A 57,671-nucleotide genomic window follows, 5' to 3' on the forward strand; every position below is an offset into this window, starting at 1 on the left:
TCGATCTGTTCAAACCGCTTCTCGATCTGTTCAAAGCGTTTTTCGATTTGCTCGAAACGCTTTTCGATTTGTTCGAACCGCTTCTCAATTTGTTCAAAGCGCTTATCGATCTGTTCAAAGCGCTTGTCGATTTCCAGCATGCGGGTGCGCACTTCGATCAGAAGATCCCGATCCTGGCGCGTAAAACCCGGCTCTTCTGCACGCAGGCTGGCCGGGGCGGCCAGAACGGCGCACAGTACCGCCAGCGTGACCACAAACCATGCAGGGTGTTGTCTCTTCATGGGCATCACCTCCGAGCATCCCTTCTCTGCACATAGCACCGAGGGGCCGGAGTGGCAAGGTGCGGTGTGGGTCAACGGTCGTGGATGAGCCGGTCCACGGGAAGGTAGACGGCGCCCATGCGGCGCGCGATTTCGTAGGCGCATCCTCCGGCCATGGGGTCCATTTCCGTGTCCACGAAGATGGCCTGAATCTTGTGCCGTTGGACCTCTCGAGCATAATAAAAGGTCTCATCCACCGGATCCGCTCCAAAGGCGCTCATATTGGGCCTGCCGTCCGAAAAGAGCAGCATCACGGGAATGGTTTCCGGATTCTTGCGCTTTTCCTGCACCAAAAGCCGAAGCCCCAAATGCAAGCCCAAAGCCAAAGGTGTGCGGCCTCCCACAGGCAGCGCGTCTACGGCCGCCGCCGCATCCCGCAGATTGTGGGTGAGGGGCAGAAGAACTTCTGCACTGGTGTGACGAAAGGTGACGATGCCCAGCTTGTCCCGGCGCCGGTACAGATCGTGAAGCAGCGCGTCGATGACGCCTTTGGTCACCGACATGCGGTCGCTGCTGCGCATGCTGGCGCTGGAGTCCACCACCATGACGAGGGACAGGCCCGTCTTGCGCGATCTTTTGCGAAGCCGAAGATCTTGGGGCAGAAGAATGCACGGGGCATCGGATCGGCCGTTGCCGTTGCGGCGAAACGTCTGGTAAGGTGCTGCGGCCCGCAATGTGCCCAGGAGGGAGAGGTCGCCGGAGTCCTCTGCGGGCGTGGGCCATCGCGTACCATGCACCGTTCCGGAATGCTTGGCCAGGGGCAGGACAAAGCGGCGGCCCGGATGTGTTCCCGGTTCCATTCGATGCCACGGCATGAGCGCCAAAAGGGTGCGGCTTGTGGGGCACAGGTGAGTGACGCACTGCACGGGGGACGCCGTCCTCGTGCCTTTGGGCGAGGCCTTGGGCACATTGTGGTGCACCGGAACCCAGGGCTGCGGGTCACCGGCTCCCGTTCCGGCATTGGAAGCCAGAAGTTCCTGAAGCTTGCCCTCGTCCAGTTCGGCTTTTTCCAGAGGTGTTTTTTTCACCCGGTGCGGCAGCACCAGGCGAGCGGCCAGGTGCAGGTCCTCGTCGGTCACCATGGATCGGCCTTCCAGCGCCGCATTGGCTCGAGCCGCCTTGATCATGGCGATGTCGGCACGATGGCCGTCAGATCCCATGGCCACGGCGATTTGTGACGCCAACCGCAAAAGCTCCTCCGTCAAAGCGACCATGAGCAGAGCGTCTCGAGCCGATTGAATCCGTTGGGCCAGAGCACGGTCCTCGGCGGCCCAGCGCGCGCGAAATCCTTCGGGATCCGCTTCAAAGGCCAGGCGCCTTTTGACGATTTCCACACGTTCTTCCAGGGTTTCGATGCCTCGTATGGTCACTGAAAGGCCGAAACGGTCCAAAAGCTGCGGCCTCAGATCACCTTCTTCCGGGTTCATAGTTCCCACGAGAATGAAACGGCTGGCATGGCTGAAGCTGATCCCCTCCCGTTCCACGACGTTGCGGCCGGAGGCGGCGGCGTCCAGAAAGAGGTCCACAATCTGATCGTTGAGAAGGTTGACTTCGTCCACATAAAGAATGCCCCGGTGGGCCTCAGCCAAAAGGCCCGGTTCAAAGGCTTTGGTGCCGGTCTTGAGAGCCTTTTCGATGTCGATGGTCCCCAGCAGCCGGTCTTCGGTCGTGCCAATGGGAAGATTCACCAGGGGTACCGGCCGTTCCGCTACGGGAAGCGACTGCCCCGCCGCGACCCTTTCACGGCACGACGGGCACAGTTCCTCTAACATATCGGGATCGCAACGAAAGGGGCAATGTTCCACCACGCGAAGTGTGGGCAAAAGGTCCGCAAGGGCGCGCACACCCGTGGATTTGGCCGTGCCGCGCTCGCCCTTGATGAGTACCCCGCCGATGGAAGGATCCACCACGTTGAGCAGCAGGGCGCGCTTCATGAGGTCCTGGCCCACCAGAGCCGAAAAGGGAAAGGTGCGGTCCGTCGTTTTTTCTTCAGCGCTTTTCACCATACCTTAAAAACAGCTTTGGCCGAATGAGCGCGCCGGTGTTTTCGGCGGCCATTCGGCGTTTCTTTGGGTTTGATGCGTTGACAGGTTTGAGGGCGACGGGTGGGCTGCCCTCCACACGCCGACTTGTCTCATAAGCCTAATGGTCTTTGCGTTCGCACAGTTCCACCAAAACGCCGTACGTGGACTTGGGATGTAGGAAAGCGATACGAGCCCCCCCGGCCCCTTGACGCGGCGTTTGGTCGATGAGTTGCACGCCCTGGGCTTTCAATTCTTCCAGGGCCGCCTCGATATTGTCCACTCGAAAGGCAATATGATGCACGCCTTCGCCTTTTTTTTCAATGAACTTGGCCACCGGGCCGTCCGCAGCCGTGGATTCCAGGAGTTCCACTTCGGTGTCTCCCACGGGGAAAAAGGCCGTGGTCACTTTCTGTTCGGCCACGGTTTCGCGCCCGTGATCGGGCAGGCCCAGAAGTTCGTGGTAAAGTTTCTGCGCTTCGTCGATGGATTTGACGGCGATCCCGATGTGGTCCACTTTGAGCACTTTCATTGGAGATCCTCTCTACCCATAAGGTTGCCTGTCAAGGTGAGGGCGGCGGCGTTTCGGCGCCGCGCCCCGAAAAGTGGGATGCACGGGACCGTCCACGCCGCAGCCGGCCGCTGTCGTCTCATCACCCCTTGAGCCACCGAGCCAGCACGTCTTGCGTGGCTCGGTACGGGCTTTCGCGCTTTTCCACAATGGCTTTCACCAGAGCGTCCAGCCGGCCGTTGGCCGTGAGCTGTTCCCGAAGGCGTCGAAACAGTTCCGCATGGATCATCTGCAGCGTCTCTTCACGAGCCCGTTGCCGCCGCTTTTCGTCCAGTGCTCCGGATTCTTCCAGAAACCGCCGGTGGGCCCACACCGCTTCCACCAGAGCACTCACCCCCTCGTCTTCCACGGCCACGGTTTTAAGCACCGGGGGTGTCCAGGCCCGCTGGCGGATGTGGGCGTCCTGTTCCACGCGGGAGGTGACTTCCACGTACAGCTGATCCGTTCCGGGTCGATCCGCCTTGTTGATGACGAAGATGTCGGCGATTTCCATCACTCCAGCCTTCATGCTTTGAATCGTGTCCCCAAGGCCGGGAACCAGAACCAGACAAGTGGTGTCGGCCAACCGAATGATGTCCACCTCGTCCTGGCCGACTCCGACGGTTTCGATAATGATGACGTCTTTGCCAAAGGCGTCCAGAACCTTGACCACGTCGCCGGTGGCTTTGGCCAACCCGCCCAAAAAACCCCGCGTGGCCATGCTGCGTATGAAAACACCCGGGTCTGTGGAAAGGCGGCTCATGCGCACTCGGTCTCCCAGCACCGCACCGCCCGTAAAGGGGCTGCTGGGGTCCACGGCCACGATCCCCACGCTCAGGTTTTTTTTTCGCAGCGCGAAGGTGAGCTTGTCCGTCAGGGTGCTCTTTCCCGCACCGGGCGATCCCGTGATGCCCACCACATAAGCGCGACCTGTGTGGGGATAGAGACGCTCCATGTGTTCAAGGGCGCGAGGGTCTTCGTCTTCCAGCCAGCTGATGAGGCGGGCCGCTGCTCGAGGCGATCCTTCCAACACTTCCTTGGCGTAATCTCGCATGGGGCATCCGCTAATCGCGTGAGCGAACATTCTGTTTGATGAATTCCACAATTTTGGCCGTAGGCGTGCCCGGGCCGAAGATTTCGGCGACACCCGCCTTTTTCAGTTCCGGCACGTCTTCCGAAGGAATGATCCCACCACCCACGACGAGCACATCGTCCAAGCCTTTTTCCTTAAGCAACTGCACGACGCGGGGAAAGAAATACATATGCACGCCTGAGAGGCTGGAAAGCCCCACCACGTCGGCGTCTTCCTGCAGAGCGGTTTCCACGATCATTTCCGGGGTTTGCCGAAGTCCCGTGTAGACCACTTCCATGCCGGCTTCGGCGAAAATGCGGGCAAGCAGTTTGGCGCCGCGGTCATGGCCGTCCAGGCCGGGTTTTGCCACGATAATCTTGATCTTTCTGTTCTGAGCCATCCCCTTACTCCTTCACTCGACGACTTTCCTCATCGTCAGGGTATCGCGCTCTGGGCACCTTTGGCCCTGTCGCCAAAGGTGCACGAAGGGTTTTCTCTGCGATCTCTGCGCCTCTGCGGTGCTCTTTTCCTACACGAATTCCTTGGGGCGATATTCCCCAAAGATTTCCCGCCACACGTCGCAGATTTCGCCGATGGTGGCCCGAGCCTTGACTGCGTCGATAACGGCCGGCATGACGTTTTCTTCGGACTGAGACACCTCCCGCAGGCGCTGCAGAGCGGCTTTCCACCTGGCCTGGTCCCTTTCGGCGCGCAGTTTCTTGAGCTTCGCCGCTTCGATTTCCCCCACCTTCATGTCCACTTTGAGCAGATTTGCGGGCTCGGGCTCTTCCATGGTGTATTTGTTGATTCCCACGTAGACCCGTTCACCCGTTTCGATTTCTTTTTGAAACCGGTAGGCACTGTCTTGGATTTCCTTTTGAACGTAGCCCTGTTCGATGGCGGCCAGAGTTCCCCCCATGGCATCGATCTTTTTGATGTATTCTTCGATGTCCGCCTCGATTTTGTCCGTCATGGCTTCCACGAAATAGGACCCGGCCAGAGGGTCGATGGTGTCCGTGGCGCCGCTTTCTTCCGCCACAATCTGCTGGGTGCGCAGAGCCACAGTGACCGCCTGTTGGGTGGGCAGGCACAAGGCTTCGTCGTAAGAGTTGGTGTGCAGCGACTGGCAGCCGCCCAGAGCCGCCGCGTAAGCCTGAAGGGCCACGCGCACGATGTTGTTCAGGGGCTGCTGAGCCGTAAGGGTCACGCCGCCTGTCTGCACATGGTAGCGCATCATCATGGAGCGCGGATCCTTAGCCCCGAAACGTTCTTTCATGATGCGGGCCCACACGCGGCGACCGGCTCGGAATTTGGCCACCTCCTCCAAGACGTTGGTAAAGGCGTTGAAGAAGAAGCTCAGCCGCGGTGCAAAACTGTCCACGGCCAGTCCGCGGTCCACGCACGCTTGCACATAAGCGATGCCGTCGGCGATGGTAAAGGCCATTTCCTGAGCCGCCGTGGATCCCGCTTCACGAATGTGATAGCCGCTGATGGAGATGGGGTTCCATCTGGGGACGTTCCTGAAGCAATAGTCGATGAGGTCCACGGTGAGGCGCATGCTGGGCTTTGGGGGAAAGATGTATTGGCCGCGGCAGATGATTTCTTTGAGAATATCATTTTGCACGGTGCCGCCCACCTTGTCAAAGGGCACCCCTTGCTCTTCCGCGATGGCCAAGTACATGGCCAAAAGCACCGTGGCCGGGGCGTTGATGGTCATGGACGTGGTCACTTTATCCAGAGGAATGCCGTCGAAAAGGATTTTCATGTCGTCCAGGGAATCGATGGCCACGCCGACTTTGCCCACTTCGCCCATGGACAGAGGGTGATCGCTGTCGTAGCCTGCCTGCGTGGGCAGATCAAAGGCCACGCTCAACCCTGTCTGGCCCTGCTCCAAAAGGTACCGGAACCGAGCGTTGCTCTCGCGGGCATTGCCGAACCCGGCGTACTGGCGCATGGTCCAGTACCGGCCTCGATACATGGTGGGCTGCACACCCCGCGTGAAGGGAAACTGACCCGGATACCCGAGATCCCGCTCGTAATCCAAGCCTTGCACGTCCAGGGGCGTGTAAAGCCGTTCCACAGGCGTGCCCGAGATGCTCGTGAACGCCGCCTTGCGTTCGGGCGCCTTGGACAGGGTTTTGCCCAGGATGGTTTTTTCCCATTTGTCTTTTCCGGCCCGAATATGTTCCAAGGCCTTCTCGTCAAACATGATGACCCTCCTCAATCGCTTTCCGCGTTGACCCAAAAGACGCCCGAGGCCCACAGAGGGGATCGCCCCACTGCACCCGTGGACGTCGAAAAGATTTTGGCATCGATGGGGATTGACAAAAAAAGAGAGCACAGGCAGGGACAAAGGGCGGCGCCGAGCTCATTAAATGAGGAACTCCATTGAAGATCACTGGGCGTTGGCGGATTCGGCCTTGGGCCGAGTCGGGTCTTGAGCCCGTCACGGTACTTGTCCCGTTTGGAGCGTCGGCAAAGGGGATTGACCGAAGGATAAGACGCATAAATTTTCACAAGAACACGGCCCTTATACCTTGAGTCAACAGCTGATGCAAGAGGCAGCACGAAGGAAGTGAATCGCTGTGGACGATGGGCACGCCGTGGTTTTTCAAGAAGTGTGAAGTGCCAAAGCTGGATGATACGGAAAGGGACACAGAGAGGAGCACGACATGGTGACATTGCAAGGGATGATCGAGGATTTGAAAAAAAAGCTGGATCCGGCCACAGTGGGCATGTTCGCCTGCCATAACGGCGTAGTGCGGGCTACGAGCCGAAGCGGCGCGCCGGCCGAGGCCCTCGATATCGACAAGGACCAAGAAGCCTGGGATCGCGTGTTGGCGGACGTGCGATCCCGGCCGGGAATTGCCGCTGTGGAAGCCTACCTGTTTACGGGGCGGCGCCGAGTGGGCGAGGATCTGCTCTTGGTGGTGGTGGCTGGAGACATTCGGGAAAACGTGTTTCCCGTGCTGGAAGAGACGGTCAATCGCCTGAAAAAGGAGGCCGTTAAAAAGCGGGAGCACTTAACCTGAAGCCCGCCTGAGAAGGGCGGAGTTCGTCATGATAAGGTTTTGCGGCTCTGAAGGGAGAGCTTCGGGCCGTCGGTCCGTGCTGGCTTCGGCCGACAGCCGGTCTCGACAAGGCTAATGGGGAGGGATTGCCCCTTCCGATCGAAGGGACGGCTTCTGGCCGTCCCCTGTTCGATCCCCCGCCAGGAAATGTTTCGGCGCGTGCACCGATGTGTGATCCGAGAGGAGCTTGTTGAAGAACCTTTTGGTCGGAGCGGCTCGAGCCGCAATGCCTTGTCGCGCCTTGCGGCGCTCCCAAAAGTTCAAGCCGAAAGGACGCGGCCAAACCATTGTCGGCTCGGCTTGAGGTGAAGAGGTATTCTTTTTAGGCACGCTCCTACAGCTTGATTTTTTGAACGAGGGATTTGACGGCATCCACGGACTTTTGAAACGCGGCCTTTTCCTCGGGCAGCAGGGTGATTTCAATGACCTGCTCCACGCCCCCCGCGCCCAATTTCACGGGAACGCCCACGAAGTATCCTCCCACGCCGTATTCTCGGTCACAGTAGGCCGCACACGGCATGATGCGCTTTTTGTCCTTAAGGATCGATTCGGCCATGCTCACCGCCGAAGCCGACGGCGCAAAGAAAGCACTACCGGTTTTCAGCAGATTGACGATTTCCGCGCCGCCGTTTCGCGTGCGTTCCACCAGGGCTTCGATCTTTTCCGGCGGCAAAAGGTCGGGCAGGGGAATGCCCGCCACAGTGGAATACCTGGGCAGGGGAACCATCGTGTCGCCGTGACCGCCCAGGACAAAAGCTGTCACGTCCTCCACGGACACGCTCAGTTCCATGGCGATAAAGGCGCGAAATCGCGCCGCGTCCAGCACACCGGCCATGCCCATGACGCGGTTCGTGGGAAAGCCGCTCACCTTGTGGGCCACATAGACCATAGCGTCCAGAGGATTGGTGACGATGATAAGGTGAGCGTTGGGGGAGTACTTAGCAATCTGTTCGGTGACGGCCTTGACGATTTCCGTGTTTTTGAACAGCAGGTCGTCCCGGCTCATTCCGGGTTTTCTCGGCAGGCCCGCCGTGATGATCACCACGTCGGAGTCAGCCGTGTCCTTGTAGTCGTTGGTGCCGACGATGTGGGCGTCAAAGCCTTCCACCGGGGAAGCCTGCATGAGGTCCAAAGCTTTGCCCTGGGGCATGCCTTCGATGATGTCGATGAGGCACACGTCCCCCAGTTCTTTGGCCGCCGCCCAATGGGCCGCCGTGGCCCCCACGAATCCCGCTCCCACCACCGAGATTTTTTTCCGCTTGAGATCCATCGTGTTCGCTCCTTTTCAACCGATGACGGCCAGCACATCGCCCTTTTGCACGCTCTCACCGTCCTTGAAGTTGATCTTCAGGACGGTTCCCGCCACAGGAGTCGTGATGGAGTTTTCCATCTTCATGGCTTCCAGTATCAGAATCACGTCCCCTTCCTTGACCGTGTCCCCTTCCTTCTTTTCATAGCGAATGATCATGCCCGGCATGGGGGCTTCGATGTTGGTGCCGCCGACAGGAGCCGCCGCGGGCTTGGGCGGTGGCGGCGGTGCGACGGCGGGTTGTGCCACCGGAGCCGGAGCGGGTCGAGGCGGTGGTGGCGGCACCAAGGGCTGCGGTCCCATGGGTTGCTGGGCCACGGGTTGTGCGGGGGCGGTCGGCGTCACCGGTTGCGCCATGGGGATGATCTGGGTCACCAGAGGCATGCCGCCCACCTGTTCCACTTCCACCTTAAAATATTCTCCGTCCACGAAGACGTTGAAGGTGCACACGCCCGGACCTTTGGGTGGTGCTTCCTTAGTCGGTTTTTCCACCAACAAGCCTGCCTTCGCCTTTTTCATGAGTTCCTCCTCCGCCTTGACCTGTTCCAAAGTTTTGGGCTTGACCTCGTCTGGAATGGGTTCAAGACCGTACTTCCAGCGCAGGAAGCGCTTGCCCGTGGTGGGGTACAAGGCGTAGATGAGCACATCATCGATGTCCTTGGCCAAGCCTTCCACGTCCTTGCGGGCCTTTTCCAGCTCGGGTTCCAAAACGTCCGCAGGACGCACCGTAATGGGCGTCTCTCCGCGCGGGTATCCCTTGAGGGCCTTCTTTTGCACCTCGGGGTCGATGGGCACGGGGGTCTTGCCGTAAAGGCCGTAACAGAGGTCTTTGACCTGGGCCGTGATCATCTTGTAACGTTCGTCTTTGGTGTCGAAGAGCACATTGTTGACCGTCTGAATGCCCACAATCTGGCTTGTGGGGGTCACTAGAGGGACCTGGCCCAGTTCCCGCCGCACGATGGGCAGTTGCCTGAACACTTCATCCAACTTGTCCAGGGCGTCCATTTCGCGCAGCTGGTTCACCAGGTTCGACAGCATGCCGCCCGGAGTCTGATGCAGCAGGACGTTGATGTCGATGATGGACATGCGATCGTCCAGCAGGTGGCGGTATTTGGGCGAAATCTTTTCCATGTACTCGCTGCATTTGGCCAGAAGCTTGAGATCCATGCCCGTGTCCCGGTTGGTGCCTTTGAGGGCCACCACCAGGGGTTCCACCGCCGGGTGGGAGGTGCGGTAGGCCCAGGGAGACAGGCACGTGTCCACAATGTCCACGCCCGCTTCGATGGCCTTGAGCAACGCCATGTCCGCCATGCCCGACGTGAAGTGGCTGTGCAGATGAATGGGCACTTTCACGCTCTCTTTCAAAGTCTTGATGAGAATATAGGCGTCGTAGGGGGCGATGAGGCCGGCCATGTCCTTGATGCAGATGGTGTCCGCCCCCATGTCTTCCAGTTGTTTGGCCTTGGAAACGTAGTAGTCCAGGTTGTAGACTTCACCGCCCATGCGCGATTCGGTGAGCGAGTAGCAGATGGCTCCTTGAAAATGCTTGCCGTATTTCTTGATGACCTTGACGGCCGTGTCGAAATTGCGAAAGTCGTTCAGCGCGTCAAACACACGAAAGATGTCTATGCCGTTTTCACAGGCTCTTTCCACAAAAGCTTCCGCCACATCGTCCGGATAATTGCGGTAGCCCACCAGGTTCTGGCCGCGCAGCAGCATGGAAAACGGTGTGTTCTTGATGTATTTTTTCAAAGTCCGAATGCGTTCCCAGGGGTCTTCACCCAGGAACCGATGCATGGTGTCAAAGGTGGCTCCGCCCCACACTTCCATGGAATAAAAACCCACCTTGTCCATGTCTTCGGCGATGGGCAGAAAGTCTTCCGTGCGGCCTCGAGTGGCGAAGAGGGATTGGTGTCCGTCTCGAAAGGTGAGATCCTGAATCTTCACAGGGTGGGTCACGGGAATGGGCTCATCCACGAGTCCGGCTGTCAAAGCGCCATGTTGTTCCGCCATTGTGCATCTCCTTTTGATTCGCGAAGGGGTCGTGAGAGGGCAGTAATCATCGAGCGAGGCGCATTTGCCACAGTCGCCTCATTTCCATCATGGATTGGCGCCCCGAGAGGGCCCAGGCACTGAAGGGCGCCGTGGGTTTTGAGGGTTCCGGCGCGCGCACCACAGGAGCGTGCACGGCGGCGCGGGTCGCTTGCGCCTGCATGTAATAAGCGACCGCCGCCGTTATGGCGGCAACGATTTTCGGCTCCACCTTCATGAGCACTCCTTTGTCACGACCAAGGCCACACAGGCGGCCCGTTTCAGGTGAGGGGACCGCGCGCCCGCAAAAAATCATGCGGCTGCGACCGATCTACCGACACCGGTCTTTACAGACCCAATTCCTCGGGCATGCTCGACATGGCCTTGAGGCTCAGAGCGATAAAATCGTCCAAAGGCACATTGATCTTTTCGCACAACAGAATGTGATCTCGGTTGACGGATCGGGCAAAATCCTTGCTTTTCATGCGCTTTTTGACGGATTTGACCTGCACGGCGGCGATTCTTCTTTCCGGATGCACCAGGGCGGCGGCCACCAAAAGGCCCGTGATGGTTTCCGCGCAGGTGAGCGCGTAATCCAGGCGGGTCAGCCTTTCCAGGCCCAAGGCTTCCGCATTGTGGCGCACGATAGCGTCTTTGACCGCCGGCGAAAGATCCGTGCCGTCCAAAAGCTCCAGAGTTTTCCTGCCGTGTTCGGCCGGAGTGTCCTTGGTCAGTTCGTAGTCCAGATCGTGCAAGAGTCCGGCAATGGCCCAGGTTTCCTCATCTTCTTCGAAACGCCGGGCCAGTTCCCGCATGATGGCCTGGGTTGCCAGACAATGCTTCTTGAGGGTGTCCGAGCGGAGATGTTTGTCAAGAAGATCTAAAGCGTCGTCATAGGTCATGGATCGGTTTGAAATCCTTCCGGGTTAGGCCGCGCGGCGTGTTTTTTTCTTGAGGTTGCTGATGCGGCGGCGGAACGCATCCACCAGCTTGGCGTTGCCGGCTTGCTTGGCTTCATCGCGCTTTCTTTTCAATTCGCGAATCTTGGCCTTAAGGGATCGCACATCCACGCTTTTCTGTGTAGATCTCTCATCCACAATGCCCTTGGCTTTCTTGATGGCGGCGATGAGTTCCGCCTTGTTCATGGCGTGCACCCCCACGATGCCTTCCAGGCTGAGGGCCAGTTCCCGCAATTCTTTGGCGGTCATTTTTTCCAGGGGTTTTTCCTTGACCTGCTTTTCCTTTTTTTTAGCCATTGTCCGACTCCTTTTTCGCTTTCGCCGTCATGGTTCCTGGATCCGAGAGAAAAGGCCGGATGAGATCAATCGGCACGGGAAAGATGGTGGTGGAATTGTTCTCCGAAGCGATCTCCCTCAAGGTCTGCAAGTACCGAAGCTGCATGGCCATGGGGTTTTCCTGAATGATCTGCGCCGCTTCGCGCAGCCGATCGGCGGCCTGAAACTCCCCTTCCGCATGAATCACCTTGGCTCGCCGTTCTCGCTCCGCTTCCGCCTGACGCGCCATGGCCCGCTGCATTTCCTGCGGCAGGTCGATATGCTTCAATTCCACCACCGTGACCTTAATGCCCCAAGGGTCCGTGTGCCGGTCCAAAATGTCCTGCAAGTGGGCGTTGATCTTTTCCCTTTCCGCCAACAATTCGTCCAGTTCCGCCTGCCCGCAAACGCTGCGCAGCGTGGTCTGGGCCAACTGACTGGTGGCGTATAGATAATTCTCCACCGAAATCACCGCCTTGACGGGGTCCACCACGCGAAAATAAATGACCGCGTTGACCTTCACCGACACGTTGTCCCGTGTGATGACGTCCTGGGGCGGCACATCCGCCGCCACCAACCTCAGGCTCACCTTTTGCATCCGATCGATGACCGGAATCAGGAGAATCAACCCCGGGCCCTTGGCGGCAATCACTCGACCCAAGCGAAACACCACGCCCCGTTCATACTCATTGAGCACGCGAATGGCATTGGCCAGGAACAAGACCACCAGTACGACCACGGTCGCCAGGCCGTAAATGGACATAAAAGCCTCCGATATTACAAGGAAAATCAAAACCATGCCCGGAGAAACGGGTCCTATTTATCATTGATCCCGGTGACGTGCAACTTCAAATTCCGCACGGCCACCACGCGCACTCGAGCGCCTTCCGCAATGGGGCGATCGCTTTCGGCACTCCATAGTTCCCCCTGCACAAAAACCTTGCCTTCTGGATTCAAGGCCTGGGTCACGGTGCCTTCGGCGCCGATGAGGGCTTCCACGCCCACCTGAGGCCGTTTCATCTGGGCTCGAAAAACCAAGGCGGCCACACCGGCGAAGAAAGCCGACACTGTCAGCACCGTGGGAATAAACACGGGCATGGCCACTCGAAAGGGTTGTCCCGGCACATGAAAGAGCATGAGGGATCCCAGGATGAGGCAGAGGGTGCCGGCGAGGCTGAGCATGCCATAGCTGGCCACCTTGATTTCCAGAATGAAGAAGATGATGGCGAGGACAATCAGAATAAAACCGGCGTAATTGACCGGAATGGTCTGCATGGCATAAAAGGCCAAGACCAGACTGATGGCGCCAATGACGCCGGGCAGCACCACGCCGGGCTGGGACAGTTCGAAATAGAGGCCGGCCAAACCGATCATGAGCAGAATGTAAGCGATATTGGGGTTGCTGATGGCTCGAAGCACTTTGTGGCGCCATCCCGGTTCAATGGGCACCATGGCTTTGCCGTGCGTGTGGATGGTCCATTGGTAGCCCTTGCGCTGTACCTGCCAACCGTCCAGTTGTTTGAGAAGGTCCGGAAGATCCTGGGCCACCAGATCCACGACATTTTGGGCAAAGGCTTCTTCGGCCGTGACGGAGACACTCTTGCGCACGGCCTCTTCTAGCCACTTGGCGTTTCGGCCGCGTTCCTCGGCGATGCTTTTCACAAAGGCGACCAGATCGTTGAGCACCTTTTCATTCATGGTTTCCGGCACATCGCCTCCGGTGGCCGTGACGGGGTGGGCCGCGCCGATGTTGGTTCCCGGGGCCATGGCCGCCACATCCGCCGCAGCGGTGATGAAAACGCCCGCCGAAGCCGCCTGAGCCCCGCTCGGGGACACATACACCACCATCGGCACCTTGGCGTTCATCATGGCCTTGACGATGCCTCGCATGGCCGTGACCAATCCGCCGGGCGTGTCCAATTCGATGATGAGGCATTCGGCGCTGTCTTTTTCGGCCGTCTCAATGGCGTGTTCGATGAAATCCTGAAGCCCGGGATTGATGGTGTCGTGCACGTGCACGATGTAGATGGGGCGGTCGTCCGCCGAGGCGTGGGCTGGCACCGTCAGGAATCGAGCGGGAAAAAGAAAACACGCCGCCCACACCATTCCCATGGCCATCAGCCACTGAAGACGGCGTTTTTTCATGAGGCAATGCTCCATGAACATCCAAGCACTCCTGTTCGCATGAGCTCTGGTTTTTCTTAGGCATCAAAAGATGCGAGCAGTTCCATCACACTTTGAAGATCTTTCCAAGTATCGGCCTTTTTTGCCCCGTTGCGTAAAAGATACGCGGGGTGATAGGTGGCGATCAGTGGAATCCCTCGCCACACATGGATTTTTTGTCGAAGTTCGGAAATGGGTCTGTTAGCCCCTAAAAGGGTTTGGCTTGCACACGCGCCCAAGGAACAAATAACCAGCGGGCGAACGGCTTCCAACTGCCTCACAAGAAACGGTGCGCAGCGCTCGATTTCTTCAGGCAAAGGCATGCGGTTTCCCGGAGGGCGGCATTTCACGACGTTGCAGATGTAGACCTCTTCGCGCCGCCATCCCATGGCGCGAATCATCTTGTTGAGCAGCTGGCCTGCTTGACCCACGAAAGGGCGTCCCAAACGGTCTTCATCCGCTCCAGGGCCTTCGCCCACAAAAACGAGTCGTGCCACCGCATCGCCTTCTCCGAAAACGATCTGAGTGCGCCCTCGGTGCAAAGGACAGCGCCGGCAGTCTCCAAGATCCTCGCGAATCTCTTTCAGAAGCTTTGTTTTGGCTTCGCGTTGCGCTTCCCGAGCCGCCGCATTCTGGGCCGGTTCCTGCCGGGCGGGTGAAGGTCCGGTTTCAGGGCCTTGAAGTTCCCGTGTTTCCCTGGAATCGGTCGGTCTTGTCTGGGCGGTGGCCTTTCCGGGAAGCCACACGTCTCTTAATCCCCAAAGCCTTAAACCATAAAGTGTGCTTTGAAGACTTTGAAGGTCCTGGGCATTCTTCACCGAACGACTCCTGAACACTCTGTAACGTTTCGTTGAACCGCGTGCCTGTGGTGCCCTGTGATCAAAGGCATGGGCTCTGTGGCCGTATTACGTTGTTCCCAGGGCTTCGATGCGGTCCAGAAGGCGGCGGGCGATAGCTTCTTTGGAAAGACAAGGCCATTCTTCCACGCCGCCGCCGCGATCCAGGACCTTGACCACATTGGTGTCGGTTCGAAACCCGGCGCCGGGCTGGGTGAGGTCGTTGGCCACGATGAGGTCAAGGTTTTTTCTGTGAAGCTTTTCTGTGGCGTTTCGCACCAGGTCTTGTGTTTCAGCGGCAAAGCCCACGAGAATTTGCCCTGGTTTTTTGTCCTTGCCGAGCCCGGCCAAAATATCCGGGTTGCGCACCAAGCGGATCTCCAGGTCTGCATCATCCTTTTTGAATTTGTGCGGTGCGGCTTCTTCCGGGCGATAGTCGCTCACGGCGGCGGCCATGATCACCAGATGGGCTTCGTGAGCCAGCATGCGCACGACGTGTTCCATGTCCCGCGCCGTGGTGACGTGATGGGTTATGAGGCCCGGTGGGTCGGGCAGGGCGGTGGGGCCGCTGACCAAGTCCACGTGCGCACCGCGCCGCGCCGCTTCCACAGCCAAAGCGAAGCCCATTTTCCCTGAAGACGGGTTGGTGATGAAACGCACCGGGTCGAAAGGTTCCCAGGTAGGTCCGGCACTGACCAGCACTCTTTTGCCTCGAAGGGTCTGGGGCGTGAGGGCTCGGCAGACGGTTTCCAGAATGAGCGACAGATCCGCAAGCCTTCCGTGACCTTCTTCGCCGCAGGCCAGAGGTCCAGATGCCGGTTCCACGATCCAGACACCGCGGCGCCGTAAAGCGGCCAGATTGTCCTGCGTGGCCGGATGAGTGTACATTTTGTGATTCATGGCGGGGCAGACCACGACGGGCGCTTCCACGGCCAAAAGCACCGTGGTGAGGTAATTGTCGGCGATGCCGCACGCCATCTTGGCCAGGGTGTTGGCCGTGGCGGGAGCCACCAGTACCAGATCGACGCTGCGGGCCGCATGAATATGCCCGATTTCCGATTCCAAGCCCAGGTCAAAGAGGTCCGTGAGCACGGGCCGTCCCGACAGCGCCTGCAGGGTCAGAGGCGTCAGGAACTGCTGCGCCGCCCGGGTCATGATCACCTGAACGCCGGCTCCGCATTTCACCAGCCACCGGACCAGCTCAGCCGCTTTGTACGCCGCGATGCCCCCGGTGACACCCACAAGAACGGTTTTGCCTCGAAGTCTTTCCATGGGGTTCACGGCAGGTTGGTGGTCTTGATGGTCGAGGCTTCAGCGCCCTTTGCCCCGCCCAAGGGCTCCAGGGATCCGGATCGGTTTCCGGCTCCCGTGGGAACCACGTACAATTCCACATAGGTGTAGTAGGTGGATTCGCGAATGCTGATGATGCAAAACCGATCGGGTTTTTCAAAGAGCAGGACCGATTTGCGGTATCGAATATCCCCGCGGTGCTTCCAGTTTTCCCGGGCCAGCGCCACCATGAAAAAATTCACCACGGAACTGGGTTCCACGCGTCCTTTAAGAGTCAACACGCCGCCTTTGACGCTTCCTCCCTGAAACACGGTGGATTCCTTGGTCACCAAGGACAATTCTCCGGGCACGGGAATGTCCGAAAAATCGTAGTAGCTGGGCGTCGCCGCCGACGGCGTGCCGGTGGTGGTCGACGCTGCCGCTCCCGCCGTGGGTGACGAAGACGCCTGCGTATTGAACCAAGCGCATCCGCCCAGAGTCAGAACCATAAGGCCGAGCCCCAGAAGCCCGATGAGCTTTTTCGAGCATGGCTGATGAGCCTTTCGTCGCATGAGCCGCCTCCTTCGCCGTCCCTGATCAAAAGAAAGGATTGGTGCGTTTTTCTCTGCCCACGGTCGTCTCCGGTCCATGGCCCGGCAGCACTCGTGTGGCGTCGTCCACGGGAAAAATCTAGTCTTTGACGGAATCAAAATGACCATGCGTGGTCAATATGGCCGCCAAAGTGACATCCAGTTGCTGCAGGCGCTTGATGATCCGTGCCGCGTCGCCTCCGGGGTTGATCACCACGGCTTGTCGCGTGGGTTCATCGCCGAGCAGGTAGCAGTTGGTTTGTAGCATGCCCACGACAAGTTGCTCGAGAATCATGGCTTCTCCTTCTGGAAGGCTCTGAACCCAAAGCGTTCACGGCCTGCGCTGCGCTCGGGGCCTGTTCGAGAATGGCTTTAGGGGCCCGTTTTCGTTCCGTTCAGTAGGAGCGCCGCGAGGCGCGATCAGGCGTCGCGGCGTGCGCGGCTCCTCCAAAAGGTGTATTTAGACACGCTCCGAGACGCCACAGCCCGGCCCTTGGCGGTGCGGTTCAGTATTCGAACACGATGAGTTCTTCCACCGGTCGGCGGTGGGACTTTTGTTGGCGATGCGCCGGGTAGCCCAGGGCGATCACGGCCATGAGTTCCAGCCGATCAGGAAGGCCCAATCGGTCTCGAACCGCGTCCTTGTTTTTCAAGATTTCTCCAATCCAAACCGCTCCAAGACCGAGCCCATGGGCTGCCAACAAAAAATTCTGAATGGCCGCGCCCACAGCCTGGCAATCTTTGACGTCATCGTAGGATCCTTCCTTATCGAGAAACACGGGCACCAGAACCGCCGCCGCCTTGAGCGTGGCGCTGTAGCGGGTGAGTGCGGCCAGGCTTTCTTTAAGGGTCGAATTCCACACCAGAGCGAAACGCCATGGTTGATTGTTCAAGCCCGAAGGGGCCCAGGACGCGGCCCGCAGAAGTTCCATCACAGTCTTTCGATCCACCGGAGCGTCACTGAAATGGCGCACACTGCGCCTTTCGTAAATGGCCGTCAAAACATCGGGAAGAGAAGCGCTCGTTTCCATAAAGACTCCTCGTTAACCCTGAGACTTGGCGGCATGCGGGCTGAATGGCTTGCCTTTTCCAGAATAACGCACCAATATATGCGCACCCGACGGCAAGGGTCAAGGAAAGCTCAGAGCTCTCTTCCATGCCCGTGCAGCGTCCGTGTCGCAACGGATCTTGAACAAGGGATGCGATCGGCGAAGACTTTTGCGCCGTGAAGGCGCTTTTTAGCCAGGACGCGACGGCCGTGCCACGGCAACCTTAAACGGTGCATGGTCCACGGGGCTGGAGAGCATCGGCAGCAAGGAGCACACGGTGGCGTTTTCCGTGACGTGGGAACAGGATGGAACGGTGCGGGTTTTTCTCGAGGGGCGGGTGGATCGAGAGACGGTGCCAGCGTTGCGTCATCAATTCTTTCGTGGGGTGCTGCGCAGACGTCCAAAGCGCCTTTTGGTGAATTTGTCTTCCGTGGATCGCATGGACACGGCCGGATTGGCGCTCCTTGTGGAACTGCGCAACGCCATGGCTCGCCATGACGGCGAACTCCGTCTGGACACGTTGACGGACTCCGTGCAGCGCCTCATTGGCCTCGCTCGATTGAACAACCTCTTGGCGATCCCGAACTCAAGGACCTCAGGGCACAAGAATGGCACATGAGGACAGGGGTCTTGCGGCCCCCATCATTCAGGTTAAAAACCTTTGCAGCCACTACGGCGGCCGAAAGATTCTCCATGAGATCCGTTTCGACATTCCCGCGGGCAAGGTCACGGTCATCATGGGCGTGAGCGGTTGCGGCAAAAGCACGCTCCTGCGCCACCTTATCGGTCTCAAACCCACCGCCCCGGGGTCTATTTTCGTGGAAGGCTCGGATGTGGGTCTTTTCCGCGCGGAGCAGTGGAGGGCGTACCGAAAGCGGATTGGGGTTCTTTTTCAGGGCGGTGCTTTGTTCAGTTCCCTTTCGGTGCGCGATAATCTGGCCGTTCCCCTGCGGGTGCATACCCGGCTTGCCGAAAGCACCATTCGCATCATTACAGACATCAAGCTGCACCAAGTGGGATTGACCGAGTTTGCGGACTTCATGCCGTCCCAACTAAGCGGGGGCATGCGCAAGCGTGCGGGGCTGGCCCGAGCCATGGTCATGGACCCGGAAATTCTTTTCGTGGACGAACCATCATCGGGTCTGGATCCCATCACGGCGGCAGGCCTGGATGAGCTCTTGGTGGAGCTCAAGCACGCTATGGGCATGACCCTGGTGGTGGTGACCCATGAACTGGAGAGTGCTTTTCGAATCGCCGACCAGATCGTGGTGATGGACGCCGGAAGGATTCTCGCCGCGGGGACTCCTAAAGCCGTACATTCCAGCGAGGACATTCGAGTGCGGCAGTTCCTGGAGCGGCGCGCCGATGTGCGGACCGTGGATCAGGAACGGTACGAAAAACGGCTGGCGGCCATAGGATCGACAAAGCGGGGGGCGCCACCCGTTTAAGCAAGACTCCTGTGTGTTCCAGAGGAGCGCAACGTGTCTCAGGTCGTGCATTTCTTGAATCAATTGGGCCGATGGGGCCTGAACCATGTGCGGGGGACGGGCCGCGCCGGCATTTTTCTTTATGACACGGTGCGGGGCATCTTTCGCCCTCCCAAGAAGTTCCACAGTATCGTTCGTCATGTGTACTTCATCGGCACCAAGTCCTTTTTCGTCATCGGATTTACGGCCGCCTTTACCGGCATGGTGCTGGGTCTGCAGGGCTACTATACACTGTCCAAATTCGGTTCCGAAGGGCTTTTGGGGGCCGCCGTGGCCCTGAGTCTCATTCGGGAACTGGGGCCGGTCCTTTCCGCCCTCATGGTCACCGGACGGGCCGGATCGGCCATATGCGCAGAAATCGGCATCATGCGCATTGAGGAACAGATCGACGCGTTGGAATGCATGGCTATTGATTCGCATGCCTACTTGGTGTCGCCGCGCCTTGTGGCTTCGCTGATCGCTCTGCCCCTGCTCACCGCCTTTTTTGATGTGGTGGGCATTATCGGAGGATACCTGGTGGGGGTGTCCTTGCTGGGGGTGAATCCGGGGGCCTATGTGGATGGCATGCAAAAGTCCGTGGAATGGGTCGATGTGTCCATGGGCCTTGTCAAGTCTTTTCTTTTTGCGCTGCTTTTCCTGTGGATCTGCACCTACAAGGGATATTACGCCGGAGTGGACGAAGGGCGCTTTGGGCCTGAAGATGTGAGCCGAGCCACCACGGACGCCGTGGTGCTCTCATCCGTGGCCATTCTTGTCAGCGATTACGTGGCCACATCCTTGTTGCTGTAGAAGGCGGTTCGAGAGGGCTGTGGGGGACTTGTGTCCGGAACCAGAATTTTCGCGCCCACGCTTTCTTGAGGGGCGACTCTAGAGCTGACCGCCGACGCGCGGAGCGTAAGATCCCGTTCGTTCGAAAGAAGCGGAGTGCATGGACGTGCTCCCTTCGAGTGAATCTAATGAACGGACCCATGGCATTGGAGGGACGTGCTCCTGCGCATCCGGGAATGCTCGGACCGCGGCGACGCGGCCCTGAACCAAAGCTAAGAAAAACCTTGATCGGAGAGCTTTCAAGATGAGCTTCTTCAATACGAGGACGAACTTCAATCGGCGGCTGTTGAGGCTTGCCTTCACATGAGGGAGGCCTTTGTGATCATGCTGCCAAGTTAGTGGACGAAAAAAGAGAAGCCGTGGCTGCATGGGCGGCACGGTCTGATGGAAAGAAGAGGGGTGCCGATGAATCGCGAATCGTGGACCGTGGAGACAGGCGTCGGACTTTTTCTGCTCATTGGTTTGTTGTGTGTCGCCTATTTGTCGTTCAATCTCGGGGACGTTAGGCTGTGGGGAGGAAGCGACTATATGGTGTACGCCCGGTTTTCCAATGTGTCCGGGTTGAAAAAAAAGGCGGCGGTGACCATGGCTGGCGTGGAAATCGGGCGCGTTGAGGATATTCAACTGCAAGAAGGGGCCGCCGTGGTGACGCTGCGCATCTATGAAGGGGTGCCGTTGGAAGAGGATGTGATCGCCAGTATCAAGACCATGGGAATTATCGGGGATAAGTACATTGCCGTGAGCGCCGGGGCTTCCGAAGAACGGATTCCTCCGAACGGATGGATTCGAGAAACGCAGCCGCCCTTGGATGTGGAGGAGTTGGTTGGGAAATTCGTTTTTGGAACCATGGAGAAAAAACAGTAAGGAAAAAGCCAGCCTTCCAAGGCCGGCTTTTTCCATAAAGCAAATCAACTCTGAGAATGTCTTACTTTTTCATGTGCTTCATGAAAATCGATTCGGCTTTGTTGGCCATTTTTTCCGCGCGATCGGCGGCCGCTTCGGCGCGACGAGCTGCGTTTTCACAGGCCTGAACGTTGCCCGCCTGCGCCTTTTCCAGAGCATTCAGCCTTTGCATCATCTGGTCCTGTTGCGTCTGCAGCTGCTTGATGGCGCTTTGGCTGGCACAGCCGCCCAGAACTGATGTGCACAGTGCGAGGACGAAGACTACCGCCAGTACCCTTTTCATGACTCTTTCCTCCCTTGAAGTGCGTTAAAGAACCCAGAAACCAACTCCCCACATGATCCAAGAAAGGATTTTAGAAAGCGTTCCCGCGAAAATCAAGAGTAGATTTAAGGCGTCTTGTCTCCTCGGCCAAGGTCGTGGAGGAAGGATCGCCCAAGGTGCTCACGTCTGTGGGCACACCGTTTTGCAGCTGTACGGCGAGGGCGAACCGCTTGCGGTCCACTCGGAAAGCCCATGGGGATTTATCCAGCTTTTCCATGGCATAGCGTGTGTAGTCATCGATCTTGCGGTAAACGTCGGGGTGAGCTTCCACATAGACGCGGCCGTTTTTCACCCCTAGCTTGAGGGGTTCATAGATGATTTCCAGGCGCGTGCCCACCGCCACCTGAGGGTAAAGGATGCGAATGTGTTCCGGATAGCACCGAATGCACCCATGGCTGACCAGTCGCCCCACACCCCACGGCATGTGGGTTCCATGAATACCATACGGTCCGATGGACAGCTTCATCACGTATTCACCTAAGGGATTTTCGGGACCCGGCGGCATCACCTTCATGCCGTACTTGGCTTGAAGCGATTCCGGGATGTACCAGGCAGGGTTGGGTCTCTTCTCAGCAATGTACCCGGCTTTGATGGGTGTTTCCCAGCCTTCGTCGCCGATGCCAATGGGGTAGGTTTGTACGGTCTTGGATTTTTTGTCAAAAAAATAGAGGCGGAGTTCCGGAATATTGATCACCAGTTCCTCGAGTCGTGTGGGCGGAAGCACCCATAACGTGGGGACGATGAGGCTCTTTTGTTTTGGAGGCAGCCAAGGGTCCATGCGGGGGTAAAGCAGAGCCATTTCGTTGTAGCCCAACCCGTGGAGCCGGGCGATATCCAAAAGGGTTTCTCCCTGTTTGACTTGGTGTAGGCGGGGTCGGCCGACGACGGTTTCCGAATCGAGATCATACGGGTATTTGACCACCTGGGCCGTGTAATTGGATTGGTCCGCACGGCATGTTACCGGAAAGACGGACACCAGAAGGAAAATGCCGGCTAAAATTCTACAGGTCTCTTGAAGTTTTTTGAAGACTCGACGCAATGTCAGAAAACGCATAGTGCCACAAAGACCTCTCTTGGGTAAGGCGCCTTGATTCTCACGAACCCACCGATCCGCTCCCATAGACGAAGTTGAAGCAATCTTCAAGTGGAGGACGAGATTTTTTGTCCTTTCAGGAAAAAAAGAACATCGATTCGCCGAAGCGTTTTCTTGTCCAGCAGCTCCCATACAATAGGCACCTGCACCGGGTCGTGCCAGGTGGTCTGCAAGGTTCTGTGTTCCGTGATGATCCAGTGCAGAAACACATCGGTAGATTTCATGGGAATGGTGTCCAGAAGGTTCGCCTCTGGCACGATTCCCACCACGGCCGTGCGTGGATGCAGCCATCCCAGGGCGCCAAGGCACGCCACCTGCAAATCCATCAGGCCCGATCCGTCTCCCAGGCGCCCGCCGTCTCGAGAGGCCGACAGGCAGGGCATAAGCAACAGATCCACACGCACCTTTTCTCCCCCGCGGTGGACGATGCGGCGGGCCCAGGGATTGGGGGATCGAAACGATGCGGCCGCAGCTCTTTGAGGGCGAGGAATCCTTTGTGGGTTCACAAGGTAAAAGCCTTGGTGCATCTGGGGGGAAGAAAAGACCAGGTTCTTTCCATCCAGAAGGACATTGACCCCCGTTTGCCGAAAAAGAGCCGTGGGGGGGACAAGGACACTGGAGGCGTTTCGGTACACCAACAGTCGGCGCAACCGTTCGGCGATCTTGCCGGCACTGGCAAGCAAAAGGGCGTCGAAAGCCGTGGCCTCAGTTGCGGACGTCAGTTGTTCGCGAAGGGCGTTCTTGAGAGCGAAGATCCGATGCCCCTCCATGTGGCCTTGAAGCCTCCTTTCGACAAAACTTGCGCTTCCCTTAGGGATTCTCTATAGAGGAAGTAACTTTTTTGGACAACTTACGGGAAAAGGAGCAGTCACTATGGCATGGAAAGATTACCGCCCTGAAAACGTCAAGAAGAGATTTCCCCAGTCCATCGTGCCTCTCGTCAACGGCAAAGCGCTGATCCGTGCCGCGAAAAAGCACAAGGGCATGATCATGGCCACCAACATTCGTTGTCGTCTGCCGGTGGAGGGGATCGTTCGAGCTTCCATGGCCACCCAAGCACCGGTGATGTACGAAATCGCCAAATCGGAACTGACCTACACCGAGTTCACGCCCGCCTCCTTCGTGGACTTCATCGTCAAAGAAAACGAAAGGCTGGGGAACACTCAGGTGCCGTTCGCCATTCACGGGGACCATATCACGGTTAAGAAAATGGAGGACAAGGATTCGGTGCGCGCCCTCATTGCCGCCGAGATGGAAGCGGGGTACACCTCCTTTGCCATCGATGCCTCGCATATGGAAAACGAAAAGAACCTGGAGGCCACCACCGAACTGGCTCGACCCATCATCGAGGCGGGGCTGAGCCTGGAGGTGGAATTGGGAGAGATCGGGGCCAAAAGCGGCAGCGCCGAGGGTTTTACGCGGCCCGATGAAGCCGAGTGGTTCATCAGCAATCTGGTGAAAAACGGCGTGCATCCCGATCTTCTGGCCATCAACAACGGCTCCATTCACGGCACCTACTTCGGCACGGCCCAGGAAGGGATTCAGCTGGACCTTACCCTGGAAATCTGGAAAGCCATCCAACCCTGGAACGTGGATATCGCCCAGCATGGCATCACGGGCACGTCCCTGGAAAAGATCACGTCCTTTATCAATTATGGCATCCGCAAAGGCAATGTGGGCACGCTCTGGCAAAACATCGCCTTTGGTTTTGCCATGAACCAAAACGGCAATGCCATCACGACGCTGGAAAAAGGATACGTGAAACGACCCTATCGCGGCATTCCCGATGCTCTGTGGCAAGAAATGTGGGCTTGGGCCGTCGAAACGGGCAACATTGGTGGAAACATCAAGAATGCCAACAAGGTCTTTGCTGCCAAACTCAATGCCATTGGTCCGGAATACAAGGAACGCATCACAGCCCACGCCTATGAGGAAGCTGTACGGCTCTTTGAAGCCACGCACTCCACTGGCCTGGCCGAGGCGGTGTGGCAGGAACTGGAGGCCATGGGGTCTTAGCAGCGCCTTTTTCAAACAGGCCGCCCTCGGCTTGAGTGATAGGGCGTTTTCAAAGAGGCCCTCGGCGGCCTGTTTGACAATGTCTTTCCAGCGTTTGTATCACCTGCATGCCGTCGAAGGGCCGCTTGGCATCCGGAGTGCGGCTTCTCAAGCCATGGACGAAGCCGTGAATGCGCCCCGTTGTTTTGTCTTTCACTTGAACAACCTGATGCCGCAAGTGTGTCACCCCTCGTCAAATCGGTAACCGAACATTTCAATGTCCTTTTGAAAATGCCGAGCCACCAATTCGGCCGTCTCGTCCGTGTAATAGGCTCGGTAGTCCTTTCGGTTCACGGCCTTTCTTTTGTGGGGAAGCGCCGCAGGCCGAATGCCTATTCTTTGGCAGACTTCGGCGAAATCCTCCGCCAGCCTTTCATAGCGTCCCACGAAATTCACGAGAAGGCTTCCGTCCAGGTCCACCAGGTAATCCGTTTGGCGCTCGATGGAGACATCCAGGTGAAACACGTAGGGGCGTTGCGGATCGAGTTTGTGCTTGAGAAAGTCTTCAAAAGTCTCCAGGCCTTTGATCAGGTGCGGGCGTTCGCGGCGAATGTGGTGGAAGGAGCTGACCTGCAGATCCCATGGGTTGCGAACGAAAGCGAATTTGAAAAGATTGTTGAAAAAATCCCGAGGCAACATCTCCTTGGCGGCGATCACCTTGGCATGTCGGGGCAGTTTGCAGGCCAGCCGATGTCCAAAAAGGGCGCTCAGGCGGCTGCAAAAAAACAGTGGAATGCGGTAGGGGTCCCGCCACTTGTAGGACCTCAGGGCCACACGGATGCTGGTGCCGCCCGTCTTGGGAATGTGCACAAAGAGAAATTTGTATCTCGGCGAAAGCAGCACAGGTTTTTTCGCACCCCCTTGCGATCCGGTGTTTTCATGGCCGGCCTTGTCTCCGTCCGGCCAGGTTGACACGCCTTTTAAACCCCTTGTGCCAAACGGCCCGAGGAGCTCGTTCAAAAATGTCCTCTGTAGGCTGTGGTTTGCCTTGGCATCATGGGTCTTCTCCCAAAAGCACCTTCAGATACATGCGGGCACTGTTTTCCACGGTATAAGGCGCCGCAGCCTGCCGCAGGCGCCCTTTATCGGGGGGATGGTCCAGCACGTCAAGAATGGCGTGGGCCATGGCCTCGGGATCCCGCATGGGCACCAGCGGAGCCACGGCCCCGTCCTGCAGGATTTCCCGCGGGCCGCTGGGACAATCAGTGGCCACCACGGGTGTGCCCAGGGCCAGAGCTTCGGTCAAGGCGTTGGGGGATCCTTCCCAAATGGACGACAACACAAAGACAGCAGCCCTCTTGAGGTACGGATACGGATTGGGAACGAACCCCGCCAGAAAGACGTCTTGAGCGATGCCCAGGTGCCGAGCCAAAGCTTCAAGGCTTCGGCGTTGGGATCCCTCCCCAAGAAGGATGAGTCGGCACGGCCTTACAGTGCGAACCCTCTGAAAGGCACGCAGCAGCGTGGGAAAATCCTTTTGGGTGGTCAGCCGGCCCATGCCGATCAGCAAGGGCGTGTTCCCATCGTCAACCCAGGGATGTCCGAGCGGCTGCTGCGCCTGCAGGATCAGGTCTGGCGTGATCACTGGATTGGGAATAACGACCACGGAATCTAGAGGGCGGCCCACGAGCTCTTGAAGGTCCCGGGCCACCCCTTTGGAAACGGCGACGACGGCATCGGCTTTGGGGTAAAGATACCGAATGGGCAGAGCCCACGCCGCCTTGTGCCATCGAGGTTTGTGTGCCGTGGCTGCAGAGATGGTCGTTCCCAGGCGCAAGACCACGCGGGTAGGCGTTCGAGCCAGGGCCCGAGCCAGGACGGCCACTTGGTTTGCCCGGTCCTTGGCGGCAAGAAGGGCGGCCGGGCGCGTCTTTCTGAGGTAAAGCGCCAGTCGAGGAAGGCTTTGAAGCGTATGCTTCACCCCCAGAGACTGCAATGGGACCGACAAGGCGTCGTTTTGAAGGTATCGGCTTCGGGTCTTGACGGCCACAATCTCCACGGAGCCGTACAGTGGCTGCAATCCTTTTGCCAGATGAAGCATCATGCGCTCCACGCCGCCTTGGCCGGAAAAATTCAAAAAAAGCGCCAGAGGAGGTTTCATGAGCATGAACTTTTTCCTTACGATGTGCTCGAAAGGGAAGCGCCATACCCAAGGAGCTGCAAATAGGCATCGGTGGCAGACGGAACATGATAACGGGACACAGCAGTCATGAGCTCTTCTTTCTCAGGCGGCTCAGCCAGCACGCGGGCCATGGCCTCGGCCAATTGATTCCAGGATTTGACGGGAACCAAAGGGCCGTAGCGTCCATGATGCAGAATTTCCCGCGGACCGCTGGGACAGTCGGTGGAAACCACGGGGATGCCCAAGGCCATGGCTTCCATGAGCACTACGGGAAGGCCTTCACAGGTGGAGGAGAGCACGAAAAGGCGCGACTTCGCCATATACGCGTAAGGATTGTGCACAAAGCCAGGAAACCACACGCGATCGGCGATGCCCAACTCGTGGGCGAGCTTTTCCAGGGCCTGGCGCTTCTTGCCTTTGCCCAGAATCACCAATCGGCATTCCGTATGATGGCTGAGAGCCGCAAAGGCGCGCACTAGCGTGGCAAAGTCTTTGCGTTCGCACAATTCTCCCGCGCCGAGGATCACCGGAGGCGCATCGGGAGCAAACCACGGATGATGAATGGGCTCACGCCCCAGGGTGTGAATGATGTCGGAAACCACCGGTGAAGGCAGCACGCGAACAAAGCCCGGCGGAAAAGAGGCGATGGTGTGCAGGTCTTCGGCCGCCCCGTGAGAAGGCACCGCCACGGCGTGCGCTCTGGCGTAGAGGTGTCGAATACTCCAATACTGCATCGTGCGATGCACCAGGCCGCGGTTTTCAAGATTTTTGGACACCGTGGTGCCCAAGCGCACAACGACCCGTCCTTGGTAACCAGCCATGGCTGCGGCCATGAGCGCCGTTCGGTTCACGCGGTCCTTGTCGCACAAAAGGGCATCGGGGCGTTCAGTGCGCAAATAATGGGCCAGCTTAAAAAGACTGGACTGAACATGGCGGGTTCCCAGCGAAACGACCCGAACCCTTGTAGGGACACGGTCGAGGTATGGTCCATGGCCGTGTACATGCAGAAGATCCACGCGGACAGGCCGTTTAGCCAATGCAGCGATAAAGTTTTTCATAATGCGGTCCACACCGCTGTGGCCTGACGTGGCCAAAAAGAGGGCGAGCCGCCATGGGGAACGGGTGGTTTCGTTCACGGGCTTCGCTCCTCTTTGCCAAAGCCGTCCTGCGGCGCCCACGGCGTCTCCCATGGCTCTTGTGGCAGCAGCCCGAAGGCCCGAAGATGTTCGTGGGTGCTGGCTGCGAGGGTATAGCGGGCGACGGCTTCTTTGAGAAAAGACGGCGGTGGTGGATTCTCCAAAACCTCCAGCATGGCCTGGGCCATGGCGTGCGGGTCGCCGCAGGGCACAAGGCAGCCGTAGCGGCCGTCTTGCAAAATCTCGCGCGGGCCGCTGGGGCAGTCCGTGGCCACCACGGGGGTGCCCATGGCCAAGGCTTCTGTCAGCACATTGGGTGAACCTTCCCACAAGGACGAGAGGACAAAAAGATGGGCGTGGGCGAGATAGCCGTATGGGTTTTCCACGAAGCCCGGGAAATCCGTCCATGGGGCAGTGTTCAGGGATCGGCTGAGTGTCATCAATTTTTCCTTAAGGTGCCCCTGGCCGAGAATGAGAAGCCGAGCTGGTCTTTTGTGCACCACGATGGCAAAGGCGCGAAGCAGTGTGGGAAAATCCTTGGCTTTGCGCAGTCCTCCCATGCCCACCACAATGGGGATGTCTGGAGACCCGGTGTAAAAAGGATGTGACGGCCGTGGCGGTGTTTTCGACAGCATGTCCTGTGTCACCACGGGATTGGGCACCACATGGATTTTTTCGGCAGGGACCTTGAGAAGGCGGCAAATATCTTGGGCGACACCTCGCGAGACGGCAAGGATGCCGTCTGCCTGAGGAAAGAGGCGGCGAAGGGGCCGCAGACGCCACCAGCCTACGAGTTTGGAGCGGTGGTCGTAGCGGGCCGAAAGGGTTGTTCCGACCCGAAAGAAGACTCGAGTGTTCGTGCTGGCCAGGCGCACGGCTTTCAACACTTCCAGGTCGCTTCGTTTTCCGGAAAGCATGACGTCCGGTGCGTTCTCGGCCACATAGCGGGCAAGGCTCATCGTTCGATCTTTCCGCGAACTTTCATCGATAGCGATGCGCCGGACTGAAAAAGGAAGCCGGTCCAAATAGGGAGCCGTCTTCGTGCGTGTGATGAAATCCACAGCGCAGCCCTGTTCACTCAAGCCTCGAGCCAGATGCACCAACATCTTGTCGTTGCCGCCGTCTCCAGCCGAAAAGGTCACTATTCCAATGCGGCAAGGCCGGCAAGAAGGGTTCCGACTCATGGGCCCGATTCCTTCCCATCGTCGTACAGGTGCATCCACAGGGGTTTGGCCGCGATGACGCCGGCGAGAAAGTTCCAAAAGAAACGCCAATCGGGATGCAGACTGCGAAAGTCAAACAAGGCCCACAGAAAGAGGTAGATGAGTGCAGCCGATGAAAAGAGCCCCAGAGGCGTGCTCAACCCCCCTTGCTTCCACGTGCGCCGCACGCCCAAGAACAGGGATCCGTACATCCAGAGCCATAGGAGGCCGCCGACAATGCCGTAATGAAAAAGAACTTCCAAGTGGGTGCTGTGCAGGTGATCCCACCACTGCATTTCCCCTTTCCAGTTGGGAGCTTTGAGGGTCTCTCGCCCGCTTTCCTGAATGAACCGCTTGGATATGGCCGGCCCGCCGCCCCATAAAGGTCTTGCGCGAATGCCTTCCCACGCGAATCGATAGAGGTGGGCGCGGTAGCCCGTGGAATCATGGGCCGGCTGAGAAAAATCAAAGGAATGCAATTGCAGGAAGGTGTCCTTTTCCTCTTTCCACCTTTTTTCTAACAAGGGCCAATTCACGACCGTGATGATGGCAAGGAACACCCAAAAAATGAGGATGCTTCTTTTGAGAGATTTGGACGGCCTCTGTGAGGCATCCGCGGTTTTGGTCAGGAACATGACCGCCGTCAGCATGAGCGCGGTGGCTCCCAGAGCCAAAAAGACGCCCCGCGACTGGGTAAAAAAAAGGGATTGGCCGAGCGCCAGAAGGAGTGCGGCCCAGAGGGCGATCCAAAGCCATCGGAAACGGTGCGCTTGAAAAAAAGACGGCGCAAAACACACGACCGCCCAGAGAAAGGTTCCTGCGTACAGTCCAAAAGCCACGATGCGCAGGTGAAAACCCGTGCGCATGCCCTGGTAGGCGCTTTCCAAGGTCTGCAGGTCCATCGCTCGCAGCATTCCCAGAACCAACCCCGCCAAGGCGACGCCCAACAAACGGCGGCACACCAGCTCATCCCATCGGCACCACCAGGCCACCACGGGAAAGAGCAACAGCCTGGCCCATCCCCAGAAACCGTCCGCATGATAGGCGGCCCATTCCGGTCTCTGCCATGCCGCTACGGCGGTTCGGCACACCATGTAGCCCAGAAGCGAAGCCCATGGAAGAAAAAGCCACCGCGCTCGATGAAAGCCGTTGGAAGGCGCTTTGACAAGGTAAAGTGTCACCAGGATCCACAAGGCCACCGTGGCTGCTGCGGTGCTTAGCAACGCCGTAAAGGCGAAGAAGTAAAGGGCCGCGGCGGCGGCTTTGTCCAACGCATCAGAATGGCGTAACCTTGACAGCCTCGTCGTATGCATGGATCGTTTTTCCACACCGTGGTCACTCACGTGCGTTCCCGCTTTTGCCTCCAGTGCTTGGGACCTTTTCTCAGCCGATGGAGCATATTGGGCAAGGCACTATAGCCGATTTTCAGATCGGGGCGCCACAGGCTTTCCTCGTTTTCGTTCAAGAGCACCTGCTGAAGAAGGCGCGCGCGGTTTTCCCAGCTGAACCGAGCGGCGTCTTTTTTGGCTTGGGTGGCCATGCGCTGCGCTTCGTGAGGATGTTGCTGAAGAAACCGTACGCTGTCGATCCACGCCCTTTCATCGTCGGGCGGAACACAAAGGCCGTTTTTTCCGTGCTGAATGATTTCTTGAATGGGTTCCAGGTCGCTGACGAGGATGGGCCTTCCCGCCGCCATGGCTTCAAAGAGCTTCATGGGGCTGATGGATCCCGCATGGGCGAGGGACCTTTGATAGGGCATTGCCAGGATATCCGCTTGTTCCAGATAGAGGGGAACCTTGTGGTGCGGCACAAAGGGCACGACTTGAAGGCGATCCGTGCGTGGGCGGTCTTCCAGAATGCCGACCACAGTCACGCGACAACCGGCCTGCACCGCGAGGTTTTCCAGAATGCCGAGGCCCCGGTCTCGGCTGATGCGCCCGAGATACATGACATGAGGGTGTTGCACACCGGAAGGGTTCCATGGCGCGATGTTTTCAAACAGGGAGAGATCCGCGCCGCACGGACAGACATGAACGCATGCCGATGGCACGCCGCGGTCCACAAGGCGGCGCGCCGCGGCATGACTGATGGGAAAAAAATGGCGAACAAAGCCCTTGGCATGGGCGGCCACAAGCCGGTCCAGAATGCCGTGGCGGCCTAAGGCATCCATGTCATGCACTTCAAAGCTGTGGGGAATGCCGTGGTGGATGAGCGCCAGGCTGAGATCAGCCGATCGCGTATAGACCGCACGGGACTGCCGCAGCGTCTTTCCATGCCTCCAGAAAAAAGGAGCAAAGCCGAAGGGCTTCCACAGGGACCGCAGGCCGATATGGGCTTGAATGTCCAGAGACCGCGTCACACCGAGATGCGCCAGAATGTCTTTAAGGTGAAGTTTTCCTTTCCATGGCGGCAGGTGCAAGGCCACGCGGACACCGATGCGAACGAGGCCCTCCACCGTTTTTACGGTCTGAATGACATTGGCTCGACCCCGATGCAGGCGCGCTCTGGACAGGTACACCATGCTGGGAGGGTTCTCCGTGGACTTGCGGTTGGGGGCCATCCTCATGAAGCCTCAAGGATTTCTCGGTAAACGGCGACATTGCCCTGCACCATGGCTTGAAGTGAAAACTTGGCTTCCACCAGATGCCGCCCGGCCGTGCCCATGCGCCGAGCTTCTTCCGGGGACTGAAGCATCCGGAGGATGGCCGAAAGGAGTTCCCTTTCGTTTGCAGGGTCGATCAAAAGGCCATTGATGCCGTGATGCACGATTTCGGGAATGCCGCCGGCTCGACCAGCCACGATGGGCACGCCGGCGGCGGCCGCCTCCAAAAGGCACACACCCAGACCTTCCATGGTGGCTGGATGGACCAAAAGATCCAGGCAGGGAAAAATGCGATCCATGTCCTCACGAAAACCCAAAAAATGCACGTGCTCAAAAACTTTCCTGAACTGAACGCGTCGGCGCAGGGCTTTCATCAAAGGTCCCTGGCCGAAGAAGCAAAAATGCGCCGCAGGATATCGTCCCGTGACGTCGGGGGCCACATCAATCAGTCGCGCATGCCCTTTGCGGGCAATGAGTTGGGCCACAGTGCCGATCAGGGTACTGTTTTGGGAAAGGCCGAAGTCTCGAAGCACCTTTTCTCGAGGGTACGGGTTGCCAAACCTTTCCGGTTCAATGCAGCTCTTGACAATGCGGATCTTTTCCGCCCTCACTCTCTGGGCGCGAAGAATCCGAGCAATGGCTTCGGAAATAGCGATGATGCGCCCAAAAAAGCCGTATTTCAAGCGGGCCAGGGCGGCGTTTTCCGGATTGTCCACGCGGCGCGTGACCACCGATGGAATGCGGCGACGCCAAGCCACCAATCCAGCCCACCAATCGGCCCCTCGCCGGCTGTGGGCGTGCACAAGGTGTGGCCTCCAGCGGTCCATGGCCGTCCACAAAATCCACGGCAGCCGTGGATCCAATTCTCCGGTGATTTTCAAGGGAACCACGGTGGCATAAGGGTCGGCGGCGCGGGCAATGGCACTCTCCGGCGGAGCGCACAAAATGTTTTCCACGCCTAGAGAGGCCAGTCCTCGAAGGAGCAACAAAACCTGATAGGCTCCACCATACAGATGGCGCCCTGTTTCCACGTGCAGCACGCGCAATGACTTAAAGGCCATGGCAGATGACGATTTCCTTCGGTCAGGGTTCATCGTTAAAGATGAAGTCAGTACAACGCGTTGGCATGTACCCTGTCTTCTCAGGCGTCCAGAAGCCGGCGCGCCCTGTTCATGATATCGTCTTCATGAATGGCCGCCATGCATGGATACGCATGGCCGCAGGTGGGGCGGCGGCGGCATGGGGAACAGGGCATGGATTTGTAGATTACCACGGCGTGGCGGGTGCGTGTGTGAATGTACGGGCATGTGGCGCCAAAAAGGGCGATGGTGGGTTTTTTGAGGGCGACGGCCATGTGGGTGAGCCCTGTGTCCACACCAATCACCAGACGCGCCCCTTGGATGACGGCCGCGCTTTCCAAAAGGGATGTCTTTCCGGCAAGATTCACCGCGGGCGCACAGCGCTGCGCCAGCTCCTGCCCTGCCCTGGCATCGTGCGCCCCCCCCAAAAGCACAGCGCGTAGGCCGAATTCGTGAAAAATTCTGTGGGCCAGGTTTACCCAGCGTTCAAAAATCCAGTGCTTTTGAGGCCGTGTGGTAAATGGGGCAAAAACCGCATAGGGTTGCGTGCCCACGGTTTGGGACACAAGGTGTATTGCTTCGAGGGTATCTTTTTCCGGAATGAAAATGCCTAAGGAAAATCCGTTCTGCAGGAATCCAAGGCTTCGCATCATGTGTTCGTATTCTGTGGCGATGGTGCGTGTGCGGGGTCCTTTGGAAAGGATTTCGGTCATGAGAAAGCGGCCAGGTTCCTTGGAGTCAAAGCCGATGCGTTGCGGTGCGCCACTGAGGGCGGCAAGGAACCGGCTTCTCAACAGTCCCTGCGCATCCAAGGCCTTGTCGAATTTCAGGTCTTTGAGCCTTCGGTGAAACTGGAAAACTTCCCGAACCAGAGCCGCCAGACGGTGCGATTTCAAGAGCTCTTTCCACCAGGATTTGGGCCAGACCAAAACGTGGTCCACGTGCGGCTGGGCTTGTAAAAAATCCGCCATGGACGGTTCCACGATCCATGCCACAAAGGCGCCCGTGCACGCCTTCTTGATGGCCGCGGCCATGGGTAAGGCCATGACCACATCGCCGATGGCGCTCGGCCGAATGATGAGAAAACGAGGAGACGCCTGCGACACCGAGGACCTCACCGGACAAGCCTTTCATAGAGTTCCTGGTATTGTCCCACGATACGCTCTTGGCAATACAACTCCTGCACCGTCCTTTGCCCGTTTTTGCCAAGATCCTTTTGCAGGACGGGGTCTTTCAGCACCTGAAGGAGAGCTTGCGCGAGGGCTAGAGGGTCGGCGACGGGTGCCAGAAGGCCGTTGTGGTTTTCCGTGACGAGCTCTACTGCCCCCAGCGTTCTTGTGGACACCACCGGCACACCGTGGCTCCAGGCTTCCAGAATTACGTTGCCCAGGGGTTCGTGACGCGATGGGCACACGAAAACGTCGCTCATTTGAAAAAAAGGCGACGGTTCATCGTGCCAACCGATCCAGCGAACGCGAGCACCCAGTCCCAGGACGTCACTGTGTTTCTGCAGGGCTTCTTTTTCCGGACCGTCTCCGGCGATGACCAACACCGTGGGCCGTGCGGAATGGTTTTGGCACAGCACGGAAAAAGCGGACAGAAGATCGTCGAATCCTTTCTTGGCCACAAAACGTCCCAGAGAAAACACGATTTGAGCTTCTTTGGGGATGTGCCACTGAAGGCGCAACTGCGCCAGGTCTTCGGCAGGAAGCGGCGTGGGTAAGGGAACAAAATTCGGTATGTGGAAAACCCGATGGGATGGGAGCCCTTGGCGCACCAGGTAGTCGCAAATGCCTTTGGTATTACCCACCCAAGCATGAGCATGCGTGTAGTAGCCCGGAATCTTGTAGTAGCCTCCCAAGCGGGCGACGTGCACGGAGGAGCAAGACCGAGGCATTCGAGTGAGGCGTGTGGCGCGGCCCATATAGGTTTGCACCACGGCGTAGGCGCTGCGGCCGATCAAAGCTCGAAGCTTCAGGGCCGAAAACAGATCCCATCCATTGCGCATGGCCACGTAATGGAGCGAAACCGAAGGATGCAAGAATCGAGGCACCGGACTTTTGGGGCGCACCACCACGGCCGTTTTTTCGTGCCGTGCCGCTAAAGCGTTCACCAACCGAATGAAAAACCGTTCTGCGCCCCCCAGCCCTGGACTTCCGAGAATGTGTAAGGACGAAAGGGTCATGGACTGACCAGTTTCCACCCTCCGTTGACCACTTGAACGATCACCAGGGAATCCACGTCCAAACCGTTGTGGTCTTGGGCACTGAGGTTAAAGATGCCGCTGATCCCTACATAGCCTCGAGTTTGCTCAATGGCCGCGCGCAGTGCCGTGCGGTCCGTGCCTGCCTGGCGCATGGCGTTAGCCAGAATCATGATGGCGTCCCAAGCATAGCCGCTGTGCGTGTTGATGGGGTATTGGCGATCGTAATGGTACACGTCCTTGTACAAGCTGATAAATTCCTGAATGACCGCTTTTTGGGGATCGGCGTCGGGAAGCTGCCCCGCCACCATGAGTTTCGTCGAAGGCATGTAGGTGCCTTCGGCGGCCGATCCGGCCAGTTCCACATACTTGGGATCGGGTTGGCCGTGACATTGAAACAGGGGGATGGAAATCCCCAGCTGTTTGACGTTCTTGGCCACGCGGGCTCCAGCCGGCCCGATGGTCCAGCAGATGATCGCATCCGCTGCGCTGGCCTTGATTTTGACGAGCTGAGTGGTCATGTCCGCATCATTCACATCAAAGGCTTCATTGGCCACAATCTGTATGTGGTGTTCCGGTGCCAGTCGGATGAGCCATTCCAGACCGTCCTTGCCAAACCCGTCTGTGGCGGTGATGAGGGCCACTTTGGTCCAGCCTCTGGCTTTGAGAAAGGCATAGACCTTGGTGACGGCCGTGGAGGTGCGTTGAGGGGTCTTGAAGGTCCAGGTGAAGGGGCCGTATTTGCCGCCGGCAATCACCGGATCGCCTCCAATGGTCATGATCACGGGAATCTGTTCCTTTTCGGTGTAGGCTTTGACGGCCATACCGGTTCCCGTGCGGGTCGGACCGATGAGGGCCGTCACCTGGTCCTTTTCCACGAGCCGCTTGGCCACCAGAAGGGCTCTGGTGGGATCCCCTTCCGTATCGCCGATGACCAATTCCAAAGGTCGCCCGTTGATTCCGCCTTCCTTGTTGATCTTGTCGACCACCATTTCAGCTACAAGCTTGGTGGGGGTGCCGATGGAGGACGCCGGGCCCGAGAGGTCAAAAAAGGCTCCGATCTTGATGGGATCCGCTGATGAGGCGGGTGAAAATCCCAAAAGGAGTGCGACCAAAACGGACGCCGCCGCGCTGAGGGGACTGCGCAATTTTGTCTGCTGTTTCATGGCAACCTCCTTGTGGCGTAGGCGGTATGATGGATGGCACTACCAAGGGCTCATAGCACCATGCGCCGCGTGCACAGCGGCCCCAAATCACCATCCTTTCTGAGCACCGACCGTGGCGGCCGACTTCCTGGTTCAGTCTTCCGCAATGCGATGGTCAAAGACACGTTTACTTTTTCGATCCGTTCGCGGCAAAGAGCCGTAGTCCACCACGTCCACGATGCATCGCACCAGGATGTGCCGGCGGATTTCGGAAGCAATCAGTTCCTTGAGCGCCGCATCTTGCTTTGCGGGTCTTCCCGCGGCCCGCTCCACCTTGAGGTTCATCTGGTCTCGGCCGTCTTCCCGACGGTGCAGGTGCACTTGGTATTCACTGCCCACTCCCGGGATTTGGGACAGCACATGGTCAATCTGTCCGGGGTAGATGTTCACGGCGCGAAAGGTGAACATGTCGTCGGAGCGGCCCAGAATATGGTCATGGCGCGGCAATGGGTTGCCGCACGGGCACGGTTCCGGAATGAGCCGCGTGAGATCCCGCGTGCGATAGCGAATCAAGGGGGCGGCTTCCTTGCGCAGTGTCGTGACCACCATCTCACCCAATGCTCCCGGAGCCACCGGCTCCAGGGTTTCCGGATCGAGAATTTCCAAAATGTAATAGTCGGCCCAATAGTGAATGCCTTGATGCGCGGTGCATTCCAGGCCTGTGCCCGGGCCGTAGAGTTCTGTCAGGCCGGGAATATCAAACATGTGTTCCACGCCCGTGATGGCCTGAATGCGTCGGCGCATGCTGGAGCTGTGGCGTTCGGCGCCGAAAATGATCTTCTTAAGGGCGATCTGGTCTCGAAGCCCGCGGCGTTCGATCTCTTCGGCCATGAGAAGGGCCATGGACGCGGTGGCGCAAAAGACGGTGGACTGAAGATCCACAAGCATTTGGCAGTGGATTTCCGTGTTGGCCGGGCCTACCGGGACGGCCATGGCACCAAACCGTTCACAACCCAACTGAAAACCCACACCTGCAGTCCAAAGCCCATAGCCCACGGCGATCTGCACCCGATCTTGACGTGTCAAGCCGGCCATTTCAAAACAGCGGGCAAACATGGTGGCCCAATCGTCGATGTCTTTTTGCGTATAGGACAGCACCTTGCGTTTGCCTGTGGTCCCCGAGGAAGCGTGGATGCGCACGATCTTTTCAAAGGGCACCGCCCGCAACGGAAACGGGTAACCCGCTTGCAGATCATCGGCCGTGGTGAATGGCAGGCGCCGCAGATCGTCCAAGGAGCGTATTTGATCGGGCGTTACCTTGGCGGCGTCCAGCCGTTGCCGATAGAAGGCCGAATGGTGGTACGCATGCTGCACGGTCCACTGCAACCCTTGAAGCTGCAGCTTTTCCAAGTCTTCCAGGCTGGAACGCACCGGCATAAAACTCACGGTCATGGAACGAGCTCCTTTCATGGCTCTATTTTTTCTCTAAAAACGGTCTTGTATGTCAATCCTTCCTGAGGGAGCCTTTCAGGGGCAACGTCCACAACGCGGACTCCCAGGCCCAGCTCCCTTCGAAGGCGGCTGCGGAGCCGTTCCAACCGCGCAGCCTTGCTTTCGTTGGAGAAGACTTTGAACACCGTCCATACTTCCAGACTGTCCCCCAAACCGAACCGAGTCCACACCACCAGGCGAAAATCCTGGATATCCGGCTCCGTGTCGCGCACAAGGCGTTCCACTCGGTGAGGGCTGACGGGAATGCCGCGAACACTCACGCGATGATCCGTGCGGCGAAGCACGGACGAGAGGCGCACGGTGTCCTGACCGCAAGGGCACGGTGACGGGTCCAGGGTCACCACGTCTCCCGTGCGATAGCGAAGGAGCGGGTAAGCTTCCGCAGACAGGGTGGTGATGACCAATTCCCCTTCGGCGCCCGGCGGCACGGGCGCACCCGTGACGGGATGCACCACTTCCACCAAAAAGTGTTCTTCCGCCACGTGCAATCCTCGTTGGGCGGGACATTCTCCGGCAAGGCCCGGTTCCACCATTTCCGAGACACCGTAGATGTTGTAGACGGGGAGGCCCAGTTGGCTTCGAAGCCGTTGCCGCAAAATTTCAGGCACGGCGTCTGGTCCCAGCACCATAAGTTTCAGGGAAAGATCGTGGGATTCACGGCCCTGGCTGTGCTCTTCACGCAACGTGTCCAAAAGATGCAGGGCAAAGGACGGTGTAGTGGCCAGCACCGTGGAGCGAAAATCGCGCATGATTTGCAACTGCAACCGGGCGGACACGGTGGCCGAAGGCGCGACGGTGGCGCCCAGAGCTTCAGCGGCCTGGTTAAAGGTCATGGCGCCGGGAAACAGGCTATAGTTGAACGCTACTTGCACAATGTCCCGTTCATGAATCCCCAAGCCGGCAAACAGCCGAACCATCAGGGACTGCCAAAGGGCCGCGTCTCGGCGGGTGAATCCGACGACGATGGGACGCCCGTCTCGACTCGTGGCGATTTTCAACCGCACCACATCTCTCAAAGGCACGGCAAAGAGGCCGTAAGGGTAGTGGTCTGCCAAGTCCTCGCTGGTGGTAAACGGAAGGCTTTGAAAGGCGTCATCGGTTGTCACATCTTCGGGAACAAGACCCAAAGCGTCCATGCGGGCCCGGTAAAAGTCCACGTGAAAGTAGGCGCGGTTCAGGGTCATCTGCAACCGTTCCCGCTGCACCTGGTGCCGTTTTTCCCTGTTCCAATCGCCCTGCTCCATGGCCTGCCCGTGCCCTCTCAATCTTACCTCTCCCACTTATACTGGTAATCCCGCCCTAAATACGCCCGCCGCACTTCCTCGTGTTCTCGAAGCTCTTCCGCCGTCCCCTCCAAAAGAATGCGCCCCGTTTCCATCACATAACCCCTCTGGCAGACCTCCAGGGCCTGCATGGCGTTTTGCTCCACCAGCAAAACCGTGGTGCCGGCCTCATGCAACCTGTGCAATGTGGCATATATTTCTTCAACGATCAAAGGGGCAAGTCCAAGGGACGGTTCGTCCAGCATCAGGAGCTTGGGACGGGCCATGAGGGCCCGTGCCATGGAAAGCATCTGTTGTTCGCCGCCGCTGAGGGAGCCTGCCTTTTGGAACCGGCGTTGGGCCAATATGGGAAAGAGATCAAACATTTTGGGCAGATCGTGCGCGATGCTTTTCGAGCCGTGAATGTAGCCGCCCAGTTCCAGATTTTCCAAAACCGTGAGATTGGGAAAGAGTTGTCGAGCTTCCGGGACATGCACCAGACCGCAGCGCACAATCTGCTCCGGAGCCACCCCATGGATCGGCTTGCCGTCAAAGAACACTGCGCCTTCACTGGGTCGAAGCACACCGCTGATGACCTTCAACAGGGTGCTCTTTCCCGCTCCGTTGGCCCCCAGCAAACAGACCATTTCCCCCGCGTCCATGTGCAAGCTGACGCGCCTTAGCACCGGCAAAGGACCGTAGTGAGCGGAAACCTGGACCACTGTCAGCATAAGGTGCTTTTCCCGCGGATTATGGGTGAGGCCCCGCGCGGCGCCGCCCCAAGTATGCCTCGATGACCCTCGGGTCCTTTTGAATCGCCGTGGGATGCCCCTGCGCCAGGACACGTCCGTGGTGCAGCACCACCACGCGCGTGGCGTAGGCCATGACGATGTTCATGTCGTGTTCCACCAAGACCATGCCCATGCCGGCCTGTTGGTGGGTGGCGATCCAATCCATAAGGGTTCGACTTTCATTGGGTGAGCATCCTCCCACGGGCTCATCCAGCAACAGCACGGCCGGTTCCATGGCCAAGGCGCGAAGGATTTCCAGAAGCTTTTGTTGAAAAAGCGAAAGGCAGGCCGCCGGTTCATGGGCTAAGGAGGCAAGAGGGGTTTCGTTCAAAAGCTCCATCGCCCGTCGCTGCAGTTCTTTCTCTTCCCGTCGCTCGCAGTGCGTATGCGCCATGGCCTTGAAGAATCCGGATCGGCCCAAACGATGCATGCCCACCATGAGGTTTTCCAGAACCGTGAGATGCTCAAACATTTGCACCGCTTGAAAAGTGCGGCCCACGCCGGCGCAGGCCACTTCGTCCGCCCGCTTGCGGCTCACGTGTACATCGCGCACCGCCACGGCCCCTTCCGTCAAGGGCACCAGGCCGGAGATGGCGTTCAGAAGCGTTGTCTTGCCGGCGCCGTTGGGTCCGATGACCGCCAAGATTTCCCCCGCATGCACGGAAAACGAAACGTGCGCCAGGGCCTGAAGCCCGCCGAACTGCACAGAAAGGCCCTCCACTCGAAGAACGGGCGTGTCGCTGAAATCTTTGGATTTTGAAGCGTCCGGTGCCTGGGTTCGCAGCTTCACAGCCCGAAGCCCCCAAGATTGCATCCCAAAGTCCGGCTTTGGGCGTCTCTCATTTCTTGGGCTGCAAAGGTCGCCCTGAGGACGCGCTGGTGCACAACCCCATGGGCGCCGCACGACACTCAAAGCGGCGGGAAGCAAACCCTGGGGAAAGAAAACAAGAGAAAGGGTCAGAAGCAGGCCGTAGACGAGGACCTGAAAGTCTTCCATAGCATGAAGGAGTTCCCGCAAAGAGGTGAAGATCACCGTGCCTGCCAATCCTCCCCACAGACTGCCCGGACCGCCCACCACCACCATGGTGATCACTTGAACGGAATAAAAAATATCGAAGGTGCTCGGGCTGATGAACGTCATATAATGGGCATAGGCAAAGCCTGCCAAGCCCGCAAGCACCGCGCTCAGGGCAAACACCTGTACCTTGTACCGGGACGTCGGCACACCCAGGGTTCGGGCTGTGAGTTCCTTGTCGTGAATGGTTTTTAGGGCGCGTCCGATTCGCGAGTCTTCCAGGTTGAGCACGCCGGCAAAGATCGCAAGGAAAACCGACCAAGCAAAGAAGAAGAATCGTCGGTCCGTGTCCAGAGCCCATGGGCCCAGGTGCATAACCGGAATGACGGAAAGGCCGGAAGGGCCTCCCGTCAGCGGTTCCATGTGATTGAGGCAGATGCTGAAGATGATGTTGAAGCCCAGAGTGGCCATGACGAGGTAATGACCTTCCAGCCGAAGGGTCGGAACGGCCAGAGCAACGCCAAAGAGAGCCGTGACCACCACGGCGACAGCCAACCCGGCCCACAAGGGCCAGCTCAACTGCGTCGTCACGATGGCACTGCTGTAGGCTCCCAGTCCAAAGAAGGCGCCGTGGCCGAGAGAAATTTGGCCGGCAGAGCCGATGAGGAGATTCAGTCCCAGCACCACCATGGCGTTCAAGGCCATGATATTGAAGAGAACAAGAAAATAATCGTTGGGCACTAAAAGGGCTGTCAAAGCCAGAAGGGCGGCGAGCCCCAGAAGGGGTTTCCAGGCCTTGGGGATAAACGGAATCGGGCGCATACAGGTTAAAGCCTTCGAACCCGTTCACTGCCGAACAATCCGGCAGGCCTGACAAACAAGACGGCCAAAAGGATAACGAAAGCAAAAGCGTCCTTGTATGCGGAAGACAGGAATCCGGCGCCGAAAGCTTCCAACAGCCCCAGGAGATACCCTCCAAAGACGGCGCCCATAACACTGCCGTAGCCGCCGAGAATGGCCGCGGAAAAGCCTTTGAGTCCGAGTATCAGACCGCCGCTGTAGTTCATACTGGTTAAGGGTGCGATCAAAATGCCGGCCAAGGCGCCCATGGATCCGGCCATGGCAAAGGCAAGGGCTGTGACCTTGGAGACGGAAATGCCGATCAGAACGGCTCCGTAAGGGTTGTCGGCCGCGGCCCGCATGGCTTTGCCCAGAAGTGTATGGCGATAAAAGGCGTAGAGCAGCCCCAGAATCAGGATGGAAAGGCCGATAATCCAGAGTACTTGAGGCACCACAGCGGCGGAACCCAAGATGATAGGCGTTTCCTTTCCCAGGGAAGGCAAGGCATGGACGTTCTTGCCCCAGACCAACATGCCGGCGCCTCGAACACTGATGGAAACGCCGACGGTAATCATCACGAGCACCAGCACATTGCGATGGCGGGCGTGTCGCAAAGGGCCCCTGTCCAGGGCCAGGCCGCACAGAGCCCCGAAAAGGACGGCGCCCACGAGTGCCGCAGCCATGGGCAGGGCAAGTTTTTTCAAAAGGGTTACGGCCATGAGCGCGCCGAGCATGACGAAATCGCCCTGAGCGAAATTAACAATGCCGGTGGCGTTCTGGACCATGCAAAACCCCAAGGCGATCAAGGCGTAGATGCTGCCGTGGGTCAGTCCCGACACCACAAACTGCGGCATTTGTTCGAAAAGGGTCCCATCCATGGTCGGGCTACGCTCTTTGCAAAATTCTCATAGGCCGACATTTTTCCATGGCGAAAACTTTTCAGCCGCCCCGACACGTGAACGCCGCCTGTGCTCCGGCTTCCAGGGCCTGAAGGCTCAAAGCCGCCCTTTTGCCCGTCGACTGAGCCAGCACGGTTTTGACATCCTCGATGGTGCAAAAAAGGGCGCCTTTGGCCACCGCAAAGCCCAAAAGAACCACATTGGCCGCCACAGGGTTTCCGAGCTTTTTGGCCAAGCCCACGGCATTGATGTCGCCGAAAGCTTTGGGCTGCGGGCGATGGCAAAACAGGGCCCCATCCGGCCGAAGCAGGTATCCGTGAGCTGCCAGACCTTCTTCGTGCAGGGCTAAAAGCACATCGGCGCACCCGGGGCGAATGAGGGGGCTTGTCAGGAGTGATGTCGTCAGGGGGTCCATAGTGAGGGGCGTCTCAGGGTTCGTGCGGGCATACACTTTGAGGTGGCTGATGACATGGCCACCCCTTTGGGCCATGCCATGGGTTTCGGAAACCAACACCGAAAAATCCTTGCGCAGGGCCGCCTCCGCCAGGAGTTGGGTGACGAAAAGCACGCCCTGTCCACCGAGGCCGCTCACGGCGATTTGTTGCTGTTGCATGAGGTTCGTCCTTGTTTTCCTGTCATCACACGTCAGCCGGCGCCCAGGCAATGGCTTGGTGAGGGCACACGTGCACACAGACACCGCATCCGGCGCAGATGTTCTCGTCAATGGAAACCGCTTCCTTTTCCCCGTGAAAGATCAGTGCCGGGCATTCAAAATACTTGAGGCAGAAACCGCACCCTTCGCATCTGTCGGTGACCATGGGGCGTGGCGCCGAAGATGGGCGGCCTTCCTGGCGCGCGTGGGCCATAAGGCAGGGACACCGCGCAATGACCACGGCCATGCCGCCGTTTTCCGAATCTTGGCAATGGGCCTTGGCCGCCTGCAACAGTTCGGTAAAGCCGGCAAGATCGTAGGGGTCGCCCACGCTCACATGCTTCACACCGCAGGCCTTGGCCAAGGCTTCCAAGGAAACGGCGGGCACCGTGATGCCATCCACCGTGATGCCGGCGGCCGGAGTGGGCTGATGGCCCGTCATGGCGGTGGTGCCGTTGTCCAGAATGATGACGGGAAATCGACACCCTTGAGAAACGGCGTTGATGAGAGCGGGAATGCCCGCGTGATAGAATGTGGAATCGCCGATGGCGGCCACCACGTGCCGGGTGTTTTGACCCGCCTGTCGATAGGCGTGGTAAAAGCCGGCGGCTTGACTGATGGAGGCGCCCATGCATAACACGGTATCCACGGCGCCCAAGTTCAGGCCCAGGGTGTAGCAGCCGATGTCGCCGGCATAGATGCCTTTGGGAAACACTTTGCGAATGGCAAAAAAGGCGGCTCGATGCCCGCATCCGGCACACAGCGTGGGCCGCCGCGCCAAAGCCGAAGGTGGCGTGGGCGCGGCGGTGGGAAGATGCAGAAATCGCCGCAGAATGTTTTCGACGATTTCCGGCAGCAATTCGCCTTCTTTAGGAACGTGCCCGCTCAGACGCCCTTTGACCTTGTTTCGGTCCCGAATCTGCCCTTCAATCACCGGCTGTGTCTCTTCCAGAACGAGAATTTCTTGTGCGATGTCCAGAACTTCGGTGCAAAAGTTTTCCGAAAGCGGATAAGGCATGGGCACCTGATAAATGGGAATGTGTTTCCAGAGGTTCAAGGCGTGAAGGATTTCCACCGCATGAGCGCACGCGGCACCGGAGGTGACCAGGACTTTGGCATGTCTTTTCGGCGTTTGAAGTTCGGTGGGATCGTTCAGAGCGGCGGCATTGAGAAGCCGGGGTTGCCAGAAAGGGTCACGGGAGATTGTTTCCAGTTTTTCATTGAGTTTCTGATGAAGAAGATAACGAAACTTGGGCGTGGCCGCCCATCGAGCGGGATCCTTTTCAAAGACCGGCTGAACCACACCTTTGGAAAAGGCCCGCACAGCCATGTCCTGTCGAGCGTGGCAGACGCGGGTCGTGGGACGAAGAATGACGGGGATTTCATACTTTTCGGAAAGGGCGTAGGCCGGAGCGATCCAGTCGCGGGCTTGGGATGGCAGAGCCGGGTCCAGCACCGGCAATTTGGCGAACATGGCAAATTGCCGCGTGTCCTGTTCCGTTTGGGAACTATGAGGTCCAGGATCATCCGCCACGATGAGAAGAAAACCTCCCTTGACGCCGGTGTAGGCGGCGCTCATCACCGGGTCCGCGGCCACATTTAAGCCCACCTGTTTCATGGCGGCGGCGGATCGCCTTCCCATGTAACTGTTGGCTAAAGCCGTTTCGACCGCCACCTTTTCATTGATGGACCATTCCAAGTGGCAGGACAGTCCGTGCTGTTTCTTGAGCTGGATCAAGGTGGTCATGATTTCCGAGGCGGGTGTTCCGGGATAAGACGTCGCCATGGAGCAGCCGGCTTCCAGAAGCCCATGGGCTATGGCTTCATTACCCAACAGTATTTTTCTTTCGACCACGAACAACTCCCGTCTTTCCATGTTCGAAGGGACAAAAAACCAAAGGCCGTGAACGGGCGCGCCGTCCACGGCCTAGAGAAGCGTCATTTACGGCCCCAGGGTGGACGGTTCACACGCCTGCTTTTCCACCACCACCAGCCGCTTTTATGGTCAAAGATGGGTTTCCCGCTCATCATTGTCGTCCGGGCGCCTTTTTTTGGATCCTTCCCTTATCAAAGCGGTTCGTTTGTAGCAAAAGACATCCTTTAGGGTCAAGAGATCCTCGTAAGGCTCGGCCCGTGACAAACGGCCATGGCGTGGCGAACAGGTCATAAGGGGTTCCTTGATCACGGCGATAGCCCTTTACGGTTCCAAGGATGTTGCGCAGAGGACCACGTGGTGTTTTGACACGAGCCAGGAGGTGCAGCGACATGGACGAGAAGGTCCGATCTTTTCTGATGGAAAAGGTCAACGAAGAACCTTACGCCCGCCATTTGGGTTTGCGGCTGGTGGCCATGGACACCGGCTACGCGCTGGTGGAAATGATCTTCGATGCCTCCAAACAAAATATCTTCGGTCTGGCCCACGGCGGTGCCGTGTTTTCACTGATCGACGAAGCTTTTGAAATCGCTTCCAATTCCCATGGCATTATGGCCGTAGCGCTCAATATGAACGTAACCTATATGGCGGCTCCACGCCTGGGAACCACCCTGCGGGCCGAAGCCATAGAAGTGCACCGCACCCTGCGAACGGCCAGTTACCAGATTCGCGTCACCGATCTTGACGGAACCCTCATCGCCATGTGTCAGGCTCTGGTTTACCGCAAAAAGGACAAGCCTTTGGCGGCCACCACCTCGCCGATGGCCAGGGAAGAGGTGGCTGCAGGAGAAGGGGCATTGAGCACATGAACCTGGCCGGCTTCGGCCATCACAACAAAATCATCCAGAAGCCTGCCCTCGGGACTCAGGGCCTGAGCGCGCACCCCGGCACTTCCCGGTGCCAGGTCCTGTGCCGTGACCTCCGGCACCAACCTCTGCAGGGCTTTCGCAAAGAGCTTTTTGGAATGGGATCGAACCATTTCCTCAAGTCCCGTTTTCCAATACTTACGGGCGAGCCGAATAAAGCCGGGGTAGGTCAAGGCCTCGAGGGTATCTCGAAGCCGCACGGTAGTGGGTGTGTAGCCTTCGCGAGCCCAAGCCAATATGGCGTTGGGCCCTGCTTCGATGCATCCGTCGATGCGCCGTGTGAAGTGGACTCCGAGGAAAGGAAATCTGGGGTCCGGCACGGGATAAATCAAGGATCGAACCAGGTGGCGGCGTGCTTCGCGAAGGCTGTAGTATTCCCCGCGGAACGGCACAATGCGGCCAGGGGGTGTGAAGCCGGCAAGGCGGGCGATGCGGTCGGCATGCAAGCCGGCGCAGTTGATGACAACCCGAGCGGAAAATTCGCCGTGAGGTGTGATCGCGACCGTCGCGCCCCGCTCCCGGCGCATGGCCATGACTGGCTGAGAAAAGAGGAGGCGGCCGCCTCGAGACTCCACGATCTGGGCAAGCTTTTGGGCGACCTGACGGAAATCCACAATGCCAGTGGTGGGCACCCATAGGGCCTGCACGCAGTGGACATGGGGTTCGATGTTTCGAGCTTCCGCGGGGGAAAGGACGGCGATGTCAGGCACGCCGTTGACGGTTCCGCGTCGCTGCAGTTCCTGCAGTCGTTCCACCTCTACCGCATTGGTGGCGGCCACGATTTTCCCGCAAATTTCAAAAGGGATGGACTGATCTCGGCAAAAATCCACCAGCGATTTGGCGCCTGCCACGCACAGAGACGCCTTCAAGGATCCAGGGCGGTAGTAAATGCCTGAATGAATGACGCCGCTGTTATGCCCCGTTTGGTGGGCTCCAGGCTGGTCTTCCTTTTCCAAAACCACCACGTTCAAAGACGGCCTGCGCTCCAAAAGTTGATAAACCGTTGCCAGACCCACAATGCCCGCACCGATGACGACCACATCCCATTTTCCCACGGTCACCTCCATGTGTTTCCAGGAAACGCCTCAGCTGTCGCTGTATCACCTTATGCGTTGGGGTCCAAGCATGGGTTAAAATAGCCGAACCGAAGATCGGGGAAACGGTCCCGAAGAATGTCCAGGATACGCCGAATGCCCATGGGTTTTCGAACGCACCTGAAGCCGATGGATTTCAAGATCCATTCAGGATCCGCATTGAAGTTTCGCATTTGAATCAGGTCCACCGGAGCCTTTTCCAACAAATCACACAAGGCCCGCACTTCTTCCGGGTCGTCGGTAAACCCCGGTAAGACAAAATAGTTTAGAGAAACAAAGAGCCCTCGGGATTTCATGAGGCGTATGGATCGCACCACATCGTCAAAACTGTAGCCTTTGGGTCGGTAGTAGGCGTGGTAAAAGGCCGGTCTCGCTGAATTGAGGCTTACCCGCAAACTGTCCAGCCCCGCATCGGCCAACCGGGCGATCACATCGGGAAGGCTGGCGTTACTGTTGCAGTGGATAGTCCCTCGTGAGGTTTCCCGGCGTATGTGTCGAATGGCGGCTTCCAAGGTAGGTCCTTGCAGCAGAGGCTCCCCTTCGCAGCCTTGCCCGAAACTCACCACGGCCCGAGGGGCCTTGAGGAGGTGAGGGACGGCGACTTCGGCGATTTCTTCCGCAGTGGGCACGAAACGGATCCTTTCTTGCGTGGCGCACAGGCCGGATTCTTCCTGAAGGCTGATGCAGCCTAAACATCGAGCGTTGCAAGAAGGGGATGTGGGAAGAGGGGCTTCCCAGCGGTCCATGAAAAGATTTCTGGCCGCCGGGCATCCATAGGTGAGGGCGCAACGACCCAGGTGCTGGACCAGACGGTTGGTGGGCGCGCGACGCAGGCGCCGACGAACGTTTCGTGCTATGGTTTCGGGGTCGAAATGCTTAAAATCCTGCCGAGGATCGGGATCGAGGCGCACGGCCGTGGTGACAAAGCCCCCTTGGAACCATCCCACGGCCGTGTAGGCAAAAAGCGGCAGAAGAGGAGCGTGGCGACGTGTCTTGTAAGCCGCCGTATAAAGTTGCGTGTGGGCCGGGGCCACAAAAGCCGCCACAGCATCCACGGTGTGTCGAGGATTGTAAGGGTCACTGCTGAGAACGTGGAACCTCTTTTTTTCTCGGTCATAGCCCACGGGAAAACGGCCCGGCAGTCGAAAAATTTCACTGCCTTCAGGCAGTGGAATGAGGTCCTCGGGCGACGGGCGCGAGAGGCGCCCGGCGCTGGATGCGGCCATCTCCAAATAGGGGTGTTCCAGAATGCGGCCGGAATGGTCGGCGTACAGCAACAGGGCACGGTGAGTGGCCATAACGGGCTGTGTTGCTCCTCAAGGATTTTTCAACAGGTCTTGAAAAGACAAAAATTTGGCTTTTCCCGACAAGCGGAGTTGTCGAAGGAGTTCATCAAGAAAGTCAAAGGCAAAGGATGTCATCCTTTGGTGATGAATCATGATGCCTGCGGGTGTGTCCTTGCTCAGAGCGGCACTCAGTTCCTGCACCAGGGCGGCGTAATCAGCGGCGCCGTCATGATGTTTTCGCGTGTGCAGGTCCACGGCAATGCGCAAGTTCCTTAGCTGGTTCGCGGGTTTTCCCGCTTTTGGCAAAGGATCGGTGGTGGATACCGCCTGGAATCCGAGCCGGACAAGCACTTCCAGGGTTGCAGCACTGCAGCGGTTCCACGGGGGAGTAAATACCGGAAGAAGCCGGTCGTGAAAAATATCCAGAAGCTTCATGTGGCCGTGCCAAATATCCCGCCACTGTTTCTCCAAGGGCCGTTGATCACCGAACTCGGACTTTTTTCCCGTTTTTTGCCAGTTCACATGGCGCCATCCGTGCTGATGCCACCCCCACAGGGTCTCATGCATAGGAGCGGACGCCAGAAGGCGCGTCATTCGTGCGTCGCTGAGCCAAGCCGGAACGACGGCCAGGGCCAGGGGTACCCCGTGTTCACGAAAGAGGGCACAGAGGGTATCAAAACTCTGGCCTGCCGCCCCGATGTCATCAGCGCGAAAAAAAACGCGGGCCTGATTCCTGGCGGAAAGCCGCTGCACCATGTCTTCGAGGTGTCGGCGCCATTTGGGCAAGGGAGCGTGCCAGAGCGGCGATGACACTCGGGGGTTTCGCAGGCGCCATCGCTGTTTTTCTTTGTCCATAGGTTTTGCCTTTCTTGACGCCGTCGCCAAAGCTCGGTAGGAGCTGTGTCTGAGAACACCTTCAACAGGAGCGGCGCAAGCCATGATTTTCTATCGCGCCTTGGAGCCGCTCCTACAGCCGCATGCCGAAAGGAAGCGGCGAAACCATCGTCGGACGAGCTTGCAAGGAGCGTGCATGAGCATGCTCTCCGAGGGTTTTGGGGCGCGGATCGAGGACAGCCATCTCCACGCTTTCGGCGGGACGGCCGTCCGCAATCCATCGAACCTCGAGAACACTGTGCCTCCGTTGGGACATGCGGGCCCGCCCAAACCTGCTCTACAGGATGCAGCGGGCGAACGCAACGCTTTGCATGAAGCCTTCAGGCTTTCTCGAGGTGAGAGGCCGATGATGCCCGTACCTCAGCTCAGGCAAAATGTGTCCTCCATGGAAAGGCGCGTGCGCACGCATGTGCGAGCCAAAATGCACCGGTTTGCCGCCATTGTGCCTCAGGAACTGGTCTCCGTGTGCCGCCGCGAAATGGAAAGGCTCGGCCTGGACATCCTGGAAGAATCGGAAGCCGGCATCGAATTTCAAGGAAAACTGGAAGCATGCTACCGCGCGAACCTGTGGTTGCGAACGGCTAGTCGGATTGTCTGCCGTTGGTTTTCCATCAAAGTGGGCGCCCGGGAGGAGCTTTTTGCCAGAGTGGTGCGCCTACCATGGGAATTGTGGATCGATGCCGGTGTGCCTGTTCGCGTCGATGTGTATCTCAAGGGCGCTCGAATTACCCACAGCGGCCTGGCCCAAAAGGCTTTTCAGGATGCTTTGCGCCAGCGGTTTGAGACTCTGGGGCGTATGGTGCGCTTTCTTGAAGGCAGCCATGGAGGAGGGAAAACGGAGGAAGATACCTCCATCCAGGGTGAAGGTTTCGTCCAGCGCATTCTCCTGCACGTGCAACATAAGCAGGGCGTGATCAGCTTGGACACTTCGGGAGCACATCTTCATCGAAGAGGATACCGAATCCAACATGCCGGAGCGCCGATTCGGGAAACCCTGGCGGCCGCTTTGCTGCTTCAGTCCGGCTGGACCCCTCAGATGCCCTTGATAGACGGCATGAGCGGATCCGGCACCGCTGTGATCGAAGCGGCCCTTTTGGCGGCGAACATTCCTCCTGGACGGCGTCGACAGTTTCTTTTTCAAAAATGGCCGTCTTTTCAGGAAAAGACCTGGGCGTATCTTCTGAAAAGAGCCGATGCCGGGAGAAAGGCGCTGCAGCCCGGGACTTTGATCGGCGTGGACCGGGATGCCAAAGCCGTGGTTGTGGCTCAGGAAAACGCCCGTCGAGCCGGCGTAGCCGAGTGGGTGACATGGCACGCCATGCCCTTTGAAAACGTGGATCCTCAAAAGTGGTCCATCCCTCCCGGGCTCGTTTTTTTGAATCCCCCGTACGGCGTCAGGCTGGAGGTGGACCGGTCCCTGTACGAGCGGCTCGGCCGTCATCTTGAGTGCTGTTTTCGGGGCTGGAAAGCGATCGTTCTGGCCCCGCATCGCGAACTGCTCATTTTCGACGCTGTGCGGCCTCGAAAGATTCGGCGTTTGCGTCATGGGGGCTTGTCCATCTGCGCGGGTTTCTATGACCTGTGAGAAGATGGGTTTAAAAAGAGACCGGATCGTTCACGCAGAGGCACGCCATGGAAAGGGCCGTGCCAAAGGAGTCCGCCGTGCCCACGCTCATTGAAGAAACCGCGCCTCGAGACGGCTTACAAAACGAAGCGCGGGTGCTGAGTGTTCAGGAAAAGATTCGACTCATCGTAGACTTGGTAGATTGCGGTGTCCCGCGTATTCAAGTCGGCTCCTTTGTGAGCCCTCGAGCGGTCCGCCAGATGGCCGACACAAAAGGGGTGGTGCGAGGTCTTAAGAGAAAAGAGGGTGTGGTCTATCGCGCGTTGGTTTTAAATGAAAGGGGTCTGGAACGAGCCGCCGCGTGCGGTGTGGATCATGTGGCCGTGTTTATTTCTGCATCGGAGACGCACAGCCTGCGTAACAGCGGCTGTGAGGTGAAGGAAGCCCTTCGCAGGGCCGAGTCTGTGGTGCGCCGGGCCAAGGCTGACGGGATTGCGGTGCAAGCGGGCGTGATGAACGCCTTTGGATGCCGCTTTGAAGGATCAATTCCCGAGAATCGTGTGCTGCGGCTGGCGGCCGTTCTTGCGGAAGCCGGTGCGGACGAACTCTGTCTCGCGGACACGGCCGGTTGCGCGAATCCTCGACACACCGAACGCCTCGTGGAAATTTTTTTGACCACCTTCTCGGTGCCCTTGGCGTTGCATCTGCACGATACTTTCGGTTTTGGACTGGCCAATGTGTGGGCCGCGTGGAAGCTGGGCGTCACGCGCTTTGACGGGGCCTGTGGAGGGCTCGGCGGCTGCCCTTTCATTCCGGAAGCGGCAGGCAATATCCCCACGGAGGATCTGGTGCACCTCTTTCACGCCATGGGAGTCCCTACGGGGATCGACCTGGAAAGACTCTCGGCGGTTCGAGGCTTTCTCGAAACCGCCTTTCAAAGAAAACTTCCGGGGCGCTATGGCCGTACGGGCTGCCGTGTTTAAAAAAGAATCTTTCGGTGACTATGTGAAAAAATTTTTCTTGACGGCTCCGTCGATTCTTCTTCTAAGTGTACCGCTTGGCGACGGTCCCCCATTATTTACCCCTGATGGACGGCCCGCCGCATTTTTTCCCGAGCACCACATCGCATTGAGCCGCTAAAGGTCTACTCATGCGCGTGCTGTGAACGGGCGTCATCGGCGCTCGAGAGCGGATTTCTTTTCTCCCGCAACCGATCTTCTTTCCTTTTTCCCATCTCTTCCTGTCGGCGGCCGAAAAAGCATGAAGGAGAAGCCATGCAGGACGCACTGTTTCCTAGAATATCGTGTCTTCCTGTCCCGAAAGGTGTTTTAGAGCGATTGCACCGAGCCGATGCGGCTTCGTGGCCCATACGCGCCGAAGACGACGTTTTGGGGATGTGCATGGAAACCCCGCAAGGCCGATATCGTGTTCTTTCCGAGGAATGGCTCGCCCCCGGCGTACGTCTGGGTTTGCTTGGCGCCCGCTATGCCCGTGATGGGCTTCGACAGGATGCATCCCCATCCATGGCGGCGTTTCTTTGTCGCAGGCATCTTGCCGAAGGCCGCTTCTACGCCCTCATGGTTCAGCCGTCTCAGGAAACCTTTGAGACCTGTGCTGTGGCCGTTTTCGTGCAAGATGCCGAAGGTGACTACGCCCTTGTGGACAGCCCCTTGGACGACTCGACCCTATGGCCGTTCGTGCTGGCTTTTGCCCAGTTGATGGGCCTGCGGTCTCAGGATCCCGCTCGATACGATGACCTCGGCGATTTCATGGTTCTGGGCGGCCATAACCTGGTGGAACGACACAGTACGGACAAGCGGGTGCGATACTTGTCCCGCAAAATGCGCGTGGACACGGCCCAGTGTACGGAATGTCTGCATTGTGTGGGGCTGTGCCATGAGATGCGCGTCCATGTGGATCCGACAGGGATAAGGCTCTTGGGACCCGTGGAAGATCATTGTACGCACTGCGGTTTGTGTCGCATGCGTTGTCCCTTTCTTGTTTCCGTGCCTTACACCGCAGATCAGGAATCCCCGTCGCGACGCCGTGCCCTTTTGGATTACGGGGTCGGCGTTCGGCTTTATGGGGACCATGCCGCCTCCTGGGAACGGTGGCTCACGGCGCTGGAAAAGGACCCCGCTCCATACCCCTACACGGTACAGTCCCTCTCTTTTCATCGAGGCCCCTCCGGCTCGTGGCCGGGAGAAGGAATCCGGCAGAAAGTGCTTACACCGGTAAGGGGGGAAGGATGGCAAGGGCGCGTTCCGGAAAGGGGATTGACCGTGACCTTCTTTTCCGACGGCAATCCCGTATGCCTGATTCGACCCCGATTCACGGCTGGCCTTTTGTGTGCGAGCGAAGACGGCCTTGTGGAACAAGACCTTCTGAGAGCGGCGCTGCATGCCGGGCTGCAGGTGCAAGCCACAGGGCTTTTTGAAAGACCCGTGGCGGATGTGCCGCCGTTCACCCTGGGTTCCTCGACGGTGACGCACGTGCAGGTGCCGGCCAACGAGGTCACCCGGTGGTTCAAGGAACAGGGATTGTGGGACGGCCGCTCCATTGCCCGCCTGTGGCGTGCAGGGGACATCGATCTCATCCTGGCGCCGCGACAGGAAGATGTCCCGGCACGTGTGCATGCCGAAGTCCTGCGGGATGTGGGAAGGGAAGGGCTGATCGTGAGTCCGCACTTACCCCAAAAACATCCGGTGACAAAAAGCCCCTTGCTCAACGATCTGACACGGCGAATGCCGGAGATCTTTGCACGCCATCCCGAACTGCTGCAACATGAAGCCTCCATAGCGCAAAGGCTTCTCAACGATCTGCCTCACTCTGGGGCCCAGCTTCATGCCCGCTACGGTCCCATGGCCTTTGCAGGGGGACATTCGGCGTGTCCGTCCTGCGCTGAAGCGCAGGTTCTGTCGATCCCCGTGGCCATGGCCATCGCCATGAGTCTCGCCCGCGGCGAGGTGCCTCAGGTGGCCTTTACCTGTGAAACGGGATGCATGAGCGAAACCCTGAACAAGATGAACGAAACGGCGCAGAAAGTGCCGGGAGGGCGGACGGTTTTCGGCGGTGGTTTCGCCTTTGGGGAAGCCATGACCCAGGTGCTGGATCGGGCCGTGCGCATGGGGCTTCTCAAAAAGGGACGGCGCTATGTGGTGAGCCAAGGCGGTGACGGAGGAGCGGTGATCGGCCTTCCGGCATGGCTCAACGCCCTGCGCCAGCAGGCTTTTCTCATTCGACAACGATGGGCCAACGCGCTGCACTTCATCACCATCACCGACACGCAGGTCTATTCCAATACGGGAGGGGAAAGCTCGGCCAGTTCACTTTTGGGCATGGGCACCTTGACCACGCCCATAGGGAAGTTTCTGATGGGGAATCAGAAAATTCAGTGGAGCCTCATCAATCTGGCCGCGGAATTTCCAGGCATTCTCGTGGGCTTGGGGCACAGTGGAAACCGAGCCGCCTCGCAAGAGTTCTGGCTTCTCGCGGATCGATTAGGGCAATCGGCCATGCGATGGGACGTGACACCGTGCCCGGAAACCGGAAAGTTTTTCGGGCAGGATCCCGACGATTACGCCCGCCTCATGGCCCATGCGGGTATGCTTCCCGAAGTGGTGTTTTACGGCCGATACCGCAAACGGGTGGCCCCGTTTCATCCGGAAGATCGAGGAAAGCCCTACGAAGAATGGCGCATGGATCCCAAGCCGGTGCTCTACTGGGTTTCCAGGGATCCTCGCTACAAAGCCTTGCTGACGCGCGATACGGCATCCGGGCAATGGGTGCCGAAAAACGCTCTGGCCCGTTTCCTCATCATGCAGCTGGAAACCTATCGCGATCAGATGAATTGGCAGATCGACCTGGAAACTCGGTTGATCCTCCAGGCGGAAAGGCGGGTGCGACGCTTTCTGGACGATCTTCGATCTCAATGGACATCGGCACGGCACGACGGTAGCGCCTTTCCCTATGCGGTCCTTTTTGACGAGGACGGCCGGCTGAAACCGCACTTTGCCGTTAGCCTGGAACGAGACATGGTTCTACGGCTTCTGGGCCAGGAAACGGGGGCTCGCTATGCGAAGCTTCGAGACAGCTTTCAGGACGAGGATGAAAAAAGGTGGCAGGCTGTGTTTCGAGCCCTGGAAAGCCTGGAAGGCTTTGAAGCAGGACTGGGGACCCTTGGCGAAGAGGAAGAGGCGCTGAACCGGCGCCGCAAGGAAGCGCGTGAGGCTTTGGAACAAGTGCAAAAAGCCTACGCCAAGCTTCGAGACACCGCCAAGGCTTTGTGGGAAGCCGACCCCATCGGCAAAGAATTGTTCCAAGCGGACGACGGTCAGGATTCGGAGGCTCACAGCGAAGGGGGGCTCACAGGACTTCTGTATCACGTTTTGGATCGCCTTTTGGAAGAGCGCACGCTGGCCGTCTGGACCGAATTGCAACAGTATCGTTTGTCTCAGCAGTTGCGAAGAGAATTTCTGCAAACCGGAGGGCTGATTCGCGTGCAGCATGTTCAGGCGGCGCTGCATGAACGGGAAGCTCTGCGACACGTTCTTTCCCGATTTGGCCCCTTTACTATAGCCGTGGCCAGTCTGGCGGGCGATCGAGGCATTGCCATCAACCGCGTGTTCGCCCAGTTTCTCACCGCCAAGGGGTGTTGGGCGGGAATGGCCTGGCAGTTTGGTTCCTCCAAGAGAGGGACTCCCGTGCTTTCGGCAACCTTTGCGGACAGTCGCCCCCTGGAAAGAAAAGACGCCATGTTTTCCTTTGGCGCTCTCGTGATGGTGGTGACGAATTTCGAGGAAATGAAAAGAGACCCCGAGATGCTTTTTGGATCCTTGCGGCCGGGCGGCACGGTGATTGTCAATCATTGGGAGGATCCGCAGCAGCTCTGGATGGAAGTGGTGCGCATGTGCCCGGAAAAGCTTCAAGCTTTGGTCACCGACTTGAGGCACAGGGCTTCTCAGGAGGGTGGATGGGCCCTTGAGCGTGTGGAAGAGGAATTGGATCGGGCCCTGCGCACGGTGGGCGTGAGAACGGCTTCCAAAGAGCATGAAAAGCTGCGGGCTTTATGCCGTGCCTTGATTTCGTGCCGCATGCTCACCGTGGATATGGACGGGATCATGGAACGGGTGTCCGGACGGCCCGGCATGGTGTCCAATCTGGTGGCGGTTTCAGCCATCTTTGACGCATTGGTGCATGCGGGCCTTCCCTTTGACTGGAATCGGGACAAGGGCCTGCTGATTCGAGGCTTTCCTGACGCCGTGCTCAAAAACGCCAAACTGCTCACCTTCTACGAAAAGGCCATGGACAAGGCTCGGAATGAACGGCGCGAATGGCCGTCGCCCATTCTAATGAACGGCCTCGGTAGGAATGGCGCCGTAAGGTTCTTGAAACCGGCTGCAGCGGTTCCCGAGGTCGATCAGCGCCGTTGTGCGGACGACCCGGGAGACGCCCTAATGATCATGGGCGGCACGCTGGCCGGCATGGTGCTCTCCCAGATCGCCCTGCCCGAACACCCGCTCTTTTACGTGGGTTTTCCCATCACTCCGGCCGGCAACCCCTTTTATGCCATGGCGGAGGCATTTGCCAACGGACACCCCTATATCGTCGTGGATGAGCTCAACCCATCGGAAAAAGTGGCGGCGGAAAAACTTTTGGGTGTGGCGCGCACCGGTTTGTTTCTCCCCGTCACGTTTACCGCCTCACAAGGCTGGAGGCTCTTTACGGAAATTATTCCCCAGTTTGTGGGAGCGCGCTTGGAGGGCCTCTTTCTCCTAACCAAGCGGGCTCTGGCGGCGCCCAATCTCAACATCGAAGAGAGCCACACGGACTTTATGAGTTTTCGAGACGACGGCGGCATCATGTTGGCGCCCAAGAGCATTCAAGAATATGTGCCCTGTTTGTACCTGGCGCGGCTTCTGACCCATTTTGCCAAGTTGCCGGTCATTCTGTCCATTGGCGGCATCACGGACACGCACAAGATCGGGCTTGTCCGAGTACCCCCCGATGCGGTGGTGCGCCGCTGGTTGGCCGAAACCCTCCAAGGCTTTGATTTCTCGGAAGGCCGCATTATCAATACGGCCGGGCAACGGGTGGTGCACGGTCCCAGTTGCACGGCGGCCACGTATCAGGAGACGCAAAGCGAGGTGGAAAAAGCGCACGACATGGTGCGCTGGGTGTGGCCCAAGGCTGTGGACGCTGTGCGGCGGCTGACCGGGGTGAATCTCCATCCTTTGGAAGTGCGTGTGGCCGGCTCGGCGTTGCACGAAGCGACCCATCCCGACACGGACAGCGTGGAAACCCTTCTTGTTTTGCAGGGATCCTTGTTTCCCAACGCCGTGGAGGCGCTGCAGGAACTGGAAGAGGAGGGCTGGCGGGGCATGGGATGCGTGTCGGTGCGGCTCATGAACCCCTTCCCCGAAGAGGAACTCCAGCACTGGGTCAAAGGGCTGCGGGCTGTGGCCGTACTCGATCGCTCCAACAGTTTCGGGTCCATTCCGCCGCTGGCCTCCCGCGTGTTCAACGCCTGCGCTCGCTTGGCTCAGGCTTTGAACGGTCGAAGCCCGGCGCTGCTGCGGACCTTGGTGGGCGGTTTGGGCGGCCGTGAAATCACGGTGCCGGAAATGAAAGCCTTGTTATTGTCCACCCACCTTCTTTTCAGCCCCATAGAACCATGGGAACAGGAAGCGCTGCAACGTTGGGTCACGGAAGACGAGACGCTGAAAGACTGGGTAGAGGAGCTGACCGCGCTCCATGTGCGGGCCATGGCACGCCACACTCGGGTTCCGAAACACCTTTCGGGGCAGGATCACGAACTGGAAGAATCCTTTCGGCAGCAGCTGCATCGGCGCATCATTGGGCGCGACTATGTGGGGCTGCTTGCTCATTACCACCAGGTGGAATTCGTAGGGCCGAAGGAACTTTATGGAGAGACCATGCTTCGGCAGCGCCTGGTTGTGGAACTGGAAAAGCGCCTGGCTCGGTTGGCAGCGGAGATGGGCCGAAGCGATGCGCGTCGCGCTCTGGTGCTGCTCTACTACGGGGAATCGGCCGAGGACCGGGAAAAGGCGCGCCTTCTTCTCGCCCGATCGCCAAAGGGGCTTGTTTCCACCACGCTGCTCAGCCGATTCGGGCTGGATGCGGAAGCCCTCAAAGAAGATGCTGCGGCGGAATCCTCAGGCGAACCTTTTCAGGAAGTCCCTTCGGAGGGTCTCATGCATGCGGCGGATGAATCCGGCGGCCGGGCCGCGACGCCGTGGACCTGTGTTCTGGAAGACAGTGAAAGGGAAGCCGCGGCGCTTTACGCTGTGCCCTTTGACGCCGACGAAGCG

At 58.4% G+C, this 57,671-nt stretch carries 50 protein-coding genes and 1 pseudogene (1 of these 51 running past the window's edge); 10 read left to right on the plus strand and 41 right to left on the minus strand.

From position 1 onward, the window contains the following. From ACUVSA_RS02570 to ACUVSA_RS02595, 6 genes and pseudogenes are all read right to left on the minus strand, one after another. Positions 1–254: pseudogene (locus ACUVSA_RS02570) on the minus strand (hypothetical protein); the annotation flags it as partial. 98 nt (positions 255–352) lie between these two features. Further along, the gene (locus ACUVSA_RS02575) at positions 353–2,326 is read right to left on the minus strand and encodes a VWA domain-containing protein (protein WP_445893673.1); all 1,974 of its coding nucleotides are present in this window, start codon (positions 2,324–2,326) and stop codon (positions 353–355) included. 136 nt (positions 2,327–2,462) lie between these two features. After that, complete coding sequence (gene mce, locus ACUVSA_RS02580) at positions 2,463–2,873, minus strand: methylmalonyl-CoA epimerase (protein ID WP_445892189.1); 411 nt, start codon at positions 2,871–2,873, stop codon at positions 2,463–2,465. 121 nt (positions 2,874–2,994) lie between these two features. Beyond that, complete coding sequence (meaB, locus tag ACUVSA_RS02585) at positions 2,995–3,945, minus strand: methylmalonyl Co-A mutase-associated GTPase MeaB (RefSeq protein ID WP_445893674.1); 951 nt, start codon at positions 3,943–3,945, stop codon at positions 2,995–2,997. Positions 3,946–3,955: 10 nt separating this feature from the next. Further along, positions 3,956–4,363 carry a cobalamin B12-binding domain-containing protein gene (locus ACUVSA_RS02590; RefSeq protein ID WP_445892191.1) on the minus strand — a complete coding sequence of 136 codons (408 nt, stop codon included), beginning with the start codon at positions 4,361–4,363 and terminating at the stop codon, positions 3,956–3,958. A 129-nt stretch (positions 4,364–4,492) separates the two neighbouring features. Then, positions 4,493–6,172: an acyl-CoA mutase large subunit family protein gene (locus tag ACUVSA_RS02595; RefSeq protein ID WP_445893675.1), complete on the minus strand. Its 1,680-nt coding sequence runs from the start codon at positions 6,170–6,172 to the stop codon at positions 4,493–4,495. 463 nt (positions 6,173–6,635) lie between these two features. Here ACUVSA_RS02595 and ACUVSA_RS02600 point away from each other — a divergent pair, with 463 nt between their 5' ends. Beyond that, positions 6,636–6,995: a molybdenum cofactor biosynthesis protein MoaE gene (locus ACUVSA_RS02600; protein ID WP_445893676.1), complete on the plus strand. Its 360-nt coding sequence runs from the start codon at positions 6,636–6,638 to the stop codon at positions 6,993–6,995. A gap of 373 nt (positions 6,996–7,368) precedes the next feature. Here ACUVSA_RS02600 and mdh read toward each other — a convergent pair whose 3' ends face one another. From mdh to ACUVSA_RS02660, 12 genes are all read right to left on the minus strand, one after another. Then, positions 7,369–8,304, minus strand: coding sequence for a malate dehydrogenase (gene mdh / locus ACUVSA_RS02605; RefSeq protein WP_445893677.1), 936 nt, complete (start codon positions 8,302–8,304; stop codon positions 7,369–7,371). A gap of 15 nt (positions 8,305–8,319) precedes the next feature. Next, the gene (locus tag ACUVSA_RS02610; protein WP_445893678.1) at positions 8,320–10,356 is read right to left on the minus strand and encodes a pyruvate carboxylase subunit B; all 2,037 of its coding nucleotides are present in this window, start codon (positions 10,354–10,356) and stop codon (positions 8,320–8,322) included. Between the two features lie 46 nt (positions 10,357–10,402). Beyond that, positions 10,403–10,612 (minus strand): hypothetical protein, encoded by a 210-nt coding sequence (locus tag ACUVSA_RS02615; RefSeq protein WP_445892196.1) that lies wholly within the window; start codon positions 10,610–10,612, stop codon positions 10,403–10,405. A gap of 109 nt (positions 10,613–10,721) precedes the next feature. After that, positions 10,722–11,276, minus strand: a complete 555-nt coding sequence (locus ACUVSA_RS02620; RefSeq protein ID WP_445893679.1) for an HDIG domain-containing metalloprotein — start codon at positions 11,274–11,276, stop codon at positions 10,722–10,724. 24 nt (positions 11,277–11,300) lie between these two features. Beyond that, positions 11,301–11,630 carry a Rho termination factor N-terminal domain-containing protein gene (locus ACUVSA_RS02625; protein ID WP_445892198.1) on the minus strand — a complete coding sequence of 110 codons (330 nt, stop codon included), beginning with the start codon at positions 11,628–11,630 and terminating at the stop codon, positions 11,301–11,303. Continuing rightward, on the minus strand, positions 11,623–12,411 hold the full coding sequence (locus tag ACUVSA_RS02630; protein WP_445893783.1) for a slipin family protein: 789 nt from the start codon (positions 12,409–12,411) through the stop codon (positions 11,623–11,625). The genes ACUVSA_RS02625 and ACUVSA_RS02630 overlap by 8 nt, the downstream gene beginning before the upstream one ends. 53 nt (positions 12,412–12,464) lie before the next feature. Further along, the gene (locus tag ACUVSA_RS02635; RefSeq protein WP_445893680.1) at positions 12,465–13,793 is read right to left on the minus strand and encodes an NfeD family protein; all 1,329 of its coding nucleotides are present in this window, start codon (positions 13,791–13,793) and stop codon (positions 12,465–12,467) included. A gap of 56 nt (positions 13,794–13,849) precedes the next feature. Continuing rightward, positions 13,850–14,629, minus strand: coding sequence for a uracil-DNA glycosylase (locus ACUVSA_RS02640; RefSeq protein WP_445893681.1), 780 nt, complete (start codon positions 14,627–14,629; stop codon positions 13,850–13,852). Between the two features lie 87 nt (positions 14,630–14,716). Beyond that, a complete protein-coding gene (gene coaBC, locus ACUVSA_RS02645; RefSeq protein WP_445892201.1) occupies positions 14,717–15,919 on the minus strand; it encodes a bifunctional phosphopantothenoylcysteine decarboxylase/phosphopantothenate--cysteine ligase CoaBC in 1,203 nt (400 codons plus the stop codon). Positions 15,920–15,924: 5 nt separating this feature from the next. Beyond that, a complete protein-coding gene (locus ACUVSA_RS02650) occupies positions 15,925–16,488 on the minus strand; it encodes a hypothetical protein (RefSeq protein ID WP_445893682.1) in 564 nt (187 codons plus the stop codon). Positions 16,489–16,606: 118 nt separating this feature from the next. After that, positions 16,607–16,801 carry an MBL fold metallo-hydrolase gene (locus tag ACUVSA_RS02655; protein WP_445893683.1) on the minus strand — a complete coding sequence of 65 codons (195 nt, stop codon included), beginning with the start codon at positions 16,799–16,801 and terminating at the stop codon, positions 16,607–16,609. A gap of 211 nt (positions 16,802–17,012) precedes the next feature. Then, a complete protein-coding gene (locus ACUVSA_RS02660; RefSeq protein ID WP_445892204.1) occupies positions 17,013–17,537 on the minus strand; it encodes a nitroreductase family protein in 525 nt (174 codons plus the stop codon). A gap of 295 nt (positions 17,538–17,832) precedes the next feature. On the opposite strand from ACUVSA_RS02660, the gene ACUVSA_RS02665 reads away from it, so the two are divergent. From ACUVSA_RS02665 to mlaD, 4 genes are all read left to right on the plus strand, one after another. Beyond that, a complete protein-coding gene (locus ACUVSA_RS02665; RefSeq protein WP_445892205.1) occupies positions 17,833–18,174 on the plus strand; it encodes an STAS domain-containing protein in 342 nt (113 codons plus the stop codon). Then, positions 18,164–19,003, plus strand: a complete 840-nt coding sequence (locus ACUVSA_RS02670; RefSeq protein ID WP_445893684.1) for an ABC transporter ATP-binding protein — start codon at positions 18,164–18,166, stop codon at positions 19,001–19,003. Before ACUVSA_RS02665 ends, ACUVSA_RS02670 begins: the two co-directional genes overlap by 11 nt. A gap of 33 nt (positions 19,004–19,036) precedes the next feature. Continuing rightward, positions 19,037–19,831 carry an MlaE family ABC transporter permease gene (locus tag ACUVSA_RS02675; RefSeq protein ID WP_445893685.1) on the plus strand — a complete coding sequence of 265 codons (795 nt, stop codon included), beginning with the start codon at positions 19,037–19,039 and terminating at the stop codon, positions 19,829–19,831. 444 nt (positions 19,832–20,275) lie between these two features. Further along, positions 20,276–20,734 (plus strand): outer membrane lipid asymmetry maintenance protein MlaD, encoded by a 459-nt coding sequence (gene mlaD, locus ACUVSA_RS02680; RefSeq protein WP_445892208.1) that lies wholly within the window; start codon positions 20,276–20,278, stop codon positions 20,732–20,734. A gap of 61 nt (positions 20,735–20,795) precedes the next feature. On the opposite strand, the gene ACUVSA_RS02685 is transcribed toward mlaD, so the two are convergent. From ACUVSA_RS02685 to ACUVSA_RS02695, 3 genes are all read right to left on the minus strand, one after another. Next, entirely contained in the window at positions 20,796–21,056 is a 261-nt protein-coding gene (locus tag ACUVSA_RS02685) for a hypothetical protein (RefSeq protein WP_445893686.1), read from the minus strand. Between the two features lie 70 nt (positions 21,057–21,126). After that, positions 21,127–22,149 carry a L,D-transpeptidase family protein gene (locus tag ACUVSA_RS02690; RefSeq protein ID WP_445893687.1) on the minus strand — a complete coding sequence of 341 codons (1,023 nt, stop codon included), beginning with the start codon at positions 22,147–22,149 and terminating at the stop codon, positions 21,127–21,129. Positions 22,150–22,235: 86 nt separating this feature from the next. After that, positions 22,236–22,958, minus strand: a complete 723-nt coding sequence (locus tag ACUVSA_RS02695) for a 5-formyltetrahydrofolate cyclo-ligase (protein ID WP_445893688.1) — start codon at positions 22,956–22,958, stop codon at positions 22,236–22,238. A gap of 103 nt (positions 22,959–23,061) precedes the next feature. On the opposite strand from ACUVSA_RS02695, the gene ACUVSA_RS02700 reads away from it, so the two are divergent. After that, on the plus strand, positions 23,062–24,204 hold the full coding sequence (locus ACUVSA_RS02700) for a class II fructose-bisphosphate aldolase (protein ID WP_445893689.1): 1,143 nt from the start codon (positions 23,062–23,064) through the stop codon (positions 24,202–24,204). Positions 24,205–24,426: 222 nt separating this feature from the next. Here the strand turns inward: ACUVSA_RS02700 and ACUVSA_RS02705 are convergent, their stop codons facing one another. The 17 genes from ACUVSA_RS02705 to ACUVSA_RS02785 all read right to left on the minus strand — a co-directional run bounded on the left by ACUVSA_RS02705 (position 24,427) and on the right by ACUVSA_RS02785 (position 44,579). Continuing rightward, positions 24,427–25,086: a sulfotransferase family 2 domain-containing protein gene (locus tag ACUVSA_RS02705; RefSeq protein WP_445892217.1), complete on the minus strand. Its 660-nt coding sequence runs from the start codon at positions 25,084–25,086 to the stop codon at positions 24,427–24,429. A gap of 151 nt (positions 25,087–25,237) precedes the next feature. Beyond that, a complete protein-coding gene (locus tag ACUVSA_RS02710; RefSeq protein ID WP_445893690.1) occupies positions 25,238–26,350 on the minus strand; it encodes a glycosyltransferase in 1,113 nt (370 codons plus the stop codon). Positions 26,351–26,361: 11 nt separating this feature from the next. Further along, on the minus strand, positions 26,362–27,501 hold the full coding sequence (locus ACUVSA_RS02715) for a glycosyltransferase (RefSeq protein ID WP_445893691.1): 1,140 nt from the start codon (positions 27,499–27,501) through the stop codon (positions 26,362–26,364). Beyond that, positions 27,498–28,685, minus strand: coding sequence for a glycosyltransferase (locus ACUVSA_RS02720; RefSeq protein ID WP_445893692.1), 1,188 nt, complete (start codon positions 28,683–28,685; stop codon positions 27,498–27,500). Before ACUVSA_RS02720 ends, ACUVSA_RS02715 begins: the two co-directional genes overlap by 4 nt. Continuing rightward, a complete protein-coding gene (locus tag ACUVSA_RS02725) occupies positions 28,682–30,016 on the minus strand; it encodes an O-antigen ligase family protein (RefSeq protein WP_445893693.1) in 1,335 nt (444 codons plus the stop codon). The genes ACUVSA_RS02720 and ACUVSA_RS02725 overlap by 4 nt, the downstream gene beginning before the upstream one ends. 26 nt (positions 30,017–30,042) lie before the next feature. Beyond that, positions 30,043–31,269, minus strand: a complete 1,227-nt coding sequence (locus ACUVSA_RS02730) for a glycosyltransferase (RefSeq protein WP_445893694.1) — start codon at positions 31,267–31,269, stop codon at positions 30,043–30,045. Further along, the gene (locus tag ACUVSA_RS02735; RefSeq protein ID WP_445893695.1) at positions 31,266–32,366 is read right to left on the minus strand and encodes a glycosyltransferase family 4 protein; all 1,101 of its coding nucleotides are present in this window, start codon (positions 32,364–32,366) and stop codon (positions 31,266–31,268) included. Before ACUVSA_RS02735 ends, ACUVSA_RS02730 begins: the two co-directional genes overlap by 4 nt. 80 nt (positions 32,367–32,446) lie before the next feature. Beyond that, a complete protein-coding gene (locus ACUVSA_RS02740) occupies positions 32,447–33,502 on the minus strand; it encodes a glycosyltransferase family 9 protein (protein WP_445893696.1) in 1,056 nt (351 codons plus the stop codon). Beyond that, positions 33,499–34,569, minus strand: a complete 1,071-nt coding sequence (locus ACUVSA_RS02745) for a glycosyltransferase (RefSeq protein WP_445893697.1) — start codon at positions 34,567–34,569, stop codon at positions 33,499–33,501. Before ACUVSA_RS02745 ends, ACUVSA_RS02740 begins: the two co-directional genes overlap by 4 nt. After that, the gene (locus ACUVSA_RS02750; protein WP_445893698.1) at positions 34,566–35,753 is read right to left on the minus strand and encodes an ABC transporter substrate-binding protein; all 1,188 of its coding nucleotides are present in this window, start codon (positions 35,751–35,753) and stop codon (positions 34,566–34,568) included. The genes ACUVSA_RS02745 and ACUVSA_RS02750 overlap by 4 nt, the downstream gene beginning before the upstream one ends. A 132-nt stretch (positions 35,754–35,885) precedes the next feature. Beyond that, on the minus strand, positions 35,886–37,184 hold the full coding sequence (locus ACUVSA_RS02755; protein ID WP_445893699.1) for a phenylacetate--CoA ligase family protein: 1,299 nt from the start codon (positions 37,182–37,184) through the stop codon (positions 35,886–35,888). Between the two features lie 14 nt (positions 37,185–37,198). Beyond that, the gene (locus ACUVSA_RS02760) at positions 37,199–38,488 is read right to left on the minus strand and encodes a phenylacetate--CoA ligase family protein (RefSeq protein ID WP_445893700.1); all 1,290 of its coding nucleotides are present in this window, start codon (positions 38,486–38,488) and stop codon (positions 37,199–37,201) included. 23 nt (positions 38,489–38,511) lie between these two features. Continuing rightward, positions 38,512–39,237 (minus strand): ABC transporter ATP-binding protein, encoded by a 726-nt coding sequence (locus ACUVSA_RS02765; RefSeq protein ID WP_445893701.1) that lies wholly within the window; start codon positions 39,235–39,237, stop codon positions 38,512–38,514. 19 nt (positions 39,238–39,256) lie between these two features. Further along, positions 39,257–41,134 carry a branched-chain amino acid ABC transporter ATP-binding protein/permease gene (locus tag ACUVSA_RS02770; RefSeq protein ID WP_445893702.1) on the minus strand — a complete coding sequence of 626 codons (1,878 nt, stop codon included), beginning with the start codon at positions 41,132–41,134 and terminating at the stop codon, positions 39,257–39,259. Between the two features lie 5 nt (positions 41,135–41,139). Further along, the gene (locus tag ACUVSA_RS02775) at positions 41,140–42,030 is read right to left on the minus strand and encodes a branched-chain amino acid ABC transporter permease (RefSeq protein WP_445893703.1); all 891 of its coding nucleotides are present in this window, start codon (positions 42,028–42,030) and stop codon (positions 41,140–41,142) included. 61 nt (positions 42,031–42,091) lie between these two features. Further along, on the minus strand, positions 42,092–42,664 hold the full coding sequence (locus tag ACUVSA_RS02780; protein ID WP_445890903.1) for a 2-oxoacid:acceptor oxidoreductase family protein: 573 nt from the start codon (positions 42,662–42,664) through the stop codon (positions 42,092–42,094). Positions 42,665–42,689: 25 nt separating this feature from the next. After that, positions 42,690–44,579, minus strand: coding sequence for a thiamine pyrophosphate-dependent enzyme (locus ACUVSA_RS02785; RefSeq protein WP_445893704.1), 1,890 nt, complete (start codon positions 44,577–44,579; stop codon positions 42,690–42,692). 389 nt (positions 44,580–44,968) lie between these two features. Here ACUVSA_RS02785 and ACUVSA_RS02790 point away from each other — a divergent pair, with 389 nt between their 5' ends. After that, the gene (locus ACUVSA_RS02790; protein WP_445890905.1) at positions 44,969–45,445 is read left to right on the plus strand and encodes a PaaI family thioesterase; all 477 of its coding nucleotides are present in this window, start codon (positions 44,969–44,971) and stop codon (positions 45,443–45,445) included. Here the strand turns inward: ACUVSA_RS02790 and lhgO are convergent. The 3 genes from lhgO to ACUVSA_RS02805 are packed head-to-tail and all read right to left on the minus strand — an operon-like array spanning position 45,355 to position 48,737. Continuing rightward, positions 45,355–46,569, minus strand: a complete 1,215-nt coding sequence (lhgO, locus tag ACUVSA_RS02795) for an L-2-hydroxyglutarate oxidase (protein WP_445893705.1) — start codon at positions 46,567–46,569, stop codon at positions 45,355–45,357. The two genes, ACUVSA_RS02790 and lhgO, sit on opposite strands and share 91 nt — an antisense overlap. A gap of 38 nt (positions 46,570–46,607) precedes the next feature. Beyond that, positions 46,608–47,894 carry a radical SAM protein gene (locus ACUVSA_RS02800; RefSeq protein WP_445893706.1) on the minus strand — a complete coding sequence of 429 codons (1,287 nt, stop codon included), beginning with the start codon at positions 47,892–47,894 and terminating at the stop codon, positions 46,608–46,610. A gap of 18 nt (positions 47,895–47,912) precedes the next feature. Beyond that, positions 47,913–48,737, minus strand: coding sequence for a polysaccharide deacetylase family protein (locus ACUVSA_RS02805; RefSeq protein ID WP_445893707.1), 825 nt, complete (start codon positions 48,735–48,737; stop codon positions 47,913–47,915). A 385-nt stretch (positions 48,738–49,122) separates the two neighbouring features. On the opposite strand from ACUVSA_RS02805, the gene ACUVSA_RS02810 reads away from it, so the two are divergent. From ACUVSA_RS02810 to ACUVSA_RS02820, 3 genes are all read left to right on the plus strand, one after another. Then, entirely contained in the window at positions 49,123–50,361 is a 1,239-nt protein-coding gene (locus ACUVSA_RS02810; RefSeq protein ID WP_445893708.1) for a THUMP domain-containing class I SAM-dependent RNA methyltransferase, read from the plus strand. Between the two features lie 47 nt (positions 50,362–50,408). Then, positions 50,409–51,323, plus strand: coding sequence for a hydroxymethylglutaryl-CoA lyase (locus ACUVSA_RS02815; RefSeq protein WP_445893709.1), 915 nt, complete (start codon positions 50,409–50,411; stop codon positions 51,321–51,323). A 291-nt stretch (positions 51,324–51,614) separates the two neighbouring features. After that, positions 51,615–57,671 carry the 5' portion of a hypothetical protein gene (locus tag ACUVSA_RS02820; protein WP_445893710.1) on the plus strand. It continues 468 nt past the right edge of the window, so only the first 6,057 of its 6,525 coding nucleotides appear in the window; its start codon is at positions 51,615–51,617; its stop codon lies beyond the right edge, outside the window.

The organism is Desulfosoma sp. (assembly GCF_052743555.1).

Bases quoted from the DNA above. Each gene is read 5' to 3' on its own strand.
- ACUVSA_RS02600 (WP_445893676.1), top strand. From the start codon at position 6,636: ATGGTGACATTGCAAGGGATGATCGAGGATTTGAAAAAAAAGCTGGAT.
- ACUVSA_RS02590 (WP_445892191.1), bottom strand. From the start codon at position 4,363: ATGGCTCAGAACAGAAAGATCAAGATTATCGTGGCAAAACCCGGCCTG.
- ACUVSA_RS02720 (WP_445893692.1), bottom strand. From the start codon at position 28,685: ATGAGTCGGAACCCTTCTTGCCGGCCTTGCCGCATTGGAATAGTGACC.
- ACUVSA_RS02785 (WP_445893704.1), bottom strand. From the start codon at position 44,579: ATGGAAAGACGGGAGTTGTTCGTGGTCGAAAGAAAAATACTGTTGGGT.
- ACUVSA_RS02760 (WP_445893700.1), bottom strand. From the start codon at position 38,488: ATGGAGCAGGGCGATTGGAACAGGGAAAAACGGCACCAGGTGCAGCGG.
- ACUVSA_RS02765 (WP_445893701.1), bottom strand. From the start codon at position 39,237: ATGCTGACAGTGGTCCAGGTTTCCGCTCACTACGGTCCTTTGCCGGTG.
- ACUVSA_RS02655 (WP_445893683.1), bottom strand. From the start codon at position 16,801: ATGATTCTCGAGCAACTTGTCGTGGGCATGCTACAAACCAACTGCTAC.
- mlaD (WP_445892208.1), top strand. From the start codon at position 20,276: ATGAATCGCGAATCGTGGACCGTGGAGACAGGCGTCGGACTTTTTCTG.
- ACUVSA_RS02800 (WP_445893706.1), bottom strand. From the start codon at position 47,894: ATGGCCACTCACCGTGCCCTGTTGCTGTACGCCGACCATTCCGGCCGC.
- ACUVSA_RS02815 (WP_445893709.1), top strand. From the start codon at position 50,409: ATGGAAAGGGCCGTGCCAAAGGAGTCCGCCGTGCCCACGCTCATTGAA.
- ACUVSA_RS02730 (WP_445893694.1), bottom strand. From the start codon at position 31,269: ATGAGGATGGCCCCCAACCGCAAGTCCACGGAGAACCCTCCCAGCATG.
- ACUVSA_RS02610 (WP_445893678.1), bottom strand. From the start codon at position 10,356: ATGGCGGAACAACATGGCGCTTTGACAGCCGGACTCGTGGATGAGCCC.
- ACUVSA_RS02625 (WP_445892198.1), bottom strand. From the start codon at position 11,630: ATGGCTAAAAAAAAGGAAAAGCAGGTCAAGGAAAAACCCCTGGAAAAA.
- ACUVSA_RS02700 (WP_445893689.1), top strand. From the start codon at position 23,062: ATGGCATGGAAAGATTACCGCCCTGAAAACGTCAAGAAGAGATTTCCC.
- ACUVSA_RS02635 (WP_445893680.1), bottom strand. From the start codon at position 13,793: ATGAAAAAACGCCGTCTTCAGTGGCTGATGGCCATGGGAATGGTGTGG.
- ACUVSA_RS02780 (WP_445890903.1), bottom strand. From the start codon at position 42,664: ATGCAACAGCAACAAATCGCCGTGAGCGGCCTCGGTGGACAGGGCGTG.
- ACUVSA_RS02790 (WP_445890905.1), top strand. From the start codon at position 44,969: ATGGACGAGAAGGTCCGATCTTTTCTGATGGAAAAGGTCAACGAAGAA.
- ACUVSA_RS02735 (WP_445893695.1), bottom strand. From the start codon at position 32,366: ATGGCCTTTAAGTCATTGCGCGTGCTGCACGTGGAAACAGGGCGCCAT.
- ACUVSA_RS02670 (WP_445893684.1), top strand. From the start codon at position 18,164: ATGGCACATGAGGACAGGGGTCTTGCGGCCCCCATCATTCAGGTTAAA.
- meaB (WP_445893674.1), bottom strand. From the start codon at position 3,945: ATGCGAGATTACGCCAAGGAAGTGTTGGAAGGATCGCCTCGAGCAGCG.
- mce (WP_445892189.1), bottom strand. From the start codon at position 2,873: ATGAAAGTGCTCAAAGTGGACCACATCGGGATCGCCGTCAAATCCATC.
- ACUVSA_RS02595 (WP_445893675.1), bottom strand. From the start codon at position 6,172: ATGTTTGACGAGAAGGCCTTGGAACATATTCGGGCCGGAAAAGACAAA.
- coaBC (WP_445892201.1), bottom strand. From the start codon at position 15,919: ATGGAAAGACTTCGAGGCAAAACCGTTCTTGTGGGTGTCACCGGGGGC.
- ACUVSA_RS02575 (WP_445893673.1), bottom strand. From the start codon at position 2,326: ATGGTGAAAAGCGCTGAAGAAAAAACGACGGACCGCACCTTTCCCTTT.
- ACUVSA_RS02750 (WP_445893698.1), bottom strand. From the start codon at position 35,753: ATGAAACAGCAGACAAAATTGCGCAGTCCCCTCAGCGCGGCGGCGTCC.
- mdh (WP_445893677.1), bottom strand. From the start codon at position 8,304: ATGGATCTCAAGCGGAAAAAAATCTCGGTGGTGGGAGCGGGATTCGTG.
- ACUVSA_RS02660 (WP_445892204.1), bottom strand. From the start codon at position 17,537: ATGGAAACGAGCGCTTCTCTTCCCGATGTTTTGACGGCCATTTACGAA.
- ACUVSA_RS02685 (WP_445893686.1), bottom strand. From the start codon at position 21,056: ATGAAAAGGGTACTGGCGGTAGTCTTCGTCCTCGCACTGTGCACATCA.
- ACUVSA_RS02690 (WP_445893687.1), bottom strand. From the start codon at position 22,149: ATGCGTTTTCTGACATTGCGTCGAGTCTTCAAAAAACTTCAAGAGACC.
- ACUVSA_RS02615 (WP_445892196.1), bottom strand. From the start codon at position 10,612: ATGAAGGTGGAGCCGAAAATCGTTGCCGCCATAACGGCGGCGGTCGCT.
- ACUVSA_RS02775 (WP_445893703.1), bottom strand. From the start codon at position 42,030: ATGGATGGGACCCTTTTCGAACAAATGCCGCAGTTTGTGGTGTCGGGA.
- ACUVSA_RS02650 (WP_445893682.1), bottom strand. From the start codon at position 16,488: ATGCGACGAAAGGCTCATCAGCCATGCTCGAAAAAGCTCATCGGGCTT.
- ACUVSA_RS02755 (WP_445893699.1), bottom strand. From the start codon at position 37,184: ATGACCGTGAGTTTTATGCCGGTGCGTTCCAGCCTGGAAGACTTGGAA.
- ACUVSA_RS02805 (WP_445893707.1), bottom strand. From the start codon at position 48,737: ATGGACAAAGAAAAACAGCGATGGCGCCTGCGAAACCCCCGAGTGTCA.
- ACUVSA_RS02695 (WP_445893688.1), bottom strand. From the start codon at position 22,958: ATGGAGGGGCATCGGATCTTCGCTCTCAAGAACGCCCTTCGCGAACAA.
- ACUVSA_RS02630 (WP_445893783.1), bottom strand. From the start codon at position 12,411: ATGTCCATTTACGGCCTGGCGACCGTGGTCGTACTGGTGGTCTTGTTC.
- ACUVSA_RS02725 (WP_445893693.1), bottom strand. From the start codon at position 30,016: ATGCATACGACGAGGCTGTCAAGGTTACGCCATTCTGATGCGTTGGAC.
- ACUVSA_RS02710 (WP_445893690.1), bottom strand. From the start codon at position 26,350: ATGCTCATGAAACCTCCTCTGGCGCTTTTTTTGAATTTTTCCGGCCAA.
- lhgO (WP_445893705.1), bottom strand. From the start codon at position 46,569: ATGGAGGTGACCGTGGGAAAATGGGATGTGGTCGTCATCGGTGCGGGC.
- ACUVSA_RS02745 (WP_445893697.1), bottom strand. From the start codon at position 34,569: ATGACCCTTTCGTCCTTACACATTCTCGGAAGTCCAGGGCTGGGGGGC.
- ACUVSA_RS02770 (WP_445893702.1), bottom strand. From the start codon at position 41,134: ATGCGCCCGATTCCGTTTATCCCCAAGGCCTGGAAACCCCTTCTGGGG.
- ACUVSA_RS02620 (WP_445893679.1), bottom strand. From the start codon at position 11,276: ATGACCTATGACGACGCTTTAGATCTTCTTGACAAACATCTCCGCTCG.
- ACUVSA_RS02810 (WP_445893708.1), top strand. From the start codon at position 49,123: ATGATGCCCGTACCTCAGCTCAGGCAAAATGTGTCCTCCATGGAAAGG.